This is a genomic window from Glycomyces luteolus, from assembly GCF_027622875.1.
GTDB classification, from domain to species: domain Bacteria; phylum Actinomycetota; class Actinomycetes; order Mycobacteriales; family Micromonosporaceae; genus Glycomyces; species Glycomyces luteolus.
This window is the reverse complement of sequence record NZ_JAPZVP010000002.1, coordinates 49,666-92,121: the sequence shown is the minus strand read 5'-3', so window position 1 is coordinate 92,121 and position 42,456 is coordinate 49,666. Positions and strand designations below refer to the sequence as shown.

At 70.9% G+C, this 42,456-nt stretch carries 33 protein-coding genes; 16 read left to right on the top strand and 17 right to left on the bottom strand.

Features of this window, described 5'->3' with window-relative positions; all coding sequences use genetic code 11:
• Nucleotides 1-74: 74 nt before the first annotated feature.
• Complete coding sequence (locus O1R50_RS02425) at nucleotides 75-1,460, bottom strand: NAD(P)H-quinone dehydrogenase (protein WP_270108260.1); 1,386 nt, start codon at nucleotides 1,458-1,460, stop codon at nucleotides 75-77.
• A gap of 61 nt (nucleotides 1,461-1,521) precedes the next feature.
• Between O1R50_RS02425 and O1R50_RS02420 the strand changes: the two genes are divergently transcribed.
• Nucleotides 1,522-1,965 (top strand): gamma-glutamylcyclotransferase family protein, encoded by a 444-nt coding sequence (locus O1R50_RS02420; RefSeq protein ID WP_205328058.1) that lies wholly within the window; start codon nucleotides 1,522-1,524, stop codon nucleotides 1,963-1,965.
• A gap of 153 nt (nucleotides 1,966-2,118) precedes the next feature.
• On the opposite strand, the gene O1R50_RS02415 is transcribed toward O1R50_RS02420, so the two are convergent.
• Together O1R50_RS02415 and O1R50_RS02410 are read right to left on the bottom strand one after the other, a co-directional pair.
• On the bottom strand, nucleotides 2,119-3,309 hold the full coding sequence (locus O1R50_RS02415; RefSeq protein ID WP_270108259.1) for an amidohydrolase: 1,191 nt from the start codon (nucleotides 3,307-3,309) through the stop codon (nucleotides 2,119-2,121).
• A gap of 565 nt (nucleotides 3,310-3,874) precedes the next feature.
• Nucleotides 3,875-5,461: an acyl-CoA mutase large subunit family protein gene (locus O1R50_RS02410; protein ID WP_270108258.1), complete on the bottom strand. Its 1,587-nt coding sequence runs from the start codon at nucleotides 5,459-5,461 to the stop codon at nucleotides 3,875-3,877.
• A gap of 214 nt (nucleotides 5,462-5,675) precedes the next feature.
• Between O1R50_RS02410 and O1R50_RS02405 the strand changes: the two genes are divergently transcribed.
• Nucleotides 5,676-7,730, top strand: a complete 2,055-nt coding sequence (locus O1R50_RS02405) for a serine/threonine-protein kinase (RefSeq protein WP_270108256.1) — start codon at nucleotides 5,676-5,678, stop codon at nucleotides 7,728-7,730.
• Between the two features lie 56 nt (nucleotides 7,731-7,786).
• A complete protein-coding gene (locus tag O1R50_RS02400) occupies nucleotides 7,787-9,445 on the top strand; it encodes a phospho-sugar mutase (protein WP_270108255.1) in 1,659 nt (552 codons plus the stop codon).
• Nucleotides 9,446-9,496: 51 nt separating this feature from the next.
• Here O1R50_RS02400 and upp read toward each other — a convergent pair whose 3' ends face one another.
• Nucleotides 9,497-10,129 (bottom strand): uracil phosphoribosyltransferase, encoded by a 633-nt coding sequence (gene upp / locus O1R50_RS02395; RefSeq protein WP_270108254.1) that lies wholly within the window; start codon nucleotides 10,127-10,129, stop codon nucleotides 9,497-9,499.
• 125 nt (nucleotides 10,130-10,254) lie between these two features.
• Between upp and deoC the strand changes: the two genes are divergently transcribed.
• The 6 genes from deoC (at nucleotide 10,255) to O1R50_RS02365 (ending at nucleotide 16,750) form a co-directional block, all read left to right on the top strand.
• A complete protein-coding gene (gene deoC / locus O1R50_RS02390; RefSeq protein ID WP_270108253.1) occupies nucleotides 10,255-11,169 on the top strand; it encodes a deoxyribose-phosphate aldolase in 915 nt (304 codons plus the stop codon).
• Between the two features lie 3 nt (nucleotides 11,170-11,172).
• A complete protein-coding gene (locus tag O1R50_RS02385; protein ID WP_270108252.1) occupies nucleotides 11,173-12,597 on the top strand; it encodes an aldehyde dehydrogenase family protein in 1,425 nt (474 codons plus the stop codon).
• Nucleotides 12,590-13,465, top strand: a complete 876-nt coding sequence (locus O1R50_RS02380; RefSeq protein WP_270108251.1) for an aldehyde dehydrogenase family protein — start codon at nucleotides 12,590-12,592, stop codon at nucleotides 13,463-13,465. Before O1R50_RS02385 ends, O1R50_RS02380 begins: the two co-directional genes overlap by 8 nt.
• A gap of 128 nt (nucleotides 13,466-13,593) precedes the next feature.
• Nucleotides 13,594-14,412, top strand: a complete 819-nt coding sequence (locus tag O1R50_RS02375; protein WP_270108249.1) for a hypothetical protein — start codon at nucleotides 13,594-13,596, stop codon at nucleotides 14,410-14,412.
• A gap of 326 nt (nucleotides 14,413-14,738) precedes the next feature.
• A complete protein-coding gene (locus O1R50_RS02370) occupies nucleotides 14,739-16,328 on the top strand; it encodes a hypothetical protein (RefSeq protein WP_270108248.1) in 1,590 nt (529 codons plus the stop codon).
• Nucleotides 16,325-16,750 carry a roadblock/LC7 domain-containing protein gene (locus tag O1R50_RS02365; RefSeq protein WP_228091671.1) on the top strand — a complete coding sequence of 142 codons (426 nt, stop codon included), beginning with the start codon at nucleotides 16,325-16,327 and terminating at the stop codon, nucleotides 16,748-16,750. The genes O1R50_RS02370 and O1R50_RS02365 overlap by 4 nt, the downstream gene beginning before the upstream one ends.
• A 56-nt stretch (nucleotides 16,751-16,806) precedes the next feature.
• Here the strand turns inward: O1R50_RS02365 and O1R50_RS02360 are convergent, their stop codons facing one another.
• Nucleotides 16,807-17,658, bottom strand: coding sequence for a formate/nitrite transporter family protein (locus O1R50_RS02360; protein ID WP_270108246.1), 852 nt, complete (start codon nucleotides 17,656-17,658; stop codon nucleotides 16,807-16,809).
• A 563-nt stretch (nucleotides 17,659-18,221) separates the two neighbouring features.
• Between O1R50_RS02360 and O1R50_RS02355 the strand changes: the two genes are divergently transcribed.
• A complete protein-coding gene (locus tag O1R50_RS02355) occupies nucleotides 18,222-20,003 on the top strand; it encodes an HNH endonuclease signature motif containing protein (protein WP_270108245.1) in 1,782 nt (593 codons plus the stop codon).
• Nucleotides 20,004-20,536: 533 nt separating this feature from the next.
• Here the strand turns inward: O1R50_RS02355 and O1R50_RS02350 are convergent.
• The 4 genes from O1R50_RS02350 to O1R50_RS02335 form a co-directional block, all read right to left on the bottom strand.
• On the bottom strand, nucleotides 20,537-21,124 hold the full coding sequence (locus tag O1R50_RS02350; protein WP_208499596.1) for a GTP-binding protein: 588 nt from the start codon (nucleotides 21,122-21,124) through the stop codon (nucleotides 20,537-20,539).
• A 6-nt stretch (nucleotides 21,125-21,130) separates the two neighbouring features.
• Nucleotides 21,131-21,508 carry a DUF742 domain-containing protein gene (locus O1R50_RS02345; protein WP_091048505.1) on the bottom strand — a complete coding sequence of 126 codons (378 nt, stop codon included), beginning with the start codon at nucleotides 21,506-21,508 and terminating at the stop codon, nucleotides 21,131-21,133.
• A gap of 253 nt (nucleotides 21,509-21,761) precedes the next feature.
• Nucleotides 21,762-22,160: a roadblock/LC7 domain-containing protein gene (locus O1R50_RS02340; RefSeq protein ID WP_030161947.1), complete on the bottom strand. Its 399-nt coding sequence runs from the start codon at nucleotides 22,158-22,160 to the stop codon at nucleotides 21,762-21,764.
• Nucleotides 22,161-22,205: 45 nt separating this feature from the next.
• The gene (locus tag O1R50_RS02335) at nucleotides 22,206-25,391 is read right to left on the bottom strand and encodes a sensor histidine kinase (protein WP_270108243.1); all 3,186 of its coding nucleotides are present in this window, start codon (nucleotides 25,389-25,391) and stop codon (nucleotides 22,206-22,208) included.
• 639 nt (nucleotides 25,392-26,030) lie between these two features.
• Between O1R50_RS02335 and O1R50_RS02330 the strand changes: the two genes are divergently transcribed.
• Both O1R50_RS02330 and O1R50_RS02325 read left to right on the top strand, forming a co-directional pair.
• Nucleotides 26,031-26,852: an MHYT domain-containing protein gene (locus O1R50_RS02330; RefSeq protein WP_270108242.1), complete on the top strand. Its 822-nt coding sequence runs from the start codon at nucleotides 26,031-26,033 to the stop codon at nucleotides 26,850-26,852.
• 78 nt (nucleotides 26,853-26,930) lie between these two features.
• Nucleotides 26,931-28,016: an MHYT domain-containing protein gene (locus O1R50_RS02325; RefSeq protein WP_270108241.1), complete on the top strand. Its 1,086-nt coding sequence runs from the start codon at nucleotides 26,931-26,933 to the stop codon at nucleotides 28,014-28,016.
• A 147-nt stretch (nucleotides 28,017-28,163) separates the two neighbouring features.
• Here the strand turns inward: O1R50_RS02325 and ccsB are convergent, their stop codons facing one another.
• The 8 genes from ccsB to O1R50_RS02285 all read right to left on the bottom strand — a co-directional run bounded on the left by ccsB (nucleotide 28,164) and on the right by O1R50_RS02285 (nucleotide 36,275).
• On the bottom strand, nucleotides 28,164-29,129 hold the full coding sequence (ccsB, locus tag O1R50_RS02320) for a c-type cytochrome biogenesis protein CcsB (protein ID WP_270108240.1): 966 nt from the start codon (nucleotides 29,127-29,129) through the stop codon (nucleotides 28,164-28,166).
• Nucleotides 29,126-30,721 (bottom strand): cytochrome c biogenesis protein ResB, encoded by a 1,596-nt coding sequence (gene resB, locus O1R50_RS02315; protein WP_270108239.1) that lies wholly within the window; start codon nucleotides 30,719-30,721, stop codon nucleotides 29,126-29,128. The genes ccsB and resB overlap by 4 nt, the downstream gene beginning before the upstream one ends.
• Before the next feature lie 49 nt (nucleotides 30,722-30,770).
• Entirely contained in the window at nucleotides 30,771-31,511 is a 741-nt protein-coding gene (locus tag O1R50_RS02310; protein WP_270108238.1) for a cytochrome c biogenesis CcdA family protein, read from the bottom strand.
• Between the two features lie 40 nt (nucleotides 31,512-31,551).
• Nucleotides 31,552-31,710, bottom strand: a complete 159-nt coding sequence (locus tag O1R50_RS02305) for a hypothetical protein (RefSeq protein WP_270108237.1) — start codon at nucleotides 31,708-31,710, stop codon at nucleotides 31,552-31,554.
• A complete protein-coding gene (locus tag O1R50_RS02300; protein ID WP_270108236.1) occupies nucleotides 31,707-32,303 on the bottom strand; it encodes a TlpA family protein disulfide reductase in 597 nt (198 codons plus the stop codon). Before O1R50_RS02300 ends, O1R50_RS02305 begins: the two co-directional genes overlap by 4 nt.
• 2 nt (nucleotides 32,304-32,305) lie before the next feature.
• Entirely contained in the window at nucleotides 32,306-32,959 is a 654-nt protein-coding gene (locus O1R50_RS02295; protein WP_270108235.1) for a histidine phosphatase family protein, read from the bottom strand.
• Nucleotides 32,956-34,299: a glutamate-1-semialdehyde 2,1-aminomutase gene (gene hemL / locus O1R50_RS02290; RefSeq protein WP_408612580.1), complete on the bottom strand. Its 1,344-nt coding sequence runs from the start codon at nucleotides 34,297-34,299 to the stop codon at nucleotides 32,956-32,958. The genes O1R50_RS02295 and hemL overlap by 4 nt, the downstream gene beginning before the upstream one ends.
• Nucleotides 34,300-34,652: 353 nt before the next feature.
• Nucleotides 34,653-36,275, bottom strand: coding sequence for an adenylate/guanylate cyclase domain-containing protein (locus O1R50_RS02285; RefSeq protein ID WP_270108233.1), 1,623 nt, complete (start codon nucleotides 36,273-36,275; stop codon nucleotides 34,653-34,655).
• A gap of 636 nt (nucleotides 36,276-36,911) precedes the next feature.
• Between O1R50_RS02285 and O1R50_RS02280 the strand changes: the two genes are divergently transcribed.
• The 4 genes from O1R50_RS02280 (at nucleotide 36,912) to O1R50_RS02265 (ending at nucleotide 42,351) form a co-directional block, all read left to right on the top strand.
• Nucleotides 36,912-37,886 carry a lytic transglycosylase domain-containing protein gene (locus tag O1R50_RS02280; protein WP_270108232.1) on the top strand — a complete coding sequence of 325 codons (975 nt, stop codon included), beginning with the start codon at nucleotides 36,912-36,914 and terminating at the stop codon, nucleotides 37,884-37,886.
• A 72-nt stretch (nucleotides 37,887-37,958) separates the two neighbouring features.
• Nucleotides 37,959-38,990 (top strand): GNAT family N-acetyltransferase, encoded by a 1,032-nt coding sequence (locus tag O1R50_RS02275; protein ID WP_270108231.1) that lies wholly within the window; start codon nucleotides 37,959-37,961, stop codon nucleotides 38,988-38,990.
• 52 nt (nucleotides 38,991-39,042) lie between these two features.
• Nucleotides 39,043-40,812, top strand: a complete 1,770-nt coding sequence (locus O1R50_RS02270; RefSeq protein WP_270108230.1) for a potassium channel family protein — start codon at nucleotides 39,043-39,045, stop codon at nucleotides 40,810-40,812.
• Between the two features lie 291 nt (nucleotides 40,813-41,103).
• Nucleotides 41,104-42,351 carry a trypsin-like serine peptidase gene (locus tag O1R50_RS02265; RefSeq protein WP_270108229.1) on the top strand — a complete coding sequence of 416 codons (1,248 nt, stop codon included), beginning with the start codon at nucleotides 41,104-41,106 and terminating at the stop codon, nucleotides 42,349-42,351.
• The last annotated feature ends 105 nt before the right edge of the window (nucleotides 42,352-42,456 follow it).

Below are 42,456 nucleotides of genomic sequence, written 5' to 3'. Positions count from 1 at the left end.
CCCCCTCCCCCCCCCCAGCCCCGGCGGGGGCCCCCCCCCCCGCCCCCGGCCCCCCCCCCTCTGCGCCTGCTCGGTCAGAACTCCATGAGCTGGCGGGCGGCCTCGGCGACCGAGCCCGACAGGGACGGGTAGATCGTGAACGTCCGCGCGACCTGCTCGACCGTGAGCCGCTGCTCCACGGCCAGCGCGATCGGGGTGATGAGTTCGGAGGCGCGGGAGCCGACGACGACGCCGCCGGCGACGATGCCGGAGGAGTTCCAGGCGAAGAGCTTCACGAAGCCTTCGGTGCGGTCGACCATTTTGGCGCGGGGGTTGGAGGCGAAGGGGAGGAGGACGCCGCGGCAGTCGACTTTGCCGGAGTCGACGTCGGCCTGGGTGACGCCGACGGAGGCGAGTTCGGGGTCGGTGAAGACGTTCGCGGCGACGTGGGCGAGTTTGATGGGGCGGACGGCTTCGCCGAGGGCGTGCCAGATGGCGATGCGGCCCTGCATGGCGGCGACGGAGGCGAGGGCGTGGACGCCGGTGACGTCGCCGGCGGCGTAGACGCCGGGGACGTTGGTGCGGGAGACCTTGTCGACGGGGATGAAGCCGCGTTCGTCGACGGTGACGCCGTAGGCGTGGAGGCCGAGGTTGTCGGAGTTGGGGATGGAGCCGACGCAGATGAGGGCGTGGGTGCCTTCGATGACGGTGCCGTCGTCGAGTTCGACTTCGACGCCGTTGTCGGTGCGGCGGGCGGCGGCGGCGCGGGAGTGGTTGCGGACGTCCATGCCGCGGCGGACGAAGACGCGGCCGACGGTTTCGGCGGCTTCGGCGTCTTCGTGGGGCATGACGCGGTCGCGGGAGGAGATGAGGGTGACGTTGGAGCCCATGGCGAGGTAGGCGGAGGCGAATTCGGCGCCGGTGACGCCGGAGCCGACGACGATGAGGTGTTCGGGGAGTTCTTTGAGGTCGTAGAGCTGGCGCCAGGTGAGGATGCGTTCGCCGTCGACGGGGGCGGAGGTGAGGGTGCGGGGGGTGGCGCCGGTGGCGATGAGGATGACGTCGGCGTCGGTGTCGTAGGGGTCGCCTTCGATGGGGACGATGTGGAGTTCGTGGAGGTAGTTGTAGCCCTTGTCGACGCGGAGTGCGCCGCGGCCGTAGACGATGTCGACGCCGGCGTTGACGAGTTTCTGGGCGATGTCGGCGGACTGCTGGGTGGCGAGGCGGCGGACGCGGCCGTTGACGGCGGCGGGGTCGGCGGTGGCTTCTTTGGTGCCGACGCCGAGTTCGCTGGATTCGTGGATCTCGGTGAGGACGGAGGAGGCGGCGATGAAGGTCTTGGAGGGCACGCAGTCGGAGAGGACGCAGGCGCCGCCCGCTCCGGTGGCCTCGATGAGGGTGACGTCGGCGCCGAGTTGGGCCGCTACGAGGGCGGCTTCGTACCCGGCCGGGCCTCCGCCGATGATCGCTACTCGTGCCACGGTGCGCCTTTCGGTGTTCGGGATGCTTCAGTGCGGGCTGGTTTAAGGGTATCTTCGAGTCGTGCATCTCTATGCCGCGTATGGCTCGAATCTCGACCCTGCCCGAATGCGCGCCACTTGCCCGCGGTCGCCGCTGGTGGGGACTGGCTGGTTGGAAGGCTGGCGCCTGACCTTCGGCAATGCCGACCTGGGCTCGGAGACGGCGGTGGCCACGGTGGTGGAGTCGCCGGGCGAGCGGGTGTTCGTGGCGCTCTACGACCTGGATCCGGCGGACCGGCAGGTCCTCGACGAGCTCGAGGGGTTGAACTCGGGGCTGTATCGGAAGATGCATACGCAGGCGGCGACGCTGGAGGCGAACCGGCCGGTGTGGCTGTACGTGTTCGAGGGTTTCGAGGGCGGGCTGCCGAGCCAGTGGTATCTGGACGAGATCATGCGCGCGGCCGAGGCGGCGGGTGCGCCGCAGGATTATGTGGAGGCGCTGCGGAAGCGGCCGACCGCCGAGTAGCGCTGTCTTACCCGGTCGGAGCCGTCGCACCCGGCGGGTACGTCGGGTAACGGGGTGCCTTCGGATGCCCGTCTTGCCGGGACGCTCCGTTCATGTTCGTGGTACGCCGTCGGGGGAGCCGCTTCGCGGCTCCCCCGATCGGTCTGCGCTGCTTCAGAAGGCGGGGCTGGCGGCCGCGGCGAGGACGGTGTGGGTCATGACGCGGATGCCGTGGGCGAGGGCGGTCTCGTCGATGTCGAAGTTGCCCTGGTGGATGTCGAGGTGCTCGCCGGGGCGGCCGACGCCGAGGCGGGCCATCGCGCCGGGGACCTGCTCGAGGTAGTACGCGAAGTCCTCGCCGCCCATGGACATCGGGGCTTCGGCGACGGCTTCGTCGCCGAGCGCGGCGGCGGTGGCGCCGGCGAACATCGCGGAGGCGAGGCGGTCGTTGACGACCGGCGGGACGCCGCGGCGGTAGTCGATCTCGCATTCGACGCCGGAGGCGCGGGCGACCGAGCGGGTCACCTCCTGCACGAGGTCGGGGATCATGTCCCAGGTCTCGCGGCCGTGCACGCGGACCGTAGCGCGCGCGAGGGCCTCCTGCGGGATCGCGTTCGCGGCCTCGCCGGCCTGGACCGCGCCGAAGACGATCGCGACGGACTGGCGCGGGTCCAGGCGGCGGGTCACGAGCGCGGGCACGTCGACGACGACACGCCCGATGGCGTTGACGAGGTCGGAGGTCAGGTGCGGGCGGGAGGTGTGGCCGCCGCGGCCGGTCATGCGGACTTCCATGACGTCGCACGCGGCCGTCAGGGGCCCGTTGCGGACGGCGATCTTCCCGGCCTGGAACTGCGGGTCGCAGTGGAACGCGAAGATCGCGGCGACGTCCTGCAGCGCCCCGTACTTGATCATCGTGGGCGCGCCGGACGGGAACTGCTCCTCGGACGGCTGGAACACGAGCCGGAAGCGGCCCGGTAGGCCTTCGAGCCGTTCGAGTTCGGCGAGGACCCGGCCGAGGCCGATGAGCATCGCGGTGTGGGCGTCGTGGCCGCAGGCGTGGGTGACGCCGGGGACGGTGGAGCGGTACGGGACCTGCTTCGGGTCCTGGATCGGCAGCGCGTCCATGTCGGCGCGGATGGCGATCACGCGGTCGCCGGTGCCGATGTCGCAGGTGAGTCCGGTGCCGTCGGGGATGAGCTGCGGGTCGAGACCGGCTTCGGCGAGGCGCGCGGCCACGAAGTCCGCGGTGTCGTGCTCCTGGCGGGACAGGCGCGGGTTCGCGTGGATGTGGCGGCGGGCCGCGATGATCTCGCCCGTGTGGGCGGCCAGCCAGCCGTCCAGGAACTCGGGCAGCGACGTGGACATGGCCTGCTCCTCAGCGGCGTTGCCGGAACTGTCGAACGAGGGAAGGGCACCGGGTACCACGAGACACGACTCGGGCGCGATCGCGCTCGGGCGAGGCTCATTGGATGTTGTGGCGATACCCATCTCGACGACTTTCTCCGCAGTGAGCGTAAACATTCCTTCGCGCCTCGCAATTCGCGTTCGAGGATCAAAGCCAATGGAGGGCGATCCGGCAAGCTTAATCCGATCGCGCTCCGTTGCGGCCAGCGCCGTGATGAGCGACGCCCGGCTGCCGCCTCCCTGCCAGCCCCCTCGGCGGCGCTTGCGAGCCGCGAGTCGGCTGAGCCGTTACTGGTCCCCGAGCCAGTGGTGACGGTTGCACGACATGCGGTCACGACTCTTGAGGCGTACCCGCTGTCATGAGGCATAACGCTTGCCGAGCCGATAAGTTACGGCCGAGATCCGATTTTCATACAGAACACGGACGCGCATTTCTGGCCTTCGCGCGTCCGCCGACCAGTGTTTCCCCGGATCGGGAATTCGGCGACAGACGCATTGTGCGCTTCGACTGCGGGTATTGGGGCGGTCACCAATTGTCGGTCGGTACGTACCGTCCCCATTCGGCGGCGAGTGCGGTGCAGACTTCGCCGACGGTGGCGCCGGCGGCGAGCGCGGTCTTGAGCGGGTAGAGGATGTTGTCGGTGCCGGCGGCGGCGGCCGTGACGGCGGCGAGCGCGGTCTCGAGGGCGGCGGCGTCGCGGGCGGCGCGGTGGGCGGTGAGGCGCGCGACCTGGGCGGCTTCGATGGCCGGGTCCACTTTGAGCGGCTTGTAGGGCGCTTCGTCGCCGTTCAGGGTGTAGGCGTTGACGCCGACGACAATCTGCTCGCCGGAGTCGATGCGTTTGGCGGTCTCGTAGGCGCTGCGTTCGATCTCGCTCTTCTGGAAGCCCGCTTCGATGGCGGCGACGGCGGAGCCGTGGGCGAAGACCGCGTCGATGAGGCGGAGCGCTTCGGCTTCGACGGCGTCGGTGAGGGCTTCGACGGCGTAGGAGCCGGCGAAGGGGTCGACGGTGGCGGTGAGGTCGGTCTCGTTCGCGATGACCTGCTGGGTGCGGAGGGCGAGGCGGGCGGAGTTGTCGGTGGGGAGGGCGATGGCCTCGTCGTAGGCGTTGGTGTGGAGGGACTGGGTGCCGCCGAGGACGGCGGCGAGGGCTTGGACGGTGACGCGGGCGAGGTTCACTTCGGGCTGCTGGGCGGTGAGTTCGACGCCGGCGGTCTGGGTGTGGAAGCGGAGCTTCATCGAGCGGGGGTCTTTGGCGCCGAAGCGGTCGCGCATGATGCGGGCCCAGAGGCGGCGGGCGGCCCGGAACTTGGCGACTTCGGAGAGGATCGTGGAGCGGGCGACGAAGAAGAAGGAGAGGCGGGGGGCGACGGCGTCGACGTCGAGTCCGGCGTCGATGGCGCAGTTGACGTATTCGATGCCGTCGGCGAGGGTGAACGCGAGCTCCTGCGCGGCGGTGGCGCCGGCCTCGGCCATGTGGTAGCCGGAGATGGAGATCGTGTTCCATTGCGGCAGTTCGGCGGCGCAGTACGCGAAGGTGTCGGCGACGAGGCGGAGGCTGGGCGCGGGCGGGAAGATGTAGGTGCCGCGCGCGATGTACTCCTTGAGGATGTCGTTCTGGATGGTGCCGCGCAGGGAGCGCGGGTCGGCGCCCTGCTCTTCGGCGACGAGCTGGTAGAGCAGGAGGAGGACGGCGGCGGGGGCGTTGATGGTCATCGAGGTGGAGACCTCGTCGAGGGGGATGCCTCCGAAGAGGACGCGCATGTCGGCGATGGAGTCGACGGCGACGCCGACCTTGCCGACCTCGCCGGCGGCTTCGGGCGCGTCGGAGTCGTAGCCCATCTGGGTGGGCAGGTCGAAGGCGACGGAGAGCCCGGTGGTGCCGGCCTCGAGGAGGTCGCGGTAGCGGCGGTTGGACTCCGCGGCGGTGGCGAACCCGGCGTACTGGCGCATCGTCCAGGGCTTGGAGGTGTACATGGAGGGGTGGACGCCGCGCGTGTAGGGGAAGGAACCGGGTTCGCCGAGTCGGTCCGGGAGGTCCGCCGAGGCGTCTTCGGGTCCGTAGACGGGCCGGATCTCGATTCCGTCGCGGCCTTGCGGTGACGACTGCATGGCTGCCATCCTAGGGGTTGTACTGCGCCTTCGGGAAGCTCCGATCCGTTCCCGGGGGCGTTGCCGCGCCCGAGGCCGCCCGCCCCTTACGGCACGCTCGCTACTGGTTACGCAAACAGCCTCGGCGAAGCTAGCGAGCCGTAAATGGGCCCGGTACCGACCGGTCGGCCCGGACACGGCAGACTAGTGGGGATCCCTCGCGAGGAGTGACCGAATGACGTACTCATCTGACTACGGTCGCGGTGGTCCCGGAGCATATGAGGACCCCCGCCCCGGCGCGGTACCGCCCCCTCGGTACTCCCCTGACCCCCAAGAGCCCCAAGGGTTCTCTGGTGGCTCTTATGGTGCATCGTACGGAGCGGAGCTCGGCGGCGCCGACCCGCACCCCTCGTTCGGGGCAAGGTTCACCGGGTCGGATCCGTACCGCTCGGGCCAGGCGTCCGGGCCGGATGCGGGGCGGGAGCCGTACGGCCAGTCGAACCCCGGTTTCGGGCAGTCGAATCCCCCGTACGGGCAGTCGAACCCCGGCTTCAACCGCGACGCGTACGGCGGCGACTCGTACGGGGACTCCTCGTACCGGCACAGCTCCTCGTACGGCAACTACGGGAACCTCGGCCAGAGCTTCGCCGTCGGCGGCGAGCGCGCCCCCGGCGGGCCGGCGCGCACCGGCAACCGGGCCGGGCCCGGCGACCTCGTCGCCGACCGCTACCAGCTCGTGGACCTGGTCGGCAAGGGCGGCAACGGGTCCGTGTGGCGCGCCCAGGACATGGTGCTGCGCCGCGAGGTAGCCCTCAAAGAGGTGTTCCTGCCGCCGGACCTGCCCGCGCCCGAACGCGTGCAGCTCATCGACCGGTCCCGCCGCGAAGCGCAGATCGCCGCGGCGCTGTCGCACCCGTCGATCATCCGGATCTTCGACGTCGTCGAGCACGCCGGGCTGCCGTGGATCGTCATGGAGCTCTTGCAGGCCCGCAGCCTGGCCGAGATCCTGACGCAGGACGGGCCGCTCGCGCCGCGCGTCGCCGCGAAGATCGGCCTCGCGCTGGTCGGGGCGCTGCAGGCCGCGCACGACGCGGGGATCATCCACCGCGACATCAAGCCCGGGAACGTGCTCATCTCCACCGACGGGCGCTGCGTCCTCTCCGACTTCGGTGCGGCGCAGCAGCATCAGGTCTCGGGCGGCACCACGCCCGGGAAGGTCCTCGGCTCGGCGCACTACATCGCGCCCGAGCGGGCCGTCGGGCACCCGGCCGAACCCGCCAGCGACGTGTTCAGCCTCGGCGTGACCCTGTACGCGGCCGTCGAGGGCCGCCCGCCGTTCGACCGCGGCGACGCCGTCTCTACCATGCGCGCGGTCGTGCAGGAGCCGCCCGAGAGCCCGCGCCACGCCGGGCCCCTCACGCCGCTCATCGGCGGGATGCTCGCGAAGGACCCGCAGCAGCGCGCGCCGCTGCCGCAGGTGCGGCAGGAGCTCCAGTCGCTGCTGGCCGGGCCGCTCGGCACGGGCGGGATCCCGCAGCAGTCGCCGCCGTTCCAGCAGCAGGCCGCCTACCAGGACGTGTCGCCGCCGCGCACCGGCCCGCGTCCGAACGTCCGCGAACGCGAACCCGAGCCGGAACCGGCCGGGAACGTGTGGAAGTCCACTTCGGTCATCGTCATCTGCGTGCTGCTCGCGCTCGTCCTCGGCTGGGGCGCCTACAAGCTCCTGCTCGGCGACACCGGCGGCGGCGGGGACCCGGGCGCGTCCGAGAGCACCGGGGAGGAGTCCGCCGGCGAGGGCGGCGAATCCGAAGGCGAGGGCGAAGGCGACGGCGGCGAGGGCCCGGCGTTCGAGACCGAGACCCACGAAGGCGACGGCTTCACCGCGAACTACCCCGCGGACTGGGCCGCGGGCGAGACCGGCGACGACTTCGTGTCGTACTACAACCCCGACGACCAGACCCAGTGGGTGCGGTTCTACTTCGGCTCCGACAAAGGCGCCGACGGCACCGAGGACCACCTGAGCACGTACTGGGACGGCCTGCCCAGCGAGATGGAGAACCTCGAGCAGGTCCGGCTCGAGGACGCCGCGTTCGGCGGCATGGACGGCACCGTCCTCGAGTACACCGGCACCAACCTCGACGAGACCGGCGCCGACCGGCACTCGATCTGGGCGCTCGTCGACGCGGGCGACGGCACCACGTTCGGCGTGTTCGTCTCCGGCGACGCCGATGCATGGGACCTATCACAGCAGGTGTACAACGAGGCCGTGGCGTCGTTCACGACCGGCTGAGGCCACACCGTCCGCAACAGGTGCCTCCCGTCATGCGCGTATGCGACGATTTCCGCATGACCGAGGAGATGAACCTGGATGCGCTGCGCACCGATGTGCTGCAGTGGATCACCGACGACCCTGACAAGACCTCCCGGGACGAGCTGTACCGGCTGCTCGACGGCCTGCCCGCGACGGCCCCCGAGCTCGCCGACCGCTTCGCCGGGCGCCTCAAGTTCGGCACCGCGGGCCTGCGCGGCCCGCTGCGCGCCGGACCGAACGGCATGAACCTCGCCGTCGTGCGCGCCGCCGCCGCTGGCCTCGCGAACTGGCTCGACGCCAAAGGCGCGGAAGGGCCCGTGGTCATCGGCTACGACGCCCGCCACGGCAGCCGCGCCTTCGCCGCCGAGACCGCGCGCGTCGTCACCGGCTCCGGCCGCCGCGCCCTCGTCATGCCCGGGACGCTCCCGACGCCCGTGACCGCCTACGCCGTCACGAAACTCGACGCCGCGGCCGCCGTCCAGGTGACCGCCAGCCACAACCCGCCGCAGGACAACGGGTACAAGGTCTACCTCGGCCGCGAACTCGGCGGCGACCTCGGCGCGGGCGCGCAGATCGTCCCGCCCGCCGACACCGAGATCGAAGCCGCGATCGAAGCGCTCGGGCCGCTCTCCGAGATCCCCCTCGGCGACGAAGGCGAGACCCTCGACGAGTCCATCGTGGACGAATACTTGGCGGCGGTCGCCACCGTCGTCGACCCCGACGACCCCAAGCGCCTCGCGTCCGTCGCCACCCCGATGCACGGCGTCGGCGGCGCCACCCTGGTCAAAGCCATGGAGCGGGCCGGATTCCCCGCCCCGACCCTCGTCGCCGAACAGGCTGAACCCGACGCCGACTTCCCCACCGTCGCCTTCCCCAACCCGGAAGAGCCCGGCGCGATCGACCTGCTCAAAGCCCTCGCGATCGAAGAGGGCGCCGACGTGGCGCTCGCCCTCGACCCCGACGCCGACCGCTGCTCCGTCGCCGTCCCCACCGGCGACGGCTCCTGGCGCCAGCTCAGCGGCAACGAAGTGGGCGTGCTCCTCGCCGACCACTGGATGCGCAAGGGCCGCAAGGGCACCTACGCGACCACCATCGTCTCCACCACGCAGCTCAAGGCGATGTGCGAGCGGCGCGGCTTCGGCTACATGGAGACCCTCACCGGCTTCAAATGGCTGGCCCGCACCAACGCCGACCTCGCGTTCGCGTTCGAAGAGGCCCTCGGCTACTGCGTCGCCCCGGAGTTCCTGCGCGACAAGGACGGCATCTCCGCCTCCCTCGTCGTCAGCGAGATCGCGGCCGGGCAGGCCGCCCGGATGGCGACCCTCCAGGACCGCCTCGACGAGCTCGCCGAGGAGTTCGGCGTCTACGAGACCGGCCAGCTCTCGGTGCGGGTGGACGACCTCAGCGAGATCGACGCGTGCATGAAGCGCCTGCGGGCCCACCAGCCCACGTCGCTCCTCGACGAGCCCGTCACCGAATACCTCGACCGGCTCCCCGACGCCGACGTGGTCACCGTGACCACCGCCAACGCCCGCGTCGTCTGCCGCCCCAGCGGCACCGAGCCGAAACTGAAGGCGTACCTGGAGGTCCGCGAGGACGTCGGCGGCGACCTCGCCGCCGCCCGCGAACGCGCCCGCGCCAGCGTGGAGGCCTTGAAGGCCGAGATCGCCGCGGTCCTCGGCGTCCCGCACTAGACGCGCACGCGACAGGGGCCCGGCTGTTCCAGCCGGGCCCCTGTCGCGTTGCTAGAAGCGGCGGTAGGCGCCGAACTGGCGGTCGCCCGCGTCGCCCAGGCCGGGGACGATGTAGGCCTTGCCGTTGAGCTCGGGGTCGACCGCGGCGGTCGTCATCTTCATGGCGATGCCCGAGGCGTCGAGCTTCGCGAGCCCGGCGGGCGCGCACAGGACCGAGATCAGGTCGATGTCGGTGCAGCCGCGCGAGGCGATCATCTCGCAGCAGCGCAGCAGCGAACCGCCGGTGGCGACCATCGGGTCCAGGACGATGACATGGCGGCCGGCCAGGTCGTCGGGCAGGGACTCCATGTAGGCGTACGGCTCATGGGTCTCCTCGTCGCGGGCCAGGCCCACAAAGCCCATCGAGGCGTCGGGGATCATCGCCTGCGCCGCGTCGGCCATGCCGAGCCCGGCGCGCAGCACCGGGACGAGCAGCGGAGGGTTCCCGAGCCGGAACCCCTTGGCTGGCGCCACGGGGGTCCTGATCTCGTATTCGGTCACGGCCACGTCGCGCGTGGCCTCGTAGACGAGCATTGTTGTGAGCTCGTGCAGGGCAGCCCGGAACCTTGGCGAGTCCGAGCGCTCGTCCCGCATGGCGGTAAGCCGTTCTGCGGCGAGCGGGTGTTCGACGATCTTGACATCCACGGTTCCCAACCTTAACGCCCAGTTCGCCGCGCTAATGTGAGCTGGTCACCACAGTCTGAGCCGAACACGCGGCGAAGCTTGCGAGCCGCGCGTGCGTACAGCCAGGATACGGATATCATCCAGTCATGGGATCAATTTTGAGCGGCGCCGAGGCCGCCTCCCTCGTCCGCGCCCTCCCCGGCGTCGACGCGGTAGGCCTCGAAGCGCGCGCGGCGGGGCTCGCCACCCGCTCGGTCAAGGCCGAGTCGAAGGCGAAAGCCATCGATCTCGCCATCAGCATGATCGACCTCACCACGCTGGAAGGCGCCGATACGCCCGGGAAGGTCCGGTCGCTCGCCGCCAAGGCGCTCCGTCCCGACGGCGACGCGCCCTCGACCGCGGCCGTCTGCGTCTACCCCTCGATGGTGTCCGTCGCCGCCGAGGCCCTCAAAGGCTCCGCGGTGAAGGTCGCCTCCGTGGCCACCGGGTTCCCCGCCGGGCAGGTGCCCCTCGACGTGCGGCTCGCCGACACCGAAGCGGCGGTGCGCGCCGGAGCCGACGAGATCGACATGGTCATCAGCCGCGGCGCGTTCCTCGCCGGTGACCTCGAACGGGTCTTCCACGAGATCAAGGCCGTCAAAGCCGCCAGCGGCGACGCCCGCCTCAAGGTCATCCTCGAGACCGGCGAGCTCGTCACCTACGACGACGTGCGCCGCGCCTCCTGGCTCGCCATGTACGCCGGGGCCGACTTCATCAAGACCTCCACCGGCAAGGTGGGCGTGAACGCCACCCTCCCGGTGACGCTGCTGATGCTGCAGGCCGTGCGCGACTACCGGGCGCTCACGGGCGTCCAGGTCGGCGTCAAGCCCGCGGGCGGCATCCGGGGCACCAAGGACGCCATCAAATACCTGGTGTGCGTCAACGAGGTCCTCGGCGACGACTGGCTCTCCAGCGAGTGGTTCCGCTTCGGCGCCTCGAGCCTCCTCAACGACCTGCTCATGCAGCGCCAGAAGCTCAAGACCGGCCACTACTCCGGCCCCGACTACGTGACGGTGGACTAAGCGATGTTCGAGTACGCGCCCGCACCCGAGTCGGTGCGGCCCCAGATCAAAGAGCACTACGGGCTGTTCGTCGACGGGGAGTTCACCGACGCCGCCGACGGCGCCGACTTCAAATCCGTGAACCCCTCCACTGAGGAGGTCCTGTTCACCGTGGCCGAGGCCGGCGAGGCCGACGTCCAGGCCGCCGTCGCCGCCGCCCGCCGCGCGCAGGAGACCGTGTGGGGCCCCATGAGCGGCGCGGAGCGGGGCAAGTACCTGTTCCGGATCGCCCGGCTGCTGCAGGAGAAGGCCCGCGAGTTCGCCGTCGCCGAGTCCCTCGACAACGGCAAGCCCATCAAGGAGACCCGCGACTTCGACGTGCCCACCGCGGCGCAGCACTTCTTCTACCACGCGGGCTGGGCCGACAAACTCGCCTACGCGGGCCTCGGCGCCGACCCGAGGCCGCTCGGCGTCATCGGCCAGGTCATCCCCTGGAACTTCCCGCTGCTCATGCTCGCCTGGAAGATCGCCCCGGCGCTCGCGTGCGGGAACACGGCGGTGCTCAAGCCCGCCGAGACCACGCCGCTGACCGCGCTCATGTTCGCCGAGCTGTGCCAGGAGGCCGACCTGCCGCCCGGCGTCGTCAACATCCTCCCGGGTGCGGGCGGGACGGGCGCGGCGCTCGTGGCCAGCGCCGTGGACAAGGTCGCGTTCACCGGGTCCACCGCGGTGGGCCGGGCGATCGCGAAGTCCATCGCGGGCTCGAAGAAGAAGCTCACTCTGGAACTGGGCGGCAAGGCCGCGAACATCGTCTTCGACGACGCGCCGATCGACCAGGCCGTCGAAGGCATCGTCAACGGCATCTTCTTCAACCAGGGGCACGTGTGCTGCGCCGGTTCGCGCCTCCTCGTGCAGGAGTCGGTGGCGGACGAGGTGCTGGCGCGGTTGAAGGCCCGCGTCGAGACCCTGCGCGTGGGCGACCCGCTCGACAAGAACACCGACATCGGCGCGATCAACTCCGCTGAGCAGCTCGAGCGGATCACCGCGCTCACCGACACCGGCAGAGGCGAGGGCGCCGAGGTCTGGCAGCCCGACTGCGACCTCCCCGACCGCGGGTTCTGGTTCCGCCCCACCGTGTTCACCGGCGTGCAGCAGTCCATGCGGATCGCCAAGGAGGAGATCTTCGGCCCGGTGCTCAGCGTGCTCACGTTCCGCACCCCGGACGAGGCGATCGCCAAGGCCAACAACACCCCGTACGGCCTCTCGGCCGGGGTGTGGACGGAGAAGGGCTCCAAGATCCTGTGGGCGGCCGAGCGGCTGCGCGCGGGCGTGGTGTGGGCCAACACGTTCAACCAGTTCGACGCCGCCAGCCCGTTCGGCGGCCTGAAGGAGTCCGGTTACGGCCGCGAAGGCGGCCGCCAGGGGCTGGAGGCCTACCTCGATGTCTGATCGACTGCGGGTCAAGAAGACCTACAAGCTGTACGTGGGCGGGAAGTTCCCCCGCTCGGAGTCCGGAAGGAGCTACCCCGTGAGCAGCCCGGACGGGACCGAGCTGGCCAACGCCGCGCTCGCCAGCCGCAAGGACGGCCGCGACGCCGTGGCCGCCGCCCGCAAGGCGCAGCGGCCGTGGGCGGGCCAGACCGCTTACCTGCGCGGCCAGATCCTGTACCGGGCCGCCGAGATGCTCGAAGGCCGCGCCGGGCAGTTCGCCGAAGAGGTCGCCGAAGCCACTGGGGCGGAACCGGATGCGGCCCTCGGGACCGTGGAGTCCGCGATCGACCGGCTCGTGCACTACGCGGGCTGGACCGACAAGTACACGTCCGTGCTCGGCGGGGCCAACCCGGTCGCGGGCCCGTACTTCAACCACACGACGCCCGAGCCGCTCGGCGTCATCTGCGTGATCGCTCCGCAGGACGACCCGTTCCTGGGCCTCATCGAGGCCGTCGCCCCCGCGATCGCCGCCGGCAATACCGCGGTGGTGCTCGCCAGCGAGACGAAGCCCCTGCCCGCGTTGAGCTTCGGTGAAGTGCTCGCCACCTCGGACCTGCCCGGCGGGGTGGTGAACGTGCTCAGCGGCAGGGCCGCCGAGATCGCGCCGCACCTGGCCGCGCACGCCGACGTCAACGGGATCGACCTGAGCGGCGTCGCCGACGCCGAACTGGCGGCGAGCCTGGAAGCCGCGGCAGCCGAGACCCTGAAGGTGGTCCGCCGCCCCGGAAGGCAGCTCGATTCCCTCGGACTGCTGCGGCAGTGGACCGAGTACAAGACCGTATGGCACCCGGCCGGGATGGCCGCGGCCGCCGGAGGCGGTTACTAGCACCGTGCGAAGGGCCCCGCTCGTCATGAGCGGGGCCTTCCTATTTGAACGGACCTACCGGGTACGACCGGGCGTGTCGCGTCGTCGTACGCTGTTCCCCAGCTAGATCACTACGGGAGGGACGCGACATGGCGGCCGAAACGGACGGGCCGGTGCGCAGCGCCGAAACCGACAAGCTCTGGAACGAGTTGAGTATCGACCCGGTGGAACTCCACCTGGGCAAGGACTCCGGCTTCACCCTGCGCGCGTACCGGATGTCCGACACCCTCCCCGGTGCGAAGGCCGAGGGGCCCGAGCCCGCCGAGGACGAGGAAGCCGAAGCGGAAGCGCCGCGCGGCAAGCACGCCGAGGAAGCCGAGGCCGCTCCCGAGGACGAAGACGCCCCTGAGCCCGACGCGGCCGACTTCGCCGACGAGGAGCCCGCGGCCGACGACGACGAGGACGCCCTCGACGCCGAGCCCGAAGAGGTCCCGGCCTTCCTGACCCGCAAGGGGAAGCTGCTGGTCTTCCGCGAGGCCGAAGCGCTCGTCGCGTACGTCAAGGACAACGACGACCACGACCTCGCCGCGCTCGAGGAGTACGCCGAGTTGCAGGAGCGCCTCAGCGTCGACGACATCGCGTGTGACGAAGACGACACCTACGAACTGGACCTGGTGGTCGCCAACCTCCGCGGCGGCCAGGACGCCTGGGAGCCCGAGCTGCTCATCAAGGCCGCCGAAGTCGGCCGCGACCTCGGATACGCGCTCAAGAACGACTCGATCGTGGGCTCGCTCGCCCCCGGCTCGCCGCTCGACGACCTCGACGAGGCCTTCCGGGTCGTCGTCGACGGCGGCCTGCGCGGCAAACTCGCCAAGCGCCGCTTGAAGAGGAGCGACTCGCAGCAGGCGGCCATCGCCTGGCGCGGCGTCATCGCCAAGATCAACGACCACGTGGAATGGCGCGGTTAGAGCGCCGCTCCCCTATCGGCCGAACAGCCCATGCGGACTCATACTCCGAGTCCGATTACTCGCGCCGCCGCGGCTCCGCGCGGCGGCGCCGCCGCGCACTCCAGCGTTATTCCACAAGGGAATCCCCTGGTGGGCACCGTCAAGGAATTGACGCAATTGCGTAGTATGACCTTCCATCCCTTCGTGAACCCGCACTGTCCGTCCGCTTGCAGAACCGAGTATTCTGCGGAAAACTGATAACGGACTGGTAAATACAGGCTGGGCTGCTGCCCCGCCGACAGGGGCCGGCGCCCGTCCGGGTGCGCCCTACGAGAGGAGCCCCGCGGGTGCAAGTGTTCTGCGGCATCACCATCGACCAGCAGGTAGCAGGAGCCGGACAAGGCGACACCGCCTGCGCCGTCGCGCTCGTCGCGGCGGGAGGCGGCCTCATCGCCACCGACACCTTCGGCGACGACCCCCGCGGCTGGGTCCGCCTCAACAGCCTCCTCGCGCGATCGGCGCCCGGGCAATCCGTCTCGGTGGCCGTCTCCGAGGAGATAGTCCAGCTGGCCGAGTTCGCCGCAGCCGCCGGACAGCTCGTCATCCGCGCCGCCAGTCCGGCCTCCCGCTCCAAGGACGCCCTCGACGACGCCATCGCCATGGCCCGCGGCCTCGCCACCGGCGAGGTCAGCGGCCAGCCGTTCGCCGCGCGCCCTGAGATCCACGCTCTGCGCCCGATCCTCGACACCGTGGCCTCGGCCGCCAGAGCGCGTCACGACGCGGCAGAGGCGCTCACATGCCTGCTGCGCGCGGTCTTCCCCGCCGCGCTGGCCGCCTGGGACGACCCGAGCGAGGCGAACGCCGTCGCAATCCTCACCCGGCTCCCCCAGCCCGGTGCGCTCCAGTCGATCTCGACCGAAGAGCTCGCCGCGGACCTCGCCACGGTCGCCGACCCGGGCCAGGTCGCGGCGATGGCCGGGGCCCTGACCGAGGCGATCCGCGAGATCGGCGGCGGGGACGACCCGTCAGTCGCCCCGTCCGTCTCCGCCACCGCCGACGCCGTCTCCGCCTGGGACCGCTCGCTCGAAGGCCTCATCGGGCTGCTGCAGGCCAAGCGCCCGCGCCTCGACACCGCCCCGCCCCCGCCGGCCGCGTACGACGACGACGAGGACCGCGGGTCCGGCCGCCACGGCCACGGCACCCACACCACCGTCCGCCTCCCCGGCGACCTCCCCGACCGACAGAGCCTCCGCGCGCTCGACCCGGCCTCGCAGCTGCACTCGGTCGTGGACCTCGAAGCGACGCAGGTGATCCCCGAATCGCAGATGCCGCCAGTCGACGGCGAGAGCCACACCCGCTCGATCCGCAGGCGCCGCCGGGCCCAGCCCGCCGAACTGCCGCAATCGGATCTCCCGCTGCCGTCCGAGCGGACTTCGCCGAACCTGCGCCCGGCGCTGGCCGACGCGTTCCAGTCCGAGAGCATGCGCCAGCCGGAGCCGGAGTCGCGCCGCCACCCGTGGCAGCCCAGGGACGACGTCAGCATCGTCGACGTCGCGAGCCTCATGAACGACGACGACGGCCTGCTCATCCTCGGCCAGGCCCGCAGCGCCTGGTTCAAGCGACCCGAAAGCGAAGAGCCCGAACCGGAGTCGTGGAACCTCCCCGGCGACGACGGCTGGCGCATGGCCCGTCACGTCACCGAGGCCCCCGAGACCGAGGAGCCGACCACGCCCACCGGGCTGCCGCGACGCAAGCCGCAGGCGAACCTGGTGCCCGGCGCGGTCGTCGCCGACGAGCACCCGCGCTTCGACGAGCCGATCGACCGCGACCCCGAGCTCCTGGCGCAGAACACCGCCGGTTACTTCAAAGGCTGGGGCCGCGCCCGGGGCGGCCGCCCCGGTGCGGGCGCCAGGACGGAGAGGATGGCGACCCGATGAGCGCCAATCTCGGCGTCTACGAGCGATCCCTGAGCATGCTCCTCGGCTCGCTCGTGGCCCGCACCCCCGGCCTCTCCCACGCGGTCCTCGTCAGCGTCGACGGCCTGCCCCTGGCGGTCTCAGCCGGGCTCCCCAAAGAGCGCGCGGACCAGTTGGCGGGCATCGGATCCGGCCTCCTCTCGATGGGCGAGGGCGCGGGCCGGTCCATGGACCACGGACCGACCCAGCAGGTCATCGTCGAGATGGCCGAGGGCGTGCTTCTCGCCGCCCCCGTCGGCCCCCAGATCTGCCTCACCCTCCTCGCGGTCTCCCAGTGCGACCGCGAGCAGCTCGGCTACGAGCTCGGCCAGTTCACGATGCAGGTGGGCCCCTTGCTCAACGAGGCCCTGACGAACACGGGCTCGATCCCCAAGGTCGTCTGAGACAACCGGAACGGGCCCCGAGGCGATCGCCTCGGGGCCCGTCTTCGTTGCGCTGACTACTCGGCGGCGACCTTCTCCCGCGGGGCGGGGACGGTGACCGGGCGGGTGCGGGTGGAGCCGGTGCGGGCGTGGGTGGCGTAGAGGGTGAGGCCGACGAAGGTGAGGCCGCCGACGAGGTTGCCGATGACCGTGGGGATCTCGTTCCAGATCAGGTAGTCGCCGATGGAGAAGTTCCCGCCGAGGAGGAGGCCGGCCGGGAACAGGAACATGTTGACGATCGAGTGCTCGAAGCCCATGTAGAAGAACACGAGCACCGGCATCCACATGCCGATGACCTTGCCGGGCACGGAGGTCGACATCATCGCGGCGACCACGCCGGTGGAGACCATCCAGTTGCAGAGCACGCCGCGGATGAACAGGGTGAGCATCCCGGCGGCGCCGTGCTCGGCGTAGCCGACGGTGCGGCTCTCGCCGATGACGCCGAGCTGCTGGCCGATCTCGTTGGGCTCCACGGAGAAGCCGTAGGTGACGATGACGGCCATCATGAGGGCGACGGTGAACGCTCCCGCGAAGTTGCCGACGAACACCAGGCCCCAGTTGCGGAGCACGCCGCGCAGGCGCACGCCGGGGCGCTTGTCGATGAGCGCCAGCGGGACCAGGGTGAACACGCCGGTGAGGAGGTCGAATCCGAGCAGGTAGAGCATGCAGAACCCGACCGGGAACAAGAGGGCGCCGAGGAGCGGCTGGCCCGTGTTCACCGAGATCGTGACCGCGAACGCGGCGGCCAGGGCGAGGATCGCGCCGGCCATGAAGGCGCGGAGCACCGTGTCGCGGGTCGACATGAAGATCTTCGCCTCGCCGGCGTCGATCATCCGCGCGGTGAACTCCGCCGGTTTCACATAGGACATGGGCGCTCCTCGGGGATCGGACCTTGGTGTGCCGGGGACGACCTCGGCCCCTTGACCGGGTGGAGTCTCCCGAATCCGGATTTCCGCCGCATGAACGACTCACGTTCGGCATGTCACAAACAGTGCACCGCTGGCGATCTGGAGTTCGTGACACTGCCGTGAAGATCGGGTTTCCATTGGCGCCCTTGTTTGGCGGGCTGCTGCGGTGTGGGGGTAGGACTCAGAGCGGGCGGCGACGAAGCGGTGGCGGGTTGGGCGGGGACTCGATTCGGCTGCGAGGTCTGATTCGTGCGGGGTTCAAGCAGGCAGCGACAAAGGGGCGTATTCCTTTGGGGTGTGTCATGCGACTGGCTGGCAGCGCGGAGGTGGAGCGGCGGAGGTCCGAGCTTCTCCCGGCTTGTCCTGCGCCCCAGGCGGTCTGGAGGCCTCCGTGAATGTCCCTCATGGAATGTTCACTCCTTTGGGTGATGACGCCAAGCAGCCGACCTGTCATCATTGAACTACGAACACGGAAGCGAAAACCGGTAGGACATTCGAGAACAGGAAGGGAGGCGAAAGGACCCATGAGCCGCTGCACCACCACCCCGGTCCCCGTCCCTCCCCTGGCCTCCGACCGGCCCGCCCAGGCAGCGGCTATCCGCTCCACTCTCGACGAGGCCGCCGCCGCCATCAACACCCAGCACGCCCAGGTGCTCTCGGCAGTGATCGCGATGAAAGAGCAGAACCTGCACCGCTCCGAGTTCGGCTTCTCCGCCCTCCGCGACCTCCTGGTCTCCCAGTTCGACTTCACGTTCAACACCGCAGGCGCCATCGCGGCCATCGCCCGCCTCTCGGGGAAGTTCCGTGTGCTCGCCGAGGCGGCGACGACCGGGAAAGCCAGAATCGACCAGGTCGCCTTCGCGGTCCGCCAGCTCGACCAGACCACGGCCATGCGCCACTTCGCCCGCACCCCCTTCAAGAACCCAGTCCCCTCCCCCTTCGACCCCCAGACTCTGTGCACCACCCCCGAGGCGATGGTCACCGAGTACTGCGCGCATGCCACCTTCAAGGACCTGCGCCGCCACCTCGACGAACTGTGGGCCTCCATCGCCGAAGCGACCGAGCTGTTCGACGAGCTCGGGCAGCAGTCCATGCAGCGCCTCGACCTGACCCCGCAGCACAACGGCATGTGGGCCTTGGAAGGCCAACTCTCAGACGCGACCGGGCGGCTGCTGGAGAAGTACCTCAAGACCGCCTGCCCCCCGCCCCGCCAAGACGAGACCGACACCGACGGCATCCTGCCCCCGCAAGCCAACCGCCACGCCGAAGCCCTCCACCAGCTCCTCGCCGGCTACGGCGCCTCCCCGCAGGCATCGACCCGGCACGGCCACACCGCCACCCTCAACCTGGTGGTGGACATCGAGACGCTGCAAGGCCACGACACCGGCCGCACCCCGCTCCTGGAAGGCCAGCCGATCAGTCCCGCCCGCGCCCGCCTCCTCGCCTGCGAAGCCGCCATCATCCCCGCCGTCTTCAACTACCGCACCGGCGAAGCAGTCGAACTGGGCCGCGCCGAGCGCCTCCCGAACGCGGCCCTGCGACGGAAGCTGGAGCTCGAGCAGCCCGACGGGTGCGCCTGGCACGGGTGCGGGCGCCCGGTTGCTTGGACCGAGGCCCACCACCTCCAGCACTGGGCCGACGGCGGACCCACCGTCGCTGAGAACCTGATCCTGCTCTGCCGCTTCCACCACGGCCGCATCCACACCCCCGGCTGGACGATCGAGAAGACCGGCCCCGGCACCGCGGTCATCACCCACCACGACAGCCACGACACCCAGACCGGTCCAAGCCAGGGCGGCCAGGGCCCCAGCGAAGGGGATGGGTGCGGGTGCAGTGACTGGCGCACCGACAAGGACATGGACGCCGAGCACCGAGATGACGACTTCGACTACTTCCCGACCGGGCTCTACCGCACCGAATGGTCCGAGACACTGAAACCCGACCTCGACGCCCTCGCCGAAGCCATCGACCACGACCGAGCCGTGAAAGCCATGCGAGCGGCGAAAGCGAAATGCCGAGAAACGTACGGCACGCCGACACCCCCGGCCGGACCGGCAGTCCCCGGCGGCCCTCCGCCCTGGTTAGGGTGCCCGCCACGGTGGCAGCCGGGGCGGGGAAGGGAAGGCACACCACCGGCCTGCCGAGGCCAGCCCCCCAGCTCGAACCCCCACCAGGTTCGGGCCTACCGCCATGCCCGGCAACGACAACCCACCCCAGCCCACACCCACCCGCCGCCCACCCAGACCCTGAACCGGCCGGGAAGCCAGAGACGAACCCGATCCCCTTCCCCGCCCTGTCGTCGCTGATTGGTTGAGCCCGGACCCGAGCCGGCCGGGAAGCCAGAGGCGAACCCGATCCCCTTCCCCGCCCTGTCGTCGCTGATTGTTTGAGCCCGGACCCGAGCCGACCGGGAAGCCGGAGACGAACCCGACCTCATACCCCACCCTGTCGTCGCTGATTGGTTGAGCCCGGACCTGAGCCAGCCGGAGGCCAGAGACGCGCCCGATCCCCTTCCCCGCCCTGTTATCGCTGATTGGTTGAGCCGCAGGCACCATCGCACCGGGAAGCCGCAGCGCCTCGCAGAGCCTGCGCGAACCTCGCCGTCGCTGCCCGCCTGAACTGCGACCGAATCGAACCGGTCTGCCGGAATGCCGCTTCGAAGAGCACTGGACCTCGTTGTCGCCGCCCGACCGAACCCGGATTCGATCAGGCCGTGAGGGGGCCGTCCTTCTTCAAGGCAAACGAAAGGACCCAAGGCGTAAAGCCTTGGGCCCCTTCGAAGCATGGTCCAGGGAGATGGGTCAGCCTAGACAGTCGTCGTGCGTCCGCCTGTGGGCGACTAGTGGACGCCGACGGTGCGGGTGCGGCGCATCGAGAGCACGTATTCCACGAGCTTGATGAGCACCTGCTTGGTGGACTCCCGGTTACGGGCGTCCGTGTACATCACGGGGACGTCGTGCGAGATCTGCAGCGCGTCGCGGATGTCGTTGAGGTCGTGGAGCTGCTTGCCGTCGAAGCAGTTCACGGCCACCAGGTAGGGCAGCTTCCGGTGCTCGAAGAAGTCGATGACCGAGAAGCAGTCGGCAAGGCGGCGGGTGTCGACGAGGACGATGGCGCCGATCGCACCGCGCACGAGTTCGTCCCACATGAACCAGAAACGGGTCTGGCCGGGCGTGCCGAACAGGTACAGGATCAGGTCCTGGTCGATGGTGATACGGCCGAAGTCCATCGCCACCGTAGTGGTCGCCTTGTCGGGCACCAGGTTGTTGTCGTCGACGCCCTCCGAGGCAGAGGTCATGATCGCCTCGGTCGTCAACGGAGTGATCTCGGAGACCGATCCGACCAAGGTCGTCTTGCCGACGCCGAAGCCGCCGGCGATGACGATCTTGGCAGAGGTCACGCGAGAGGTGTCTGCGGGTGAGTTCATGTGGGTCTATAGCCTCCTGAGTCCACTGAGGACACGCTCAAGGAGCTCGGTTCCGACCGATCCGTCGCCGCCGTCCGCGTCGAATCCGGTGGGTTCGTGCACTGCCAGCAATCCATCGGCCGCCATGTCGGCGACCAGCACGCGCGCGACGCCCAAGGGCACCTCCATGCGCGCGGCGATCTCGGCCAGGGACTGGAGGCGCCCGCCGCACAGGTCGACGATCACCTTCTGCTCCCGGCCGCCGAGGAACTGCCCGGACCGGCCGCGCGCAGTGGTCTCCACCAGCGCTTCCAGGGCGATCTCCAATTGGGGCCGCGTGCGGCCGCGAGTGACCGCGTACGGTCTGACGAGTGAGCCGGTCGGCTCATCACCACCGAGGACCATTACTACCTCCAACCGCAGCGCGCGGATCCCACAATCCTTGTGCCGCAGTCATGTCAGTTATCCGTGTACCGCGTGCCAGGGGAGGCACCGGCCCGTCGCCTGGGGATGCGACGGAGGGGTTCGATTGTTCAGTTCGTCCCACTCGTGCTGGTGCACATGTACGGCTCCGCAAGCGATCGCCGTGGCTTCCGCTCGAGTGGAGCCTACCGTGCCGCACGTGCATTCGCCAATCGCGCCCGAGCAGCCCCACGAATCAGCTTCGGGCCGACGGCGTCAGGGCCTGGCCGACCCGGTCGACCAGCAGGGCCATCTCGTAGCCGACCTGGCCGACGTCGCAGTTCTTCGAGGCCAGCACCGCGAACGAGGAGCCGTCGCTGATGGACATGAGGAACAGGAAGCCGCGGTCCATCTCGACCACCGTCTGGAGGACGGCGCCGCCTTCGAAGCAGCGGGAGGCGCCCTGGGTGAGGCTCACCAGACCCGAGGTCACGGCCGACAGCTGGTCGGCCCGGTCCCGCGGCAGGTCCCGCGAGGAGGCCAGCAGCAGACCGTCGGCGCTGACCGCGACGGCGTGGGCCACGCCCGGCACGCGTTCGGCGAAGCCGGCCAGCAGCCAGCCCAGGTCCTGGACCGAGGTTCCACCAGTGCTCATCGTTTGCGCTCCTTAGTAGCGTCTTCCGTGTTGCGGTTCAGCGACTCAGTTACCGTCATTGCCACGCCCTCGCTGCACCCCACGGTGATAGGCCGACAGCAGGCCCCGAATGCCCTCGGGGTTGCGCTTCTGCGCGCTGACGGTCTCCTGTGATTCCTCCACGGCCCCGGGAACCAGGCGTTCCATGGGGCGGCGCTTGGGAAGTCCCACCGAGGTCGTCTCGGCGGAGACGGTCTCGGCGAAGGCGTTGTCCACCCGCGACCAGCCGTCGTCGGCGGCCGTGCGCCAGGCGTAGGAGCCCGACTCGGCTTCGGGGGAGGTGAGGCGGCGTCGTTCCAAGCCCGGAGCGGACGAGTGTTCGTCGGCGGGCGTGCTCTGCATGGGCGTCGAGCCTTCCGTGGGCTGCGGAGGGGTGGGCGATGCCGCCTCCCAAGCCTGGGCGGGGGACTCGGCCGCTTCTGACTGGTCAGCGTAGCGCGGCGAGGTAGTCTCCGCCACCTCTGCAGGTGCCGCCTCCGTCGTACGGAAGGACGATTCGTTGCCGCCCTGGACGGGAGACTCGGTCGCGGCTCCGAGTGCGGGCGCGTCGTCCTCGACCTTCTTGGGCGCGGGGGTCACCGCCTTGAACCAGGCCGATTCGACCTCGCGGAAGATCGGCAGCTCGGTGGTGGCGTCCAAGGCGGACACGCGGTCCTTCTTGGCGGCGCGGGGGGCCTCCGTGCCGGCGGGCGCGGCGGCCGCGTCGGGCCACGACGGCGGGACCGGCTCCGGCTCGGGCGTGAACGCCTCGAGCTGGATCTTCGGCAGCGCGACGTGCTCGGAGGAGACGATCTCCCCGGTCACTTCCATGACCTTGCCGCCGGGGCGGCGCTCCTCGGCGAGGCCGCCGGGCCGGAACATGAAGCCCGGCTCCTCCTCGGCCGCGGGCGGGAACGGGTGGGACGTCTGGGCCGTGTTGCGCTGCAGCGTGTGCTCGCCGGTCAGCGGCTCGGCGGGCTGCGGGGGCACCGGCGGGCGGGACGGCTGCTGCGGGGCGCTCGGCTGCCACATCGGCTGCGACTGCGGCTGCGGCGGGGGCGGCGACTGGGGGCCCGGCTGGGCGACCGTGTCGAACAGGCCCGCGGGGCTCTCCGGGACCTGCGGCAGCGCACCGGAGTTCATGCCGAGCGCGCCGCGGGGCGTGTCGTCGCGGCCCTGCAGGGAGAACGTGTCGCCGCCGCCGTCGAAGTTGGTGCCTTCCAACGGGACCCCGGAGCGGAGGCCGCGCTCGGGGAGCTTCGGGTCGGTGAGGACCGCTTCGCCCAGGATGACCTCGGCGACGGTGCCGCGCTGCTCGCCGGGGCGCAGCTCGACGCGGACGTCGTGCCGCTTGGCGAGGCGCGCGACCACGACCAGGCCCATCATGCGCGAGGACGCGAGGTCGATGGCGTCGGCCGACTCGGAGAGCTGGCGGTTGATGTCCTCGATCTGCCCGGGGGGCATGCCGATGCCGATGTCGTTGATGCGCACGCGGATCGCACCCTGCGGGCTCTCGGCGGTGCGCATCTGCTCGGCCTCGACGAGCACCGGGGACTCCGGCGGGGAGAACGCTGTCGCGTTGTCCATGAGCTCGGCGATGAGGTGCACGAGGTCGTTGACCGCGGCCGGGCGGATCTCCCGCTCGGCCTCGAGGTTGCCGAACTCGATGCGGGTGTACTGCTCGACCTCGGACTGCGCGGCCTGCAGGATGTCGCCGATCGGCGCCGGGTAGCGCTCCTGGCGGGTGGAGTCCGCGCCGGCGAGCACCAGGAGGTTCTCGTCGTTGCGGCGCATGCGGGTCGCGAGGTGGTCGAGCTGGAACAGCTCGGCCAGGCGGTCCGGGTTCTCCTCGCCGCGCTCCAGGTGGTCGAGGTGGCCGATGAGCCGGTCGACGAGGTTCTGGGAGCGGCGGGCCAGGTTGATGAACATCTGGGAGACGTTGGCGCGCAGGGCGGCCTGCTCGGCCGCGATGCGGATCGCCTCGGTGTGGACGATGTTGAACGAGTGCGCCACGTTGCCGATCTCGTCGCGCTGGTCGATGTCGATCACCGCGCCGGTCTCGGCCGCGACCTCGTCGGGGGTCCGGTTGCCGATCGTCTCGGCGTCGCGCATCTGCGCCACCGCCTGCGGCAGGCTGACGTGCGCGACGTCGAGCGCGCCCTCGCGGAGGCGGCGCAGACCGGTCGCCATGTTCCGGGCGATGAGCAGGGCGATCACGGTCGCGATCACGAAGGCCGCCAGGATGAGCACGGCTTCGAGCAGCAGCTGGAAGATCTGCGCGTCGCGGTCGCGGCCGGCCTTGTCGAGCACCTGCTCGGACTCGGAGTTGATGTACCTGAGGCCGTTGTCGAGGATCGCGTCGTAGGAGGCGATGATCTCGGCGTTGACGTTGAGCGCCGTGGTGGTGCTCGCGGACTTCGCCTCGTTCTCGAACGCCAGGGCCTGCTGGGCCGCCTCGGTGTTCAGGCCGCCCTCGCTGAAGAAGAACGCGAGCTGCTCTTCGCGGTTGGCGACGGTCTTGAACTCGGCCGAGGCCGTCTCGCGGAGCGAGGCGAACGAGATGAAGTTCTGCCAGCGCGTGTTGTTGATGAACTCGCGGCCGTTGCCGACGTTGATGGCGATCGCGCGCTCTTCCTCGAGGGTCTCGAGGATGGTGGTGGCGGCGGCGATGGCCTGGAGGTTCCGGGCGATGTCGGGGTCGTTGACGATGCGCGAGGAGATGTCGGTGATGGTCACCAGTTCTTCGACGAGGCGCTGGTAGACGCGGGAGGTGGCGTCGATGGAGGCCTGTCCGGCGTCGTCGACGGCCTGCTGGCGGATCGCGATGAGGCTCTCGTACTGGGTCTTGACCGCGTTGACGCGGTTCTGGATGTCCTGGGAGAGGTCGGGGAGCTGCCCGGCCTTCTCGTTGAACTGGTCGAAGGCGGCGTCGGTGTCGCCCTGCTGGGCGGCGACGTCGGACTCGTCGTAGAGGGCCTTGTCGATGCCGAGGACGTGGTCGTCGTCGAGGCGGAGGTGGGTGACGAGGAGGGATCGCTCCTTCTGGAGCTCGTACCGGAGGTCGGCGACGTAGGTGTTGAACTCGACGAGGTCCACCATGTCGTTCGACTCGAACACGCGGTCGGAGAGGTCGTAGAGGCGGAGGCCGGCGACGGCCACCAGGACTACGAGCGGCACCAGGAGGATCAGTCCCAGCTTGGACCGGATTCGCATGTCGGCGATGCGGGGCAGGCCGAGCGGTCCTCGTCGAGCCGCTGAACCCGCACGGTTCGAGCTGCGCTTGCTCACCTTGTCTAGCCTCCTGGGGTGGTCCTCTGTGTCAGACCGAAGGGCCCGGGCCGGGCGGGATCGGTCTCGGGCCGACGTGTCGAGTCGGCTGCCGTCCTGCCGCCGGGGCGGCGGGGGCGGCATGTGAAGCCCAGCAGATTCCATCATGACGAATGAGGGCGGCGAAATCCAGGGGCGTACTGGAGTACTGAAGACGCCCGCGTATGCCACCGTGTTGCTGGACGAATCCCAAGATACACTGATCTTTCGGACACATGCCTATGCGGTATTCGGCTGTTCGGCCGAGAAGACGGCCTGTTCGGACGACGACCTTGCCCCCGGTCGGGCGCGTCCCATCCCGTGTTCCCGACCGCTCCGCGCTATACGAACCGCAGCGGCGCGAGCACGGTTCGTGTCGGGTGCTCTGCCACCTTAGACCACTCACCGGGTGCGAGCCGGCGAACACGAACGGGGGACAGATCCCCCATAGCGCCCGCAGGTCCGCGCGCGACTCGCACAGGCTGTGCGACACACTTCGCCCTCCATTCGGCACGGTTGACCCACGACCTTCCAGGAGGCAACCCCATGGACCTGCTCGCTGCCGCTCTCGAGCACCACCACTTCACTTACGGCTGGCTCAATCCCGTGATGGGCCTCGCCTTCGCCGCGGCCGGCTCGTACCTCGGCCTGTCGGCTTCCCGCTACGCCCGCGCCGCCGCCTCCCCCGGCGGGCGCTTTCGCTGGACCCTGCTGGCCGCCTTGGCGATCGGCGGGGTCGGCATCTGGATGATGCACTTCATCGCGATGGTCGGCTTCACCGTCACCGGTACCGACATCGCCTACGGCCCCGGGCTCACCGCCGCGTCGTTCGGACTCGCGGTCGCGGCCGTCGGCATCGGGCTGTTCGTGTCCGGAGGCAAGCGCGCCGGCTGGCCGCGCTTGATCCTCGGCGGACTGGTGTGCGGCGCGGGCGTGGTCGGGATGCACTACACGGGGATGGCCGCGGTCGCCACGGGCGGGCGGGTCGTCTACGACCCGCTGCTGGTCGCGGCTTCGGCGGCGGTCGCGGTGGTCGCTTCGACGGTGGCCCTGCGGTTCACGGCCGTGGTCGACCGACGCGGGACGATGGCGCTCGCCGCGGCGGTCATGAGCGTCGCGGTGGTCGGCATGCACTACACCGGTATGGCGGCCGTCGAGGTCGAAGGGCCGGCGAGCGCGGACGTGTCGGGCATCAGCCCGCTCGTGCTGCTGCTGCCGATCCTCATCCTGGCGATGATCGCGATCGTGGGGATGGTGTTCGGTGTGCTGGCCTCGCCAGCGCTCGATTCGACCTCACAACCCGATAACGGTGACCGAAATGACCGTCCTAGTGCAACTGTCCGTCTTGCTGACGCCGCCGGACAGTAGTCGTATAAGTTTCACATCGCGCCGCACCTTAAGCGCAACATTCCGGATACGGGCCGAGCCCGGGGAGGAAGACCACGGATGGAACACGTAAGTCATTTCACTTACGGCTGGATCAACCCCATCATGGCCTTCGGATTCGCCTTCGCGGGTTCGATCCTGGCGCTCATGTGCATGACGCAGGCCCGCCGCCAGGACGGCACGGTGAAGTCCGCCCGCAAGCGGATCCGGTGGATCGCGCTCGCGGCGTTCGCCTTGGGCGGCACCGCGATCTGGATGATGCACTTCACCGCGATGATCGGTTTCAAGGTCATCGACTCGGACATCGGCTACGACCCGCTGAAGACGTTCCTGAGCCTCGTGGCCTCCATCGGCGCCGTGTTCTTCGGCCTGCTGGTGGCGGGCACGGGCCGACGCAACACGGTCGCGAAGATCCTCATGGCCGGTCCCATCACGGGCATCGGCGTCGTCATCATGCACTACTCGGGCATGGCGGCGATCAACGTCTCGGGGCGCATCTCCCACGAGCACAGCTACTTCATCGCCTCGGTGGTGATCGCCGTCGTCGCCGCGACCGCGGCCCTGTTCTGCGGCATGTACCTCGACGGCTGGCGCTGGCAGTCGGGCGCGGCGATCATCATGGCGGCGGCGATCTGCTCGATGCACTTCACCGGCATGGCCGGGGTGCGCGTCCAGCTCGCCAATGAGGGCCGCAACTCGGTGTCGGGCATCGACCCGATCATGCTCATCCTGCCGATCCTCGGCGTCGCGACCATCGGCATCATCGTGCTCCTGTTCGCGCTCATGGGGACCCAGCCGAAGATGGTCACCAAGCGCGAGCAGTTCGGCATCGAGGTCGCCGACGAGGAAGTGCCTCCGACCTCGACGGGCGCGATCCCGGTCGACAAGCTCCGCGGCCCCCAGCCGCGACCGAACCGCCAGGGCGCCCCCAAGCCCGGGCGGGTCCGCAACAGGAGCGAGCGCGCCCAGGGCCACGTCCCGGACCAGCGGACGGCCCCGATCCAGGCGCCGATGGGCAGCCACGACGGCCCGCTCATCGTCCCCGACCGCCCTGGGGCGCACGGGCAGCGCTCGTTCCAGCAGGCGGATCTGGAGCGGACCGCCGAGCACTTCGACATCACCCCGCGGCAGACGCCGCGGCGGTAACGGCTCTCGCACCCGCAAGCAGCGGGAACGGGCGCCCTCCGATCGGAGGGCGCCCGTTCCCGTTCGCCGCCTTGTATTCCGGGGCGGTCCGTTCGCGTTCCGCACCTTATATATATGGAGCCGTCACGCACCGCAGTCCCGCGGGGTCTAGACCCCGGCGTAGGAGTGGAGGCCGGAGAAGACGAGGTTCACCGCGGTGAGGTTGAAGAGCATCACGGCGTAGCCGAGGATCGCGATCCAGGGGGCGTTCACCTTGGCGCTCTTGCCGGAGACGCGGGCGTGCAGGTAGGCCGCGTAGACGACCCAGGCGATGAACGCCCAGACCTCCTTCGGGTCCCAGTTCCAGTAGCGGCCCCACGCGAGGTGCGCCCACACCGACCCCGCGATGATGCCGAAGGTGAGCAGCGGGAACGCGAACACGTGGATCTTGAAGGTCATGCGCTCCAAGGCGGTCGCGTCCGGGAGCCGCTCGGCCACGTTGAGCGGGAAGCGGATCGGCTTGCCGTCGGAGACCTGGCGGTCGTAGCGGCGCTTGAGCAGGTGCAGGATCGCGAAGACGCAGCCGATGAGCAGGATGCCCGAGGAGGCAATCGCGGCCGTCACGTGGATGACGATCCAGTACGAGTCCAGGGCCGGGACCAGTGGTCCCGCTTCGGTGTAGACCCGCACCGACGTGCCGAGGACCATCGTGACCGCGAAGGTCGCGAACAGGCCGAGGCGGCGCGGCACGTTGCCGCGGGAGACGAGGACCAGCCAGGTGACCATGCCCGCGAGCGCCACGCCCACCGTGTACTCGAACATGTTGCCCCACGGCCACCGTCCGGTGTAGACGACGCGGGTGACGATGCTCGCGGCGAGCGCCGCCGTGCCGAGGAAGGTGAGGACCAGGCCGAGGCGGCCCGCGCCGCGCGCGGCGGCCGGGCTGATCGGAGGTTCGGCGGCGACGGGCTCGCCGGCGGCGTCGGCGCCCGGGGCGGCGACGGCCGCGAGCTGCTTGGCGCGCTTGGGCGCGCGCCTGTCGAAGGCGTACTCCACCGCGTAGGCGAACATGGCCCCCGCGTAGATGAGGATGGTGGCGACGAACAGCGCGTTCGCGACTTCGGCCCCGGTCATTGCCGGCCCCCTATCGAGTCGTCGGATTCAGATGCCTGCGGCGGCTCATGGCCGGGCGCGATCGCAGCGGTGAGCTCGTCGCACTCCTCGTCGAGGCCGTCGTAGTCGTTGCGGTTGAGCCCGGCGGTCTCGACGGTCCCGTCGGGGTTCCACCGGATCCAGAAGCGCCTGCGGCGCACCGCGAGCGCGGGCAGCAGGCCGCCCAGGAGCAGGACCGCCCCGGCGAGGACGACGGGGCCGCCCGGGTCGTGGCGCACCTGGAGGACGGCGTACTGCTCGACGCCGTCGAAGGTGAGGCTGGAACCGTCGGGCAGGGTCATCGCGTCGCCGACGCCGATGACCTCGACCTCGTCGTTGACCCGCTCGAGGTTCCCGGAGGCGATCTGGGCCTCGTTGACCGCGTACACCGATTCGGGCTGGCCGTCGGCGAGGCCGAGGTCGCCGGTGTAGGCGGTCAGGGCGAGCACGGGGTTGTTCAGCTCGGGGTCGGTGCCGAGGAGCATCGCGGTCGCGTCGTCGTAGGTGGGCACGAGGATCGCGTCGAAGCCGACCTCGGCGTCCTCGTCGACCGTGCCGGTGGCGGGGTCGACGTTGGCGTCGGGGAACTTGAAGGCGCCCTCGGAGTTCATCGCGGCGTCCATGGCCAGGAACTCCTGGTGGAGCGTCTGCGTCTGGCCGTAGCGGTCGGTGTAGGTGACGACGGCGGTGTAGCCGTGGCCGATGAGGAACACGTTGGTGCCGTCGATGTTCAACGGGTGGTTGACCTCGAGCGCGTAGTCGCCGGACTGCCCGCCCGCCTCGTAGGCGACGGCCGCGTCGTAGGCGGTCGGGCCGCCGTTGGTGAACTCGGCGTCGAAGTCGTCGAGGGTCAGGCAGAACTGCGGGAGGCTGGTCTCGTCGACCCACGCGCCCAGGCCGTACTCGTCGTACTGCTGGAGGTTGTTGCAGTACGACTTGCCCTCGGAGAGGATGCGGTTGCCGTACCAGCTCATGAGGCTGCCGAGCGCGACGCCGACGAGCATGAAGATGATGCTGGAGTGGAAGAGCAGGTTCCCGGTCTCGCGCAGGTGTCCCTTCTCGGCCGCGATCGTGACCGTGCCGTCCTCGGCCTCGCGCACCGTGGTGCGCCAGCGGCGCTGCTTGAGCACGGCGCGGGCCATCGACTGGTTCGCCTCGGAGTCGAGGACCCGGTGGTACGGGAGGATCGACATGCGCCGCGGCGCGTCGGGGACCCTGGCGCGCAGGGCCTTCCAGTGGACGCCGAGGCGCGGCAGGATGCAGCCGACGAGGCTGACCATGAGCAGCAGGTAGATCGCGGAGAACCACGGCGAGGTGTAGACGTCGAAGGCCCACAGCCGGTCGAGCCACGGCGCGAGGTCGGGGTGCTCGTCGTAGTAGCCCGCGACGTCGACGGCGCTGATGGACCGCTGCGGGAACGTCGAGCCGGGGATCGCGGCGAGCGCGAGCGCCAGGAGCAGCAGAAGCGCGGTCCGCATCGCGGTGAGCTGGTGCCACCAGCGGCGGACGAAGGAGCGGAGGCGCTTGAGGGGCTTGGGTTCGGAGCGGGGCGGCGGCGCGAGGACGGCGGTCACGGGCGGGTCACCCCGGTTCCGGCGTTGGCGGGCGGCCGGTCGGCGGTCATCACAGCAGGCTCACCCCGGCTCCTACGGTGGCGCGCAGCCAGTTCGTGAACTCGGTCCAGGCGCCCGTGACGAGGGCGATGCCGACGAGGCAGAGCATGACGCCGCCCGCGATCGAGATCGCGCGGCCGTGGCGCTTGAGGAAGTCGAGGGCCCCGGCGAGGCGGTGCATGCCGACGGCGAAGAGCACGAAGGGCGCGCCGAGCCCCGCGCAGTAGGCGATCATGAGGCCGATGCCGCGGCCGGTGCCGTCCTGGATCACCGCGAGGCTCGTGATCGCCGCGAGCACCGGTGAGGTGCAGGGGATCCAGGAGAGCGCGAAGACCGCGCCGAACAGGGGGGCCCCGGCGAGGCCGACGGCCGGGCGCCATTTGGGGGCGAAGCCGCCGCGGGCGGGGATGAGGCCGATGAACATGAGGCCCATGGCGATCATGACGACCCCGGCCACGGTCTCCAATGTGGAGGAGTTGGTGAGGAGGGCGCGTCCGGCGCTCTGGAGGGCGAACACCACCGTGGTGTAGACCGCGGTGAACCCGGCGACGAACAGGAGCGCGCCCAGCAGGACGCGTCCATTGCGGCGGTCCTTCGCGAGCTCCTGGCCGCTCATGCCGGTCACATAGGACACGTACCCGGGCATGAGCGGGAGCGTGCACGGGGACGCGAACGAGACCAGCCCGGCGAGCGCGGCCACGCCGAAGGCGAGGAGCAGCGGACCGGAGGCGGCGGTCTCGGCGGGGTTCATCGGGCCTCCACGGGGAAGCGGGGCCCGGGAGGGGCGGAGTTCATTCGGACTCCTTGCGCGGCAAGGCGTCCGATGCGCCGTCGAGGCGGCGTTTGACGAGGGTGCCGACCGCGACGGCGGCGAGGGCGGCGGTCCCGGCCATCACGGCGCCCTTGGCGGCCTTGCGGAGGGCGGACTTGGGGGCTGGCGGCGTGCTCATGACGGCTCCAGGGCTTTGCGGACGTCGGCGATGAGGGTCTCGGCGTCGTCGATCGCGCCGCGCCAGATGGAGAAGACCCGGTGCTCGGCGTCGATCACGATGGTGGCGGGGATGTCGTTCGGGGAGAGCCCGTAGTCGACGAACTGGTCGGCGATGCGGCCGGGCTCGTCGCTGATCGAGGGGTAGGGGACGGCCCAGCGGCGCTCGAAGGCCTTCGCGGCGTCCGCGGTGTCGCGGATGTCCACGCCGAGGAACCGCACGTTCTCGGCTTCGAGCTCGGCGGCGGCCTCGGCGAGGTAGGGCGCCTCGGCCACGCAGGGGGCGCACCAGGAGCCCCAGAAGTTGACGACGAGGACCGATCCGGCCCAGTCGTCGGTGTCGATCGGGTTGCCGTCGAGGTCGTCGCCGGTGAGCCGGGGCGCGTCGAAACGCTCTGAGGGTTCCTCCCAGCGGTAGTTCGAGCCGTCGCCCGAGACGTACCGGTCGCGGTTGATCTCGTTGACGCGGTTCGAGTTCTCGCCGCCTGTCCCGGAGCAGGCGGCGAGGGCCAGCAGCGGCACGGCCGCCAGCATCGTCCTCCGCCGCAGGGCCATCGTCAGGCGCCCTTGGCCTTCCGAGCGGACTCGGACTTGAGCAGCAGGTGGGCGGCGGGCTCCGAGTACTCGATGCGGGCGAGCTTGGCGCCGTCGTAGACGAAGCTCGTGATCGAGGCCAGCGAGCACTCGCGATTGCGCGGGTCGTGCCACAGGCGCTTGCGCTCGGCGAAGCGGCGGGCGGTCCAGATCGGCAGCTGGTGGCTGACGAGGACGGCCTCCGAGCCTTCGGCGGCGGTGCGGGCCTGCTCGACGGCGTCCATCATGCGGCGCGCGATGTCGAGGTAGGCCTCGCCCCAGGAGGGGCGGAAGGGGTCGCGGAGGCGCCACCAGTAGCGCGGCTGGCGGAGGGCGCCGTCGCCGACGCCGACCCGCAGGCCCTCGAAGGAGTTGCCGGCCTCGATGAGGCCGTCGTAGGTGGTGACGTCCATGCGGTAGGACGAGGCGACCGGTTCGGCGGTCTCCTGCGCGCGCTGGAGCGGGGAGGCGCCGACGTGGACGACGTCCCGCCCGGCCAGGCGCTCGGCGGCGGCCACGGCCATCTCCCTGCCGAGCGCGGACAGGCCGAAGCCGGGGATGCGCCCGTAGAGGATGCCCTCGGGGTTGTGGACCTCGCCGTGGCGCAGCAGGTGGACGATGGTCGTGGAGCCGCTCATGATCGCACCTTAGCCGCGGCAACGGCCGCTGCGTGCAAGGCCTGTTCGATGTGTGACAGGGCTTCCTCGTCGATCGCGGTCGAGGTGAACCAGCATTCGAAGGCGCTCGGCGGCAGGTAGACGCCTTGCTCGAGCATCGCGTGGAAGAACGCCCCGTACGCCTCGGTGTCCTGGCGCTTCGCGTCAGCGAAGTTCCGGACGGGCCCTTCGCGGAAGCTCTGCTCATTGAAGAAGAAGATGCTGAACAGGTTCGAGGGCGCCGAGACGTAGTGCGGGACACCGGCTTTGGTGAGCGCCTCGGTGGCCATGGCGGCGATAGCGGAGGCGGTGCCGTCGAGCTTCCGGTAGACCTCGGCGTCGCAGTTGCGGAGGGTCGCGAGCCCGGCGGCGACCGCGAGCGGGTTCCCCGAGAGCGTCCCGGCCTGGTAGACCGGCCCGGCCGGGCTGATCAGCGACATCAGGTCGGCGCGGCCGCCGAACGCGGCGGCGGGCAGGCCGCCGCCCATGACCTTGCCGTACGTGTAGAGGTCGGCGGGCGCGGCGAGGCCGCCCGGGCCGACGCGGAAGCCGGTCATGACCTCGTCGGAGATGAGGAGCGCGCCGCGGTCGCGGGCGAGGGCGTAGAGCCGCTCGTTGAAGCCGTCGAGCGGTTCGATCGCGCCCATGTTGCCGGGGAGCGCCTCGGTGATGACCGCGGCGATCTGGCCGGGGTGGGCGGCGAACGCGGCTTCGACGGCGTCGATGTCGTTGTAGGGGACGACGATCGTGTCCGCCGCGGCGGCGGCTGGGACGCCGGGCGAGTCGGGGTGGCCGAGGGTGGCGACGCCCGATCCGGCCTCGGCGAGGAAGTAGTCGGCGTGGCCGTGGTAGCAGCCGGCGAACTTGACGATCTTGTCGCGGCCGGTGGCGGCGCGGGCGAGGCGCACGGCGCTCATGGTGGCCTCGGTGCCGGAGGAGACGAGGCGGACCATCTCGCACGGGGTGCGCTGGACGATGAGCTCGGCGAGCTCGATCTCGCCCACGGTGGGCGCGCCGTAGGAGGTGCCGCGGGCCGCGGCGGCGGTGAGGGCCGCGACGACCTCGGGGTGGGCGTGGCCGAGGATGAGCGGGCCCCAGGAGCCGACGAGGTCGATGTAGACGTTCCCGTCGACGTCGGTCATGCGGGCGCCGGAGGCCTCGCGGATGAAGACCGGGTCGCCGCCGACGCCGCGGAAGGCGCGCACGGGCGAGTTGACGCCGCCGGGGATGACCTGGGCGGCGCGCGCGATGGCGGCTGCGGAGGCGGTACGGGAACGAGCGGCCTGCGGTTGCCTGTCAGTCACGGAGCCAGCATCGCACACGGTGTGCGGGCGAACCGGAATCGGCCCGTACTGCTATCGCCCGGGCCATGCCGATGGCTGCCGCGAGGTCCGGGCGACGCTGGGCAGATCGCGGCGGCTCCGGCCGACGGCCGTCCGCAAACCCCCGCCCGCCGCTAGAAGGGAACGATCAGCGCCCCGCTCGACTCTGGCGCGGGGGTCCGACAGCAACCAGCCCGAAAGCGGGCCGCGCGGTCGAAGTGTCACTCGAAAGAGGTCGCGAAGGCCCGGGCGGAGGCCCCTGCTCGGGCTCGCGTCCCGGCTGGAGCGGCGGCCGGGGCGGCGGGCGGCGCCCGGGGCGCCGGCCGCCGCTGCTGCCGTTCCCGCCCCGCGCGCTAGGCGACCGCCCGCAGGCGCGCGTCCTCGAGTTGGACGGGGTGCACGAGCCGGTCCGCGAGGACCGCGGCGACCGGCGGGCGAGGCTGGGCCCGCTCCGCCCGCTTCAGGTCCGCCTCCGGGGCCGCGCCCGCCAGCAGCCACCGCAGCGGCGCGGGCACCCGGTACACCGCCTGGTCCATCGCGGGCCGCTCGATCACGACGAGCGCGACGTCCACGAGCTCCACGAGCGCCTCCAGGCTCCCGTCCCGCTGCCTGCACAGGTCGAGGACCGCATCGACCGTCGCTCCCTCAGGCCGCGCTGCCAGCTCCAGCAGCACCGCGCGCGCGGGGCCGGAGATCGCCGCGACCGCATTGTCGATCGCGGCCCGGAACCGGCCGCCGCCGTCGAGCGCGCCCGCCGGGTCGTCGCTCAGGTACCGCAGCGCCACCCCGGGCGAGCCGAGCGCGGTCACCTCGGCCAGCGCGGTGAGCGCGGGTACGAAGCCGTCGACGGCGGCCGCGAGCGGGCGGCAGTCCGCGAGGGTCCACGGCGCGCCGCGCTCCTCGCAGTACCCGGCGAGGATCGCGGCGCTCACGTCGTCGGGGGCGAGGCCGAGGGCGCGCTTGGCTTCGCCGGGGAGTTCGAGCGGGCGGGCGCCGACGGCGAGGACGGCGAGGTCGGGGCAGTCTCGGAGGAGCCGTTCGACCTCGGGTGCGTGGGTGCGGTCGAGGTCGTCGAGGACGAGGAGCGCCTTGGATTCGCGGAGGCGGTCGGCGGCGGTGTCGATCGCGGGCCGGAGCGCTTCGGCGCGGCGGCCGAGGGCGTGGAGGAGAGCGGCGCCCAGGTCGTTCCCCGCGCGGCAGTACCAGACGCCGTTCTCGTAGAACGCGAGGCGGCGCCGGGCCCAGGCTTTGGCGACGGTGGTCTTGCCGCAGCCGCCGAGGCCGGTGAGGCTGACGAGGCGGTGGTTGGCGAAGGCGCGGTCGAGTTCGCGGTACTCGCCGGGCCTGTCGACGGGGGTCTTCAGGTCGGCGGGCAGGTGGTGGGTGCGGGGCCGTGCGGGCGGCGGGGGGAACGCGGTGGGCAGGCCTGGTGCGGCGAGTTGGACGAGTTCGGTGGTGGCGGGCAGGCCGCGGAGCTCGAAGTCGCCGAGGCGGTGCACGGCGGCGGGCGGGAGTCCGGCGGCGGCGGCGCAGGCGGCGGAGGCGAGGATCTGGTCGCCGTGCGCGGCGGAGCAGATCCGGGCGGTGCGGTGGACTTCGGGTGTGGCGTAGCCGCCGGCGGAGGGCCAGGCCTCGCCCGTGTGGAGTCCGATGCGGACTCGGGGGCGGAGGCTGCGGCCGTCCTCGTCGGGCCAGTCGGCGGCGCGGAGCGCGTGCTGGATGCCGATGGCGGCGGCGCAGGCGTCCGCGGCGTCGTGGAAGGCGACGAAGAACGAGTCGCCTTCGGTGTCGATCTCGGTGCCGCCGGTCGCGCGCAGGACCTCTCTGACGAGCGCGCGGTGGCGGTGGAGGACGACCCGGTAGCGTTCGGCGCCCAGGCCGGAGGCGAGGCGGGTCGAGCCTTCGATGTCGGTGAACATGAACGTGACGTCGCCGGAGGGCAGCGGGGCGGGCCGGGCGGCGCTGCCGCGGTCCACAGTGTCTCTTTCGACATGGTCCGCCGCTGCACCGGGATCGGCTACATCGGACATATGCCGATATGCCGTCCCGTTGTCCCCGAGGGGAAGGGCAATGGCTGTCAGTGCGGTGTGCGATGCCGTTGTCGTATCCACGTGTCGATCAACTTTCGTTCAGCCCCCGTATGCCGGGCTGTGGCGCGCTGGTGCGCGGGCACAATGCCCAGCGGCCTCACAGTGTCACCCCCATCTCAGTCGGTTACCTGCCGTGATGGGAACTGGCACTCGGTCTGAACGCTGCTTCCAGCGCCGACGCGAATATGAGGCACTCTCGCCGCGGGTTTGCTCGTGGCAACCACCGTCTCCGTTGGGAGAACGAGTCGCGCGCCACTCGGTCGCGGCCGATTTCGGAATTATTGGCGCTCAGACGTTGCCCGCGGGGACGAAACTAGGGAATACTCGCTTTCAGTCCGGTCCCTCGCGAATGCGCCCCGCAATGCCGTCCCATGACGGCCCCGCCGGGTCCGGACGCACACCGACGCCGCGGCACCGGCGCCGGACCCCGCGCCGCAGGCCCTGCCGAGCCTGCGCAACGGCGACGTCCGAGCAGCGCCCCGACCGAGCAGTGCCTCGAGAACGAAAGGACGACCCCCTCCCGTGTGGTTCGCGACCCTCCCCCGCCGCATCGCCGCCCTGCCCCGCCGCGCCCTCAAGGCCCTGCGCCGCAGCCCGCGGCTGCTGTGGCGGGCCGTGAAGGGCAGCCCGAGGGCGCTGTGGCTCGGCGCCAAGGGGCTCTGGCGCGGCGTCAAAGCCGCCGGCAGGGGCCTGCGGGCCGCCTACCGGGGGCTGCGCGCACCGGCCGGGCGGCTCAGCGTCCAGGTCGTCTTCACCGCTATCGCGCTCGCCGGCGCCCTCACCGCGGGCTGGTTCGTCGTCCCCGGCGCCGGGCCCGCCTGGTCCTTCGGCACCGAGCCGACTCCCGAAGCCGAGGAGCCCCCGCTCGTCCTCTCCCCCGAAGGCGCCCTCGACGAGGCCATCGGCGAGGCCCCCGACGCGGGCCTGCCCGCCGAGACCGCGCCCGTCGGCGACACGCTCCAGCCCACCGAGTCCCCCACGGCCGCGGCCACCACCCCCGCCGGTCCCGCCGGCCTCGACGCGTGGGCCGCGGGCCTCACCGACCTCGGCATCCCCCAGCGCGCCCTCGTGGCGTACGGGCGCGGCGAGCTCGTCTCCGCCGCCCAGAACCCCGGCTGCAACCTCTCGTGGACCACCCTCGCTGGCATCGGCGCCACCGAGACCACCCACGGCACCACCGGCGGCAACCAGATCCAGTCCGACGGCACCACCCTGACCGAGATCATCGGCTCCGGGTACGACGAGATGGGCCCCATGCAGTTCCTCCCCAGCACATGGGAGCGCTGGAAGGCCGACGGCGACGGCGACGGCAGGTACAACCCGCACGACATCGACGACGCCGTCACCGCGGCCGCCAACTACCTCTGCCACGACGACCGCGACATGAGCAGACCGGACGGCTGGTACGCAGCCGTCTACAGCTACAACCCACGTGAGGACTACGTCAAGAAGGTCTTCGACCGCGCCGACGAGTACGGCAGGAAGAGCACCGCCTGACAGACCCCCCGAATCGCTGCATGCTGTGAGGAGGGGGTTCCGTTCGGTGACGATTTCGGGTAAGGATAAGAGATGCCCCTGAAGCAGCTCGCTCCCGGCGAGATGACGGCCGACGACCTCCGCGACTGGTGCTCGGTGCTCAACGACATGACCGCGGCGGACATGCCGGCCGAACCGCGCTGGCGCACCGACCGCCTCAGCGACTACCTCACCGGGTCGCTCCCGGACGACCGCCGGTTCCTGTTCATGGACCGCGACGCGGACGGCGAGCTCGCGGGCCACGCCAGCCTCATCCTGTTCGGGGGCGAACAGCGGGGGACCGGGGTCGTGGAGATGTCCACCCGGCCCTCGGCGCGCGGCCGCGGGGTCGGCTCGCGCCTGCTGCGGGCCGTCGCCGAATGCGCGCGCGAGCACGGCTGCAAGACCCTCTCCGTCGAGGTCATCGCCACCACCCCCGCCGTGGGCTTCTACGACCGGCACGGCTTCGCCCGGTCCGTGGTCGAGCAGCGCCACCTCCTGCGCTGGGCCGATATCGACTGGGAGAAGATCGAGCACGCCGCCGGGCGCCTCGCCGCCGGGTACCGCCTCGAATACCACGCCGGGGGCGTCCCCGACCGGCTCATGGACTCCTACGCGGACGTCAAGGCCAACCTGCGCTCGGCGCCCGGGAACGTCGCGTTCGTGCCCGAATGGCGCGGCTCCGCGTACGCCCCGGCCCTGCGCGACTCCTTCCAGACCCTCGCCCGGCGCGGGATGCGCTCGCACATCGCCGTCGCGATCAGCGAGCCGTTCGGGAACGTCGTGGGCCTCACCGAGCTCGTCGTCTCCGCGCAGCGGCCCACCCGCGCCGACCAGTACGACACCGTCGTCGCCCCGCAGCACCGCTCCTACGGGCTCGCGATGACCATGAAGGCCCGGCTCCTCACCGAGCTCCGCCGCGCCGAACCGCAGCTCGTCGACGTCCAGACCTGGACCCTCGAGACCGCCGACGACGTGCGCTGGATCAACGCCGAACTCGGCTTCGTGCACGACGTCGACTGGTACGACTACGAAGCCGACGTCGACCGGCTCCTCGCCCGCCTCGCCCGCCGCGGCGCTAAGTAATCCAAGGCCTTTGGGCCGCAATCGTTTGCGAACAGTCCGTAGAATTCACGAAATGCACCCCCGGCACGCGCGCTACGACGACGGCCCCTCCGAGCGCCGCGTCATCGTCGTGGGCGACAACGGACTGACCCTCCGCTTCATCAAGCACCTCATCGAGCGCTACGCGTTCCAGGTCACCGCGGTCTTCCCCGAAGGCCCCGGCGGCCAGCGCGAGGAGATCCGCCGCGAGGCCGAGGTCAACCGCAAGCTGCAGGTGTTCAGCCAGCCCGAGGTCACCGCCGACACCGTGCGGCAGGCCGGGCTCACCGACGCCTACGCGGTGGCCCTCATGGACCAGAACGACGTGGGCAACCTCCATCTGGCGCTGAAGATCCGCGAGATGTCGCACTACCTCGGCGACGAGTCCCTGCCGCGGCTCGTCATCCGCATGTACAACAGCGGGCTGCGCGCGAACATCCAGAAGCTCCTCGGCGACGACGAGGACGGCGTGTACGTGAAGTCGGACGCCGACATGGTCGCCGACACGTACGCGCTCGCGGCGCTCCAGCAGCTGCCGCCCGGCGAGATCAGCATCTGGGGCCGCCGGCTGTACCTGTCGCGGCAGCGCGAGGAGCGCGCCCAGGCGCAGTGGGTGGTCGCGGGCGGGAACCAGGCGGGGATCGAGCTCATCCCCGAGGACGACGACGAGGCGCTGCGGTACCTGTGGCTGTCGCCCGACAGGAGGCAGGGGCGGCTGCGGCCGCGGCTGACCAACGCGACGCTCGCGGTGAAGGAGGCGCTGAGCGCGCTGCGGGGCCTGCTCACCAAGAGCCTGGTGGTGCTCGCGCTCGTGCTGTTCGCGGTGTTCGCGTTCGGGTTCGTGGTGCTGCAGTTCTGGCCGAGCGGCGCGAACCGGCCCGACGGCGAGGGCGAAGTGGTGTACCTGCTCGCGCTGATGGCGGGCGGCGGCATCGACCCCGACATGACCGCCGGGCGGCTGCTGAAGGTGACGCAGGCGGTGGTGGTGCTGACCGGTTCGCTGCTGATCCCGTTCGCGACCGGTGCGATCGTGCAGGCCGTCGTGGACCGGCGGTACGCGCTGTCGGAGGGCCGCCGGACCCGGCAGGTCCGCGAGCACGTGATCGTGGTCGGCTTGGGCAACATGGGGACCCGCGTGGTGGAGCGGCTGCGGGAGAGCAAGATCCCGGTGGTCGCGATCGAGAAGAACCGCGACGCGATGGGCGTGCGGGCCGCGCGGGCCAAGGGCGCGCAGGTGCTGCTCGGCGACGGGTCGAACCAGGAGATCCTGGAGGAGGCCAACATCAAGCACTGCCGGTCGCTGGTGGCGATGGCCAAGCAGGACGAGGCGAACCTCGAGACGGCGCTGTCGGGCCTGGAGTGCAATCCGAAGCTGCGCACGGTGATGCGCATCTACAACCCGGAGTTCGCGGCGCTGATCCGCCAGAACCTGAACCGGGCCACGCCGCCGCAGGGGGCGCCGCCGCACGCGTCCTACAGCGCGCCGGAGGTGGCCTCGGCGAGTTTCGCGCAGGCGCTGACCGACGACAAGGTGCTCGTGACGATCCCGGTGCGCGGGCACATCGCGTACATCGAGGCGTTCGAGGTCGGCGAGGGCTCGATGATGGACGACGCGGCGGCGCACCGGGCCACGAAGGCGGGCTCGCACCGGCTGATCGCGGTCAAGCGCGCGGGCGGGACCGTCAGCTGGAACCCGGACGCCGCGTTCCGGGTCGGGCACGGCGACACGCTCCTCGTGGTGGCGACGCGCAAGGGCCTCAACGACATCCTGGAGCGCTGCCGCCCGGGCGGGGCGGACTGGTAGACCCCGGCGGGTTCCGGCGGCCGCTGCGGGGCGGTGGGAGCGCTGGGCAGCGGTCTCCTGGATCGGTGCCGGGGGCGGCGGGATCCGGGCGCGATGCCTACAAGGGACGGACGGGCAACCGCGCGGGCGGGACCGGTGCGCGGCGGACCGCCGACGGCCCGGCCGGTGATGGGCCGCGGACGATCCCTGTGACCCGCGCCTTCCCGCCCTTTCGTGGCGCAACTTCCGCCAGTCTCGCTCGTTGAACGGTCGATACATCTCTCACGAAAGGGGCCGACCGTGGCGGCAAGCGTGCGGAAACCACGAACGGGGCATGGCGGGACCGAACGCAAGCGCCGCAAGCTCATCCTGGCGGCGGCGGCCGGATCGATCGCGCTGGGCGGGGCGGCGTTCGTGGTGCCGAGCGCGTTCGCCGAGGACGAGGCGGCAGCGGTCCTCGACGACGCCCTGGGCGAGACCGTCGAGCTCCTGCCAGTGGAGGACGAGCTGCTCGGGATGGTCGGCGTCGGCGAGGTCGCCGAGTTGCGCGAGTCGCTGACGTACGCCGACGACGCCGACGTCCTGAAGCTCACGGACCCCGACGCGGGCTACGTCAAGGTCCACTTCGAACGGCTGCTGCTGGACACGGGCGACTTCGTGACGGTCTCGAGCCCCGACGGCGCCGAGTCGTACCGGTACGAGGAGTCGCTGATCGACCAGTGGGCGACCTCGATCACCGGCGACACCGCGGTCGTGGAGCTGCACCGCGAAACCGAGGGCGGCGGTTCGTCGGCGCTCGGCGCGCTGATCGACAAGGCCGCGTACGGGTTCACCGCGGAGGAGGTCGACGGGCTCGCGCAGGAGCGGGCCGGCCGGGCCCGGCCGGAGGAGAGCATCTGCGCGGGCGACGAGAAGCGCTCCTCGGTCTGCTACCGCACGTCCTACCCGAACGTGGTGGACCACGCGGAGCCGGTGGCGCGCCTGCTCATCGACGGGACCGTGCTGTGCACGGCGTTCCGGGTGGGCGAGGGCAACCGGCTGCTGACCAACCACCACTGCTTCACCGAGACGCAGGAGGCGCAGGCGACCGAGGTGTGGTTCGGGTACGACTGCGTGGCGTGCGGCGCGGACCTCGCGAACGCTCCCGTGAAGGTCCACGGCTCGGAGGTGCTCGCAACCTCGGGGCCCCTGGACTACACGCTGTTCACCGTGGACGAGTTCGAGCGGATCGAGCGGTTCGGGTACCTGGAGCTCTCGGACCGGGCGGCGCGCATCGGCGAGGCGATCTACATCCCGCAGCACCCGGCCGGGCGGCCCACCGAGATCGCCATGGAGTCCTCAGTGGACGGCGGCAACTGCGTCGTCAAGCACGAGACCTATGACGGCTACGTCGCCGACAGCGACATCTCCTACTACTGCGACACCGAGTTCGGGTCCTCCGGGTCCCCGGTCCTCTCCCGCGACACCCACGAGGTGATCGCCCTGCACCACTTCGGCGGCTGCCCCAACTCGGGCGTGAACGTCCAACTCATCCAGAAGGAGATCGGCCACCTGATCTGACCGGTCGAGACGGCGAGCGGGGGGGGGGGGGGGGGGGGGGGGCCCGCCCCCCCCGCCGCGGGGGGACCCAAAGTCGGGGGGGGGGGCGGGGCGCCAACATAGGGG

Coding starts and splice junctions, on each gene's coding strand:
- O1R50_RS02415 (WP_270108259.1), bottom strand. CDS start 3,309: ATGTCCACGTCGCTGCCCGAGTTCCTGGACGGCTGGCTGGCCGCCCAC.
- O1R50_RS02410 (WP_270108258.1), bottom strand. CDS start 5,461: ATGCAGTCGTCACCGCAAGGCCGCGACGGAATCGAGATCCGGCCCGTC.
- O1R50_RS02405 (WP_270108256.1), top strand. CDS start 5,676: ATGACGTACTCATCTGACTACGGTCGCGGTGGTCCCGGAGCATATGAG.
- O1R50_RS02400 (WP_270108255.1), top strand. CDS start 7,787: ATGACCGAGGAGATGAACCTGGATGCGCTGCGCACCGATGTGCTGCAG.
- deoC (WP_270108253.1), top strand. CDS start 10,255: ATGGGATCAATTTTGAGCGGCGCCGAGGCCGCCTCCCTCGTCCGCGCC.
- O1R50_RS02385 (WP_270108252.1), top strand. CDS start 11,173: ATGTTCGAGTACGCGCCCGCACCCGAGTCGGTGCGGCCCCAGATCAAA.
- O1R50_RS02380 (WP_270108251.1), top strand. CDS start 12,590: ATGTCTGATCGACTGCGGGTCAAGAAGACCTACAAGCTGTACGTGGGC.
- O1R50_RS02375 (WP_270108249.1), top strand. CDS start 13,594: ATGGCGGCCGAAACGGACGGGCCGGTGCGCAGCGCCGAAACCGACAAG.
- O1R50_RS02365 (WP_228091671.1), top strand. CDS start 16,325: ATGAGCGCCAATCTCGGCGTCTACGAGCGATCCCTGAGCATGCTCCTC.
- O1R50_RS02360 (WP_270108246.1), bottom strand. CDS start 17,658: ATGTCCTATGTGAAACCGGCGGAGTTCACCGCGCGGATGATCGACGCC.
- O1R50_RS02355 (WP_270108245.1), top strand. CDS start 18,222: ATGAGCCGCTGCACCACCACCCCGGTCCCCGTCCCTCCCCTGGCCTCC.
- O1R50_RS02350 (WP_208499596.1), bottom strand. CDS start 21,124: ATGAACTCACCCGCAGACACCTCTCGCGTGACCTCTGCCAAGATCGTC.
- O1R50_RS02345 (WP_091048505.1), bottom strand. CDS start 21,508: ATGGTCCTCGGTGGTGATGAGCCGACCGGCTCACTCGTCAGACCGTAC.
- O1R50_RS02340 (WP_030161947.1), bottom strand. CDS start 22,160: ATGAGCACTGGTGGAACCTCGGTCCAGGACCTGGGCTGGCTGCTGGCC.
- O1R50_RS02335 (WP_270108243.1), bottom strand. CDS start 25,391: ATGCGAATCCGGTCCAAGCTGGGACTGATCCTCCTGGTGCCGCTCGTA.
- O1R50_RS02330 (WP_270108242.1), top strand. CDS start 26,031: ATGGACCTGCTCGCTGCCGCTCTCGAGCACCACCACTTCACTTACGGC.
- O1R50_RS02325 (WP_270108241.1), top strand. CDS start 26,931: ATGGAACACGTAAGTCATTTCACTTACGGCTGGATCAACCCCATCATG.
- ccsB (WP_270108240.1), bottom strand. CDS start 29,129: ATGACCGGGGCCGAAGTCGCGAACGCGCTGTTCGTCGCCACCATCCTC.
- O1R50_RS02310 (WP_270108238.1), bottom strand. CDS start 31,511: ATGAACCCCGCCGAGACCGCCGCCTCCGGTCCGCTGCTCCTCGCCTTC.
- O1R50_RS02305 (WP_270108237.1), bottom strand. CDS start 31,710: ATGAGCACGCCGCCAGCCCCCAAGTCCGCCCTCCGCAAGGCCGCCAAG.
- O1R50_RS02300 (WP_270108236.1), bottom strand. CDS start 32,303: ATGGCCCTGCGGCGGAGGACGATGCTGGCGGCCGTGCCGCTGCTGGCC.
- O1R50_RS02295 (WP_270108235.1), bottom strand. CDS start 32,959: ATGAGCGGCTCCACGACCATCGTCCACCTGCTGCGCCACGGCGAGGTC.
- O1R50_RS02275 (WP_270108231.1), top strand. CDS start 37,959: ATGCCCCTGAAGCAGCTCGCTCCCGGCGAGATGACGGCCGACGACCTC.
- O1R50_RS02270 (WP_270108230.1), top strand. CDS start 39,043: ATGCACCCCCGGCACGCGCGCTACGACGACGGCCCCTCCGAGCGCCGC.